Source organism: Stenotrophomonas sp. YJH_SMC_14-1, from assembly GCF_059372275.1.
In genome coordinates this window covers 53,970-110,380 of record NZ_JCAFVK010000011.1, presented here as the reverse complement: position 1 = coordinate 110,380, position 56,411 = coordinate 53,970, and the positions used below count along the sequence as shown (strand labels likewise).

51 protein-coding genes (2 of these 51 cut by a window edge) are annotated in these 56,411 nt (G+C 67.3%); 32 read left to right on the top strand and 19 right to left on the bottom strand.

Annotated elements, in window-relative coordinates:
- The 5 genes from AC5P9P_RS18870 to ampE form a co-directional block, all read left to right on the top strand.
- Window positions 1-485, top strand: partial view of a DUF6776 family protein gene (locus tag AC5P9P_RS18870; protein ID WP_005411304.1) — the 3' portion only. It extends 259 nt beyond the left edge of the window; the window shows 485 of its 744 coding nt (coding positions 260-744); the start codon falls outside the window, past its left edge; the stop codon is at window positions 483-485.
- A 4-nt stretch (window positions 486-489) separates the two neighbouring features.
- A complete protein-coding gene (locus tag AC5P9P_RS18865) occupies window positions 490-954 on the top strand; it encodes a bactofilin family protein (RefSeq protein ID WP_024958552.1) in 465 nt (154 codons plus the stop codon).
- A gap of 31 nt (window positions 955-985) precedes the next feature.
- Window positions 986-1,378, top strand: coding sequence for an iron-sulfur cluster insertion protein ErpA (erpA, locus tag AC5P9P_RS18860; protein WP_005411302.1), 393 nt, complete (start codon window positions 986-988; stop codon window positions 1,376-1,378).
- Between the two features lie 119 nt (window positions 1,379-1,497).
- The gene (gene nudC, locus AC5P9P_RS18855) at window positions 1,498-2,403 is read left to right on the top strand and encodes an NAD(+) diphosphatase (RefSeq protein WP_049403567.1); all 906 of its coding nucleotides are present in this window, start codon (window positions 1,498-1,500) and stop codon (window positions 2,401-2,403) included.
- 134 nt (window positions 2,404-2,537) lie between these two features.
- Window positions 2,538-3,425 carry a regulatory signaling modulator protein AmpE gene (gene ampE / locus AC5P9P_RS18850; protein ID WP_005414686.1) on the top strand — a complete coding sequence of 296 codons (888 nt, stop codon included), beginning with the start codon at window positions 2,538-2,540 and terminating at the stop codon, window positions 3,423-3,425.
- A gap of 509 nt (window positions 3,426-3,934) precedes the next feature.
- Here the strand turns inward: ampE and AC5P9P_RS18845 are convergent.
- The 9 genes from AC5P9P_RS18845 to AC5P9P_RS18805 all read right to left on the bottom strand — a co-directional run bounded on the left by AC5P9P_RS18845 (window position 3,935) and on the right by AC5P9P_RS18805 (window position 18,178).
- Window positions 3,935-4,360 carry a DUF2752 domain-containing protein gene (locus AC5P9P_RS18845; RefSeq protein WP_049403569.1) on the bottom strand — a complete coding sequence of 142 codons (426 nt, stop codon included), beginning with the start codon at window positions 4,358-4,360 and terminating at the stop codon, window positions 3,935-3,937.
- Between the two features lie 43 nt (window positions 4,361-4,403).
- Window positions 4,404-4,682, bottom strand: a complete 279-nt coding sequence (locus AC5P9P_RS18840; protein WP_005411298.1) for a CD225/dispanin family protein — start codon at window positions 4,680-4,682, stop codon at window positions 4,404-4,406.
- Between the two features lie 34 nt (window positions 4,683-4,716).
- On the bottom strand, window positions 4,717-5,004 hold the full coding sequence (locus tag AC5P9P_RS18835) for a CD225/dispanin family protein (protein ID WP_005411297.1): 288 nt from the start codon (window positions 5,002-5,004) through the stop codon (window positions 4,717-4,719).
- A gap of 182 nt (window positions 5,005-5,186) precedes the next feature.
- The gene (locus AC5P9P_RS18830; protein ID WP_012481432.1) at window positions 5,187-7,076 is read right to left on the bottom strand and encodes an MFS transporter; all 1,890 of its coding nucleotides are present in this window, start codon (window positions 7,074-7,076) and stop codon (window positions 5,187-5,189) included.
- 98 nt (window positions 7,077-7,174) lie between these two features.
- On the bottom strand, window positions 7,175-7,969 hold the full coding sequence (locus AC5P9P_RS18825; protein WP_024958118.1) for an SDR family NAD(P)-dependent oxidoreductase: 795 nt from the start codon (window positions 7,967-7,969) through the stop codon (window positions 7,175-7,177).
- Between the two features lie 156 nt (window positions 7,970-8,125).
- Window positions 8,126-10,303: a YccS family putative transporter gene (yccS, locus tag AC5P9P_RS18820; RefSeq protein WP_033833572.1), complete on the bottom strand. Its 2,178-nt coding sequence runs from the start codon at window positions 10,301-10,303 to the stop codon at window positions 8,126-8,128.
- Window positions 10,304-10,471: 168 nt separating this feature from the next.
- A complete protein-coding gene (locus tag AC5P9P_RS18815; protein ID WP_033833571.1) occupies window positions 10,472-13,594 on the bottom strand; it encodes an efflux RND transporter permease subunit in 3,123 nt (1,040 codons plus the stop codon).
- Between the two features lie 31 nt (window positions 13,595-13,625).
- Window positions 13,626-16,859, bottom strand: a complete 3,234-nt coding sequence (locus AC5P9P_RS18810; protein WP_111188490.1) for an efflux RND transporter permease subunit — start codon at window positions 16,857-16,859, stop codon at window positions 13,626-13,628.
- Window positions 16,860-16,933: 74 nt separating this feature from the next.
- The gene (locus AC5P9P_RS18805) at window positions 16,934-18,178 is read right to left on the bottom strand and encodes an efflux RND transporter periplasmic adaptor subunit (RefSeq protein WP_111172462.1); all 1,245 of its coding nucleotides are present in this window, start codon (window positions 18,176-18,178) and stop codon (window positions 16,934-16,936) included.
- Between the two features lie 188 nt (window positions 18,179-18,366).
- Between AC5P9P_RS18805 and AC5P9P_RS18800 the strand changes: the two genes are divergently transcribed.
- The 11 genes from AC5P9P_RS18800 to AC5P9P_RS18750 all read left to right on the top strand — a co-directional run bounded on the left by AC5P9P_RS18800 (window position 18,367) and on the right by AC5P9P_RS18750 (window position 30,125).
- Window positions 18,367-19,686, top strand: coding sequence for a M20 family metallopeptidase (locus tag AC5P9P_RS18800; protein ID WP_495233023.1), 1,320 nt, complete (start codon window positions 18,367-18,369; stop codon window positions 19,684-19,686).
- A gap of 522 nt (window positions 19,687-20,208) precedes the next feature.
- The gene (queF, locus tag AC5P9P_RS18795) at window positions 20,209-21,027 is read left to right on the top strand and encodes an NADPH-dependent 7-cyano-7-deazaguanine reductase QueF (protein WP_033833570.1); all 819 of its coding nucleotides are present in this window, start codon (window positions 20,209-20,211) and stop codon (window positions 21,025-21,027) included.
- Window positions 21,028-21,242: 215 nt separating this feature from the next.
- Window positions 21,243-21,536, top strand: a complete 294-nt coding sequence (locus AC5P9P_RS18790; protein WP_495233022.1) for a LysM peptidoglycan-binding domain-containing protein — start codon at window positions 21,243-21,245, stop codon at window positions 21,534-21,536.
- Between the two features lie 45 nt (window positions 21,537-21,581).
- The gene (locus AC5P9P_RS18785; RefSeq protein ID WP_005411286.1) at window positions 21,582-22,094 is read left to right on the top strand and encodes a hypothetical protein; all 513 of its coding nucleotides are present in this window, start codon (window positions 21,582-21,584) and stop codon (window positions 22,092-22,094) included.
- Between the two features lie 342 nt (window positions 22,095-22,436).
- Window positions 22,437-24,659 carry an NADP-dependent isocitrate dehydrogenase gene (locus tag AC5P9P_RS18780; RefSeq protein WP_033833567.1) on the top strand — a complete coding sequence of 741 codons (2,223 nt, stop codon included), beginning with the start codon at window positions 22,437-22,439 and terminating at the stop codon, window positions 24,657-24,659.
- Between the two features lie 314 nt (window positions 24,660-24,973).
- Window positions 24,974-25,936 (top strand): hypothetical protein, encoded by a 963-nt coding sequence (locus AC5P9P_RS18775; protein ID WP_111188661.1) that lies wholly within the window; start codon window positions 24,974-24,976, stop codon window positions 25,934-25,936.
- A complete protein-coding gene (locus AC5P9P_RS18770) occupies window positions 25,929-26,477 on the top strand; it encodes a GTP-binding protein (RefSeq protein WP_005411282.1) in 549 nt (182 codons plus the stop codon). The genes AC5P9P_RS18775 and AC5P9P_RS18770 overlap by 8 nt, the downstream gene beginning before the upstream one ends.
- The gene (locus AC5P9P_RS18765; RefSeq protein WP_005411281.1) at window positions 26,470-26,886 is read left to right on the top strand and encodes a roadblock/LC7 domain-containing protein; all 417 of its coding nucleotides are present in this window, start codon (window positions 26,470-26,472) and stop codon (window positions 26,884-26,886) included. Before AC5P9P_RS18770 ends, AC5P9P_RS18765 begins: the two co-directional genes overlap by 8 nt.
- 53 nt (window positions 26,887-26,939) lie before the next feature.
- Entirely contained in the window at window positions 26,940-27,299 is a 360-nt protein-coding gene (locus tag AC5P9P_RS18760) for a hypothetical protein (RefSeq protein ID WP_495233021.1), read from the top strand.
- Between the two features lie 146 nt (window positions 27,300-27,445).
- Entirely contained in the window at window positions 27,446-29,176 is a 1,731-nt protein-coding gene (aceK, locus tag AC5P9P_RS18755) for a bifunctional isocitrate dehydrogenase kinase/phosphatase (protein ID WP_111173471.1), read from the top strand.
- A gap of 61 nt (window positions 29,177-29,237) precedes the next feature.
- Entirely contained in the window at window positions 29,238-30,125 is an 888-nt protein-coding gene (locus AC5P9P_RS18750; RefSeq protein ID WP_049403515.1) for an energy transducer TonB, read from the top strand.
- A gap of 34 nt (window positions 30,126-30,159) precedes the next feature.
- Here AC5P9P_RS18750 and AC5P9P_RS18745 read toward each other — a convergent pair whose 3' ends face one another.
- From AC5P9P_RS18745 to trxA, 3 genes are all read right to left on the bottom strand, one after another.
- Window positions 30,160-31,734 carry a sensor domain-containing diguanylate cyclase gene (locus tag AC5P9P_RS18745; RefSeq protein ID WP_049433104.1) on the bottom strand — a complete coding sequence of 525 codons (1,575 nt, stop codon included), beginning with the start codon at window positions 31,732-31,734 and terminating at the stop codon, window positions 30,160-30,162.
- 209 nt (window positions 31,735-31,943) lie between these two features.
- Window positions 31,944-33,689, bottom strand: coding sequence for a transcription termination factor Rho (gene rho / locus AC5P9P_RS18740; RefSeq protein ID WP_005414668.1), 1,746 nt, complete (start codon window positions 33,687-33,689; stop codon window positions 31,944-31,946).
- A gap of 228 nt (window positions 33,690-33,917) precedes the next feature.
- Window positions 33,918-34,247, bottom strand: a complete 330-nt coding sequence (gene trxA, locus AC5P9P_RS18735; RefSeq protein WP_005411275.1) for a thioredoxin — start codon at window positions 34,245-34,247, stop codon at window positions 33,918-33,920.
- Between the two features lie 511 nt (window positions 34,248-34,758).
- Between trxA and rhlB the strand changes: the two genes are divergently transcribed.
- The 8 genes from rhlB (at window position 34,759) to AC5P9P_RS18695 (ending at window position 41,900) form a co-directional block, all read left to right on the top strand.
- Window positions 34,759-36,483, top strand: a complete 1,725-nt coding sequence (gene rhlB / locus AC5P9P_RS18730) for an ATP-dependent RNA helicase RhlB (RefSeq protein WP_049403517.1) — start codon at window positions 34,759-34,761, stop codon at window positions 36,481-36,483.
- Between the two features lie 177 nt (window positions 36,484-36,660).
- Window positions 36,661-37,347 (top strand): cell division ATP-binding protein FtsE, encoded by a 687-nt coding sequence (gene ftsE / locus AC5P9P_RS18725; protein ID WP_005411273.1) that lies wholly within the window; start codon window positions 36,661-36,663, stop codon window positions 37,345-37,347.
- A gap of 3 nt (window positions 37,348-37,350) precedes the next feature.
- Window positions 37,351-38,298: a permease-like cell division protein FtsX gene (gene ftsX, locus AC5P9P_RS18720; protein ID WP_005414664.1), complete on the top strand. Its 948-nt coding sequence runs from the start codon at window positions 37,351-37,353 to the stop codon at window positions 38,296-38,298.
- A gap of 7 nt (window positions 38,299-38,305) precedes the next feature.
- Window positions 38,306-39,148 (top strand): response regulator, encoded by an 843-nt coding sequence (locus AC5P9P_RS18715; protein ID WP_033834069.1) that lies wholly within the window; start codon window positions 38,306-38,308, stop codon window positions 39,146-39,148.
- A 9-nt stretch (window positions 39,149-39,157) separates the two neighbouring features.
- A complete protein-coding gene (ung, locus tag AC5P9P_RS18710; RefSeq protein WP_033834068.1) occupies window positions 39,158-39,871 on the top strand; it encodes a uracil-DNA glycosylase in 714 nt (237 codons plus the stop codon).
- 278 nt (window positions 39,872-40,149) lie between these two features.
- Window positions 40,150-41,025, top strand: a complete 876-nt coding sequence (gene rpoH, locus AC5P9P_RS18705) for an RNA polymerase sigma factor RpoH (protein WP_005411269.1) — start codon at window positions 40,150-40,152, stop codon at window positions 41,023-41,025.
- Between the two features lie 175 nt (window positions 41,026-41,200).
- Window positions 41,201-41,584 carry a type II toxin-antitoxin system RelE/ParE family toxin gene (locus tag AC5P9P_RS18700; protein WP_049403536.1) on the top strand — a complete coding sequence of 128 codons (384 nt, stop codon included), beginning with the start codon at window positions 41,201-41,203 and terminating at the stop codon, window positions 41,582-41,584.
- A complete protein-coding gene (locus AC5P9P_RS18695; protein WP_005414661.1) occupies window positions 41,568-41,900 on the top strand; it encodes a helix-turn-helix domain-containing protein in 333 nt (110 codons plus the stop codon). The genes AC5P9P_RS18700 and AC5P9P_RS18695 overlap by 17 nt, the downstream gene beginning before the upstream one ends.
- Before the next feature lie 78 nt (window positions 41,901-41,978).
- On the opposite strand, the gene purD is transcribed toward AC5P9P_RS18695, so the two are convergent.
- Window positions 41,979-43,262: a phosphoribosylamine--glycine ligase gene (gene purD / locus AC5P9P_RS18690; protein ID WP_049403519.1), complete on the bottom strand. Its 1,284-nt coding sequence runs from the start codon at window positions 43,260-43,262 to the stop codon at window positions 41,979-41,981.
- A gap of 61 nt (window positions 43,263-43,323) precedes the next feature.
- Window positions 43,324-44,907 carry a bifunctional phosphoribosylaminoimidazolecarboxamide formyltransferase/IMP cyclohydrolase gene (purH, locus tag AC5P9P_RS18685; RefSeq protein ID WP_033834066.1) on the bottom strand — a complete coding sequence of 528 codons (1,584 nt, stop codon included), beginning with the start codon at window positions 44,905-44,907 and terminating at the stop codon, window positions 43,324-43,326.
- 223 nt (window positions 44,908-45,130) lie between these two features.
- Between purH and AC5P9P_RS18680 the strand changes: the two genes are divergently transcribed.
- Genes AC5P9P_RS18680 through AC5P9P_RS18655 form a run of 6 tightly spaced genes read left to right on the top strand, consistent with a single transcriptional unit; the run spans window position 45,131 to window position 50,931 of the window.
- Window positions 45,131-45,748, top strand: a complete 618-nt coding sequence (locus AC5P9P_RS18680; RefSeq protein ID WP_288418977.1) for a CDP-alcohol phosphatidyltransferase family protein — start codon at window positions 45,131-45,133, stop codon at window positions 45,746-45,748.
- A gap of 34 nt (window positions 45,749-45,782) precedes the next feature.
- Window positions 45,783-47,534 (top strand): bifunctional alpha/beta hydrolase/class I SAM-dependent methyltransferase, encoded by a 1,752-nt coding sequence (locus AC5P9P_RS18675; protein ID WP_288418979.1) that lies wholly within the window; start codon window positions 45,783-45,785, stop codon window positions 47,532-47,534.
- 23 nt (window positions 47,535-47,557) lie between these two features.
- Window positions 47,558-48,862 carry a phosphatase PAP2/dual specificity phosphatase family protein gene (locus tag AC5P9P_RS18670; RefSeq protein WP_495233024.1) on the top strand — a complete coding sequence of 435 codons (1,305 nt, stop codon included), beginning with the start codon at window positions 47,558-47,560 and terminating at the stop codon, window positions 48,860-48,862.
- Window positions 48,859-49,296 carry a hypothetical protein gene (locus tag AC5P9P_RS18665; RefSeq protein WP_033834060.1) on the top strand — a complete coding sequence of 146 codons (438 nt, stop codon included), beginning with the start codon at window positions 48,859-48,861 and terminating at the stop codon, window positions 49,294-49,296. Before AC5P9P_RS18670 ends, AC5P9P_RS18665 begins: the two co-directional genes overlap by 4 nt.
- 13 nt (window positions 49,297-49,309) lie before the next feature.
- On the top strand, window positions 49,310-49,939 hold the full coding sequence (locus AC5P9P_RS18660; protein ID WP_495233020.1) for a lysophospholipid acyltransferase family protein: 630 nt from the start codon (window positions 49,310-49,312) through the stop codon (window positions 49,937-49,939).
- Window positions 49,936-50,931: a phosphatidate cytidylyltransferase gene (locus AC5P9P_RS18655; protein ID WP_005414654.1), complete on the top strand. Its 996-nt coding sequence runs from the start codon at window positions 49,936-49,938 to the stop codon at window positions 50,929-50,931. Before AC5P9P_RS18660 ends, AC5P9P_RS18655 begins: the two co-directional genes overlap by 4 nt.
- Before the next feature lie 125 nt (window positions 50,932-51,056).
- On the opposite strand, the gene fis is transcribed toward AC5P9P_RS18655, so the two are convergent.
- The 3 genes from fis to prmA all read right to left on the bottom strand — a co-directional run bounded on the left by fis (window position 51,057) and on the right by prmA (window position 53,177).
- Window positions 51,057-51,332: a DNA-binding transcriptional regulator Fis gene (gene fis / locus AC5P9P_RS18650; protein ID WP_005419706.1), complete on the bottom strand. Its 276-nt coding sequence runs from the start codon at window positions 51,330-51,332 to the stop codon at window positions 51,057-51,059.
- Window positions 51,333-51,446: 114 nt separating this feature from the next.
- The gene (locus tag AC5P9P_RS18645) at window positions 51,447-52,214 is read right to left on the bottom strand and encodes a DUF3426 domain-containing protein (protein ID WP_032967027.1); all 768 of its coding nucleotides are present in this window, start codon (window positions 52,212-52,214) and stop codon (window positions 51,447-51,449) included.
- A gap of 42 nt (window positions 52,215-52,256) precedes the next feature.
- Window positions 52,257-53,177, bottom strand: a complete 921-nt coding sequence (prmA, locus tag AC5P9P_RS18640) for a 50S ribosomal protein L11 methyltransferase (RefSeq protein WP_012481409.1) — start codon at window positions 53,175-53,177, stop codon at window positions 52,257-52,259.
- 164 nt (window positions 53,178-53,341) lie between these two features.
- Here prmA and AC5P9P_RS18635 point away from each other — a divergent pair, with 164 nt between their 5' ends.
- Window positions 53,342-54,307, top strand: a complete 966-nt coding sequence (locus AC5P9P_RS18635) for a hypothetical protein (protein ID WP_049403524.1) — start codon at window positions 53,342-53,344, stop codon at window positions 54,305-54,307.
- Entirely contained in the window at window positions 54,304-54,678 is a 375-nt protein-coding gene (locus tag AC5P9P_RS18630) for a hypothetical protein (protein ID WP_005411254.1), read from the top strand. Before AC5P9P_RS18635 ends, AC5P9P_RS18630 begins: the two co-directional genes overlap by 4 nt.
- A 91-nt stretch (window positions 54,679-54,769) precedes the next feature.
- On the opposite strand, the gene accC is transcribed toward AC5P9P_RS18630, so the two are convergent.
- Window positions 54,770-56,137: an acetyl-CoA carboxylase biotin carboxylase subunit gene (gene accC / locus AC5P9P_RS18625; protein WP_005411253.1), complete on the bottom strand. Its 1,368-nt coding sequence runs from the start codon at window positions 56,135-56,137 to the stop codon at window positions 54,770-54,772.
- 10 nt (window positions 56,138-56,147) lie between these two features.
- On the bottom strand, window positions 56,148-56,411 hold the 3' portion of the coding sequence (gene accB, locus AC5P9P_RS18620) for an acetyl-CoA carboxylase biotin carboxyl carrier protein (RefSeq protein ID WP_005411252.1). It continues 216 nt past the right edge of the window; 264 of the gene's 480 nt are visible here — the last part of the coding sequence; its start codon lies beyond the right edge, outside the window; the stop codon is at window positions 56,148-56,150.

Genomic DNA, 56,411 nt, shown 5'->3' with positions numbered 1-56,411 from the left:
GCATCAGCCGCGCCGCCAATACCGAGGTGCAGTCCTCGCTGGCCGAGCGCGATGAGGAAATCGCCGGCCTGCGTGCCGACGTTGCCTTCTATGAGCGCCTGGTGGGTTCGACCAGCCAGCGCAAGGGCCTGAACACCCATTCGATCGAGTTCAGCCCGGAAGCGGCCGGCACCTGGCAGTACACCGCGGTGCTGACCCAGAACCTCAACCGCGGCGCCATCAGCCAGGGGCAGATGCGCTTCACCGTGGAAGGCGTCAAGAACGGCAAGCTGGCCACGATCAGCTGGGATGATCTGCACCAGCGCAGCAAGGTACCGGGACAGGATTACTCGTTCCGGTACTTCCAGCAGCTCACCGGCAGCGTGATGCTGCCGGCTGACTTCACCCCGCAACGCGTGCGGGTGACATTGGGGAGTGGTACGGGGGGTACCACCCAGGTATTCGACTGGAAACAGGCCGGTGCGCCGGCCAGCAAAGGGGAGTAGGCAGATGTTCGGAAGCAGCAAATCCAACCGTGAAGGCCAGCTGGTGGTGGATGCCCTGATCGGCAACCAGGTGGTGATCCGCGGTGATGTGGAATTCAGTGGTGGCCTGTACGTGGAAGGCCGCATCCATGGCAAGGTGATCGCCGCCGAAGGCGCCAGTGGCGCGACCCTGACGGTCGCCGAGCATGGCGTGATCGAGGGCGAGATCCGTGCCCAGGTGGTGGTCATCAGTGGCCGCCTGGACGGCGACGTGCACGCCAGCGAGAAAGTCGAACTGACCCCGAGCGCGCGGGTCAACGGCAACGTCCATTACCAGGTGGTGGAGATGAATGCGGGCGCCCAGCTGAACGGCCGCCTGATCCATGCCAGCGCCCCGATGGCCGCCCTGCCGGCCCCGGAAGCTGATGAGGCCAATGGCGGCAAGGGTGACACCGCCGCGCGCCGCAAGCTGGCCGAGGCGATGGCTTGAAAGCCATCGTCGGCACCCCCATGCTGACACCATGAGCACGCTAGTCTCCCTGCCCGGCGCCACCCCGGCCGCCGCGCCCGATTACCAGTCGCTGGAGCGCCCGCTGAACTTCACCGAGTCGGCGGCCGCCAAGGTCAAATCCCTGATCCAGGAAGAGGGCAACCCCGACCTGGCCCTGCGCGTGTACATCGAAGGTGGTGGCTGTTCGGGCTTCCAGTACGGGTTCGAGTTCGACGAGAACCGTGCCGAGGACGATCTGGCGGTACAGACCAGCGGGGTGACCCTGCTGGTCGACCCGTTGAGCCTGCAGTACCTGATGGGCGCCGAGGTGGACTACACCGAGAGCCTGACCGGTGCACAGTTCGTGATCCGCAACCCGAACGCAAAGACCACCTGCGGCTGCGGCAGCAGTTTCAGCATGTAGGCGGGGCGCGGGGCCTGCGTCCCGCGCGACAAGGTGTGTGGAGCAAGCTCCACACCCACAGACGGCTTCGGCAAAGCCCGCGGCTTGCCACCCGCATCGATTGGCGGCACGCTTGCAGGATGCCCAATACTCCTTCGCCGCTTTCCGGTTTCGCCTTCGTGGGCGAACCGCTGGAGCGCGCCGATGCCCTGCGCGAAGATGCCGATGCACTGGCGCGCCTGTGGCCGGGCGCGCACATTCTGGTGCTCGATCAGGACGGCAGCGCCTTCACCGGCGATGACGACCAGCCGCTGGCGCTGACCGGCGCCGACATCGGCGGCGGTCCCGGCTCCGCGATCTTCCTCGGCCTGCGCGGGGAACAAGCGTGGTTCTCGGTTGAAGCCGCCAGCGTCACCGTCAGCGCACCACGTCGCCTCGACCTGCGCCAGGCCGCCCTGCTGTGGTCGGTGGCTGATGCGACCGCTTTCAGCTACGCACGTGGCATGTCCTACTGGCACTCGCGCACCCGTTTCTGCGGGGTATGTGGTGGTACCGTAGCGTTTGCCCGTGGCGGCTTCGTGGGGCGTTGCGCGCAGTGTTCCACCGAGCACTATCCGCGTGTCGACCCCGCTGTGATCGTGGCGGTTGAAAACCAGGGCCGCCTGCTGCTCGGCCGCCAGTCAAACTGGGCGCCACGTCGCTACTCGGTGCTGGCCGGCTTCGTCGAACCGGGCGAGACCTTCGAGCAGACCGTGGTGCGCGAAGTCCACGAGGAGAGCAAAGTGCGGGTGACGGCCTGCCAGTACCTCGGTTCGCAGCCCTGGCCATTCCCGGGTGCGCTGATGGTTGGCTTTCGCGCACAGGCGCAGGATGACCTGCCGACCGTGGACGGTGAGCTGGAAGACGCGCGCTGGTTCAGTGCCGACGAGGTCGGCGCAGCGCTGGCGCGCGATGTGGAGGACGATGGCCAGGGCATCCGCCTGTCGCCGCCGATCTCGATTTCGCGCGGCCTGATCGAGCATTGGTACCGGCAGCAGAAGGGCTGAGGCGGGCCGGCTGGGGTGATTGCATTGCCGCCACCTGAACACGGCACGGGTTACAGTCCGGTTCACCGCTGAGGGCGCTGCTGCGACAGGTAAGGTAGCGGCGCCGAGCGTTCTGTTTCGTAGGGAGACCTGCCATGTTCACCACTCTGGCCGCCGTGCTGGTGGCACTGGCCCTGGGCCATGTTGCTCCGGCCGCTGCTGCCTCGCTGCGCCGTTTCGACGGTTTCCGGCGTTGGCTGGGCTGGCTGGATGCGCGTGGTGGCAAGGCCTGGCAGGGACCGGCCGGCGTTGCCTTGGCCCTGCTGCCGCCGCTGTTGCTGATGGCGCTGCTGGCGTGGCTGTTGCGCGGGGTGCTGTTCGGCCTGCCGTCGCTGCTGCTGGGCGTGGCGGTGCTGGCCTGGTGCTGGGGCCCGCGTGACCTGGACCGCGATATCGAGGCCATCATCGATGCCGATGATGCGGCGACGCGGCAGGCTGCAGTGCGCAACCTGCAGTCGGCCGGCGGCAGCCTGCGCGAGGACATTCCGTCGCTGGTCGAGGCGACGGTGCTCAACGCACTGCGGCGCTGGTTCGCGGTGCTGTTCTGGTTCCTGTTGCTGGGCCCGGCTGGCGCGCTCGGTTACCGGCTGCTGGCGCTGATGGCGGAAAGCCCGATGCGTGCCCGCGTGCCGGTCGAGCCGCTGGCGCTGGCGCAGCGGCTGCTGGGCTGGATCGAGTGGCCGGTGGCACAGCTGATGGCGTTCTCGATGGCGCTGGTGGGCAACTTCGATACGGCGTGGAAGGCGTGGCGCCAGGCCCATGGCGAGCGCCTGACCGGCAACACCGGGTTCCTGGGTGCGGTGGCGCGGGCCAGCGTCAACGCCGAACTGCGCGAGGACGCGCACGACTACACCGAGGCGGGGCTGTTGCCGGTGTGGCAGCGGTTGCCGGACCTGCGTGATGCGATGAGCCTGGTGTGGCGGATGCTGCTGCTGTGGCTGGCGATCCTCGCCCTGCTGGTGATTGCAGGCTGGGTGACGTAGTTGCTTTGCAGGGCTTGCAGCCCTGCACCTGCAGAGGTAAACGCCAAAGCCAAAGCGGCTCTGGGTTGCTGAGGGTTGGGCGGGGCGGTGTGGGGCTGCAGGACACGCCGTAAACCCGTCCCTGGGGGCTCGATGGCGCCATCCATGGCGCCAACGGTCCTGCGGCCCCACACCGCCCCACCCCCGACAGTTTCCCGGTGACGGTGGGTCAACTGCGACTGCCGGTGGGTGTCGACCTTGGTCGACACGGTAGATCCACGCCATGCGTGGATGCGGAGCGAAGCGGTCCGCTTTCGCTTTTGATCTTCTTTTTCTTTTCCGTGGTGGACGCACACGGAAACTGTCCGTGGCCGGGCGGGTGGGCTGCGCAGGGGCGTGAGCCGCATGGATGCGGCGACCGAGCTTACATGGACGTACTCGCAGCGACCCCTGCGCAGTCCACCCGCCCGGCCTATCCCATGACCTACAAACGCCGCCCACCACGAGGGGCTGCGCCGTTGGCTGGAAACCTAGATCGGTGCCAGTGCAGTGAACGGTGCCCACGGCAGGTTGCGCAGCAGCGCATACCCGGGCAGCACCCAGAGCCAGAACACAGGATTGGCCAGCAACCGCATCAGCGGGTCGAGCACGCGTGGGCGGATGCCGGCGATGTTCAGCAGCATCAGCAACAGGAACGGCAGGCTGATGACCAGCAGCGGGTTCATCGCCATCGCGCCGGGCAGGTCGAAGTGGACCATGGAGTACAGGCAGCGCGTGCTGCCACAGCCCGGGCAGTACAGGCCGGTCAGGGCGTACAGCGGGCAGCTCGGCAGTGGATTGCCGGCGACATACGGATTGACGTTGCGCAGCACCACCGTGGCACCCACGGCCAGGCCGGCGGAAGCCAGCAGCGGCGCCCAGCGGGCGAGTCGGGAACGAGCGGGAAGCGCGGACATGCAACAACGGATCCGGCGCAGGCGCCGGATCCGTCCAGGCGTATCAGTAGCCGCTGTTGCTCATCGCGCCCATGCCGCCGAGCACGACGAAGAACAGCACGTACAGCACGACCAGCACGGCCCAGGCAATGGCCGACCAGATGGCCCACTTCTTGGCCTTGGCGGCGGAGTCCTGGGCGCCGGCGATGTCGCCAGCGGCCAGCTTGCCGTTGACCTGTGCGGCGTAGACGATCGACACGATGCCGGCCGGCAGGCAGCAGAACAGGGTGGTCAGGATGGCCCAGACCAGGTTGTTCGGGACCTGCGGAGTAGCGGTATTCATGGGTTCAAGCTCCTTGATGGGTGGTGGTGGTGAATCATTGGTCGGAAAGAGCGCCCAGTACGGCCAAGCCGCCGAACAGCCCGAGCCACAACAGCAACAGGACCGGCAGGGCCACGGCCGAAGCCACCGCCCACCAGCCCGCCTTGCGCGACGCGCTGTAGGCCCCCGGCAGATCGCCAGCCGCGCGGCGGCCATCGACCTGGGAGGCATAGACGATCGACACCACGCCCAACGGCAGGCAGCAGAACAGCGTCGTCAGGATCGCCCAGACCAGATGGTTGGGGATGTAGACCGGACGGCTGAGCGGTGGTGGTTGATTCAAAGCGAGACTCCATTCCTTGGTGGCCGGCCTTGGTGAATCGGCCGAACCTCCCCCCTGTGGGTGCGTAATCTACCGCAACCGGCGTTGCATGTATGCGTTTACACGCACGACATGTCGTGTTCGCCACTGGACGGTGGCGTATGCGGGGGAGGTTGCCGGGCCTGCCTGTCAGTCCGATTCTGTCAGGCGTGATCGCCGCGCAGGGCCCGCACCTGGGCTTCCAGCGCCTGGGCGTTGGTGGTGTGGCCGTCCATGGACGGTGCCGCCACTACCTCGACGGTGGCTCGGAAACGGCGTGGCACCCGCATGCGGCCGAGGCGGCTGTCGCGCCGGCTCCACATGCTCGACCACATGCCGCGCAGGGCCATCGGCACCACCGGCACCGGCCGCCGTTCGAGGATCTTCTCGACGCCGGACTTGAACGGGGCGATTGCACCATCCTTGGTCAGTGCGCCTTCCGGGAAGATGCAGACCAGCTCGCCTTCGGCCAACGCGGCGTCGATGTCATCGAACGCGCGTTGCATCAGCGCCGGGTCTTCGCGCGCACCGGCGATCGGGATCGCCTTGGCGGTACGGAAGATCCAGCGCATCACCGGGATGTTGAAGATCCTGTAGTACATGACGAAGCGCACCGGACGCGGAATCGTCGCCGACAGGATCAGTGCGTCCATGTAGCTGACATGGTTGCAGACCAGCAGCGCGGCGCCTTCGTCGGGCACGTTGGCTTCGATGCCGTGCGGGCGCAGCCGGTACAGGGTGCGCACCATCAGCCAGCTGAGGAAGCGCATCAGGAATTCGGGGACGATGGTGAAGATGTAGATCGCCACCAGCGCGTTGGCGATGGCCAGCGCCAGGAACTGCTGCGGGATGGTCCAGTGCAGCAGCTTGTGCGCGGCCAGTGACAACAGGGCTGCGCCGACGATGAAGCCGGAATTCTGGATGTTCAGCGCCGCGAACACGCGCGACATCTGCGCCTTCGGCGTGCGGCTCTGGATCAGCGCGAACAATGGCACCACGAAGATACCGGTGAACAGGCCGATGCCGATCAGGTCGATGACGATGCGGATGCTGCCGGGCTGCTGCAGGAAGGTGCCGATGGTCAACCCGTGCACCGTCGCCTCGCCGCTGCGCGCGAAGTACAGGTCGAGCAGGAACGCGGTCATGCCGAACGCGCCCAACGGCACCAGGCCGATTTCCACCGTGCGTGCCGACAGCTTTTCGCACAGCAGCGAGCCGACGCCGGTGCCGACCGAGAACAGGGCCAGCGCAAAGATGTACAGGGTCGGTTCGCCGCCGAGGTTGGTCACCGCATAGGCCGGCAGCTGCGAGGTCAGCACGGTGCCAACGAACCAGAACCAGGACACGCCCAGGATTGAATTGCGCACCGCCTTCTGCTGGCGCGCCATGCGCAGCACCGCCAGTGATTCCGGCAGCGGGTTCCAGTTGATCTTCAGGTCCGGGTCGCCGGCATCGACCTTGGGAATCAGGCGGGCGGCGATGTTGCCGCAGATCGCCAGCGCGATGATCGCGCACGCGGCCACCACCGTGCCATGGCTGCCGGCCACGGTGAACACCAGGCCGCCGACGATCATGCCGGACAGGATCGACATCGAGGTGCCCATCTCGACCAGGCCGTTGCCGCCGGTCAGCTCTTCGGGCTTGAGCACCGAGGGCAGCACCGAGTACTTCACCGGGCCGAACAGGGTTGACTGCATGCCGGTGCAGAACAAGGCGACCAGCAGCACCGGCAGGCTCTGGGTGAGGAAGCCGGTGGCCGCCAGCGACATGATCACGATCTCCATGGTGGTGGTGATCACGATCAGTCGCGATTTTTCCAGTTTGTCGGCGATCTGCCCGGCCAGTGCCGAGAACAGGAAGTACGGCAGGATGAAGATGGCCGGTGCCAGCGTAGCGTACAGCCCCAGTTCTTCCTCCGGCACGGCCATGAACAGCAACATGCTGATGATCGCCTGCCGGTACACGTTGTCGTTGAATGCCCCCAGCGCCTGGACGACGAAGAACGGCAGGAAACGGCGCTGGCGCAGCAGGGCGAACTGGTTGTGACCGGACATGGAACCTCCTTGACCGGCGCAGCCTAGCATTCCTGCCTATCCGCTGTGGGTGCGGACCTGTGGGTGCGGACCGTTGGTCCGCACACCTGTCGATGGTCTCAGACGATATCGTCGACCACGCCGCCATCCACGCGCAGTGCTGCACCGGAGGTGGCGGAAGCCTGCGGCGAGGCCAGGTACACCACCATGTTGGCTACTTCCTCGACCGTGGCGGTGCGCTGGATCACCGAAGACGGCCGGTGTGCCATCACGAACTCGCGGCCGATCTGCTCCAGCGGCTTGCCGCTGCGCTGGCGTTCATCTTCGAACATCGCCGCGAAACCGTCGGACAGGGTCGGGCCGGGCAGCACCGCGTTGACAGTGACGCCACTGCCGGCCACGCGCTTGGCCAGGCCGCGCGACAGCGACAGCTGCGCGGTCTTGCTGACACCGTAATGGATCATGTCGGCGGGAATGTTGCGTGCCGATTCGGAGGAGATGAACAGCACGCGGCCCCAGCCGGCGTCGACCATCGCCGGCAGCAGTGCCCGCGACAGGCGCACGCCGGACATCACGTTGGTCTGCCAGTAGCGCTCCCAGGTGGCGTCTTCGGTCTCGAAGAAGTCCTCGGGGCCGAAGATGCCGGCGTTGTTGACCAGGATGTCGACCTTGGGCAGGCCGGCCAGCAGCACATCGACACCGGCTGCATCGGAAAGGTCGGCGGCGACGCCGATCACCTCGGCACCCGGAACGGTGGCGAGCAGGCGCTGGCGGGCGCGTTCGACACTGTCGGTGCTGCGGCCGTTGAGAATGACCCGCGCACCCGCCGCGGCAAGACCCTGGGCGATCGCCAGGCCGATGCCGGCGGTGGAAGCGGTAACGAGCGCGGTGCGGCCGGCGAGTTCGATCTTCATGGGGGGAGTCCAGGAGCAGGGGATCATCCAGTATCCGCGCAGGACCGTGATCGGGATGCAGCGCCAGGCGCAACACACGGTTGCACACGGTGCAGTAGATCCACGCCATGCGTGGATGGACTGCGGGTCGCGCCAGGCCATGCCCGGCGCCGGCCTTCAGGTGAGCGTGCGCACCGCCTCATTGGCCGCCGCCCGCACCTTCGGCAGCATCCGCAGCACCAGCGCCATCTGGGTGCGGATCAACTGCAGCTTCGCCGGCATCGCCTCGTCGATCTGCTCCAGTTCGGCCGCCACCGCGCGGTCGGCGTCGTTGTCATCCTCGCTGACCGGCCGCCGTGCCGTCAGGGCCGAGGCCAGCTGCTGCAGCGCTTTCCGCACGCGGTCACCGGCGGCCAAGGCCAGCGGATCGCCGGCGTAGCTGTCCACCTGGTCGCGGTGTGCACCCAGCGCCGACAAGTGCCCAAGCAGCGTGTTGGAGAGCGCCAGGAAGTGGAAGCCGGCATCCAGGTTGCGGCGCACATGACCGGGTTCGCGCAGCATGTTCGACAGCGCGGTGGACAGCGCGGCGTCGGCGTTGTGCATGTCGCGGCGGGCGATGCGATAGGCCAGGTCATCGCGCATGCCGCTGCGGTACTGGCCCAGCACCGAATCCAGGTAGCGCGCGGCGGTCTCCAGCACCCGCGCCAGCACAAGGTGCAGCTGACGGCCCTGCCAGTCGGGCAGGATCAGGAACGCGGCAGCAGCGGCGATCGCGCAGCCCAGCAGCGTATCGACCATGCGCGGCACGATCAGCACGAAGCCATCCCCGATCAGGTTGAAGCAGGTCAGGGCCATCACCGTGATCGCCGCCGAGGCCACCAGATAGCGGTCGGTGCGGGTGAAGAAGAACAGCAGCGCCGACAGCAGCGCGATCAGCAGCTGCACGTGCAGCTGCGGGAACAGCTGCAGCAGCGCCCAGGTGAGCACGAGGCCGGCCACGGTGCCGACGATGCGCTGCGCCAGGCGTTGGCGGGTGGCGCCGAAGTTGGGCCGGCACACGAACACGATGGTCAGCAGCACCCACGAGCCGTTCTGCGCATTGAACAGACGGATCGCGGCGAAACCGGCGATCAGCGCCAATGCCATGCGCAGGCCGTGGCGGAACAGGACCGAGCCGGGCGTGAGCTGCTGGCGCACGCGCACGCCCATCTCGCGCAGGGTATGCGGGTTGCTGTCGCGCAGGCGCGTATCGACATTGTCGAGACTGGCCTCGGAGCGTTCGGCGTCCAGCAGGCGGCGTTCGATGCTGCGCAGGTTGTGCACCAGCAGGTCCAGCGAACCCAGCAGTCGCTGCCACTGCGGGCGCTGCTGGTCGCGCAGGTAGGCCAGCGCATCGGCCAGGTCGCGCCCGGCCTGCTGGTTGTTTTCGCCATATACGAACGGGCGGCGCAGGCGGATCGCCTCGCCCAGGCGCGCGCAGGCCTGGCCTTGAAGATCGAGCAGGCGCTGGCAGCGGTACAGCACGTCGCTGTGGAAGAATGCATCGACCAGGGCGCCGTACGGGTAGTGCGAGGAACTGGCGCGCTCGTGGAAGTCCTGTGCCATGTAGTACAGGCGCAGGTACAGGCCGGAGTTCACGCCGGGCCGCCCGGAACGGCCGAAGCGGGCGAGAATCGCGGTCTTGGCCTCGTTCAACGCGCCGACCACGCGCCGGTTCTGCTCGGCCAGGTCGAGCTGGCGGCGTTGCAGGTCGGCCTCACGTACCGGTTCGAACAGGGCGGCCTTCAGCTGCAGGTAGCGGCCCAGCTCGATGTAAAGCCGCGCCACGCGCTCGCGCACCGGTCGGTTGGCGAACAGTGCGGTCCACAGGATCGACAGCAGTCCGTACCAGACGGCGCCCGCCAGCAGGTGGCTGACCGCTTGCAGCGCGGTATGCAGGTCGCTGGCACCGTGCTGCTCCAGCCCGATCATCGTGTAGATCGCCAGCGTTACCGTGGCCTGGGCGATGGATGCGTAGCGCTCGCCGAGCGCGCCCAGCAGGGTCAGGCAGAAGGTGGACAGTGCCAGCGCGCCGATGAAGATCCACGGCCAGGGGAACAGCCAGATCACCGACGCCGCAGCGATGCAGAAACACAGCAGCGACAGCGCCACCGCCTTGGTCCGGCCCCACCAGTTGTCGTCGGTCTCGGCGATGGCGCTGGCGATGATGCCGAGGAAAACGCCGGGCAGGGCGGTCAGCGCATCCAGCTGCCAGCACACGGCAAGCGCTGCGGTCAGGGCGATGAACACGCGCAGGCCGTAACTGGCCTTCTCGTGGGCCCACAGGCGGCTGAGGCGGGATTGGCGGGCGGGCATGCAGGCTCGGCGGAAGGATCTCCCACCATTATTGCGGGGTGCGCGTGAAATATGGAGGGCGGACCACCGCGGTAGTGCCGGCCGCTGGCCGGCAGATTTGCCGTACCGAGAAAGCCGGCCAGCGGCCGGCTCTACCCTTAGATCCACGCCATGCGTGGATGGGCCGTTCTACGCACGCTGCGCGCGCTTGAGCAGCTTCGCTTCGCGCTTGCGTGCGCGACGTGCCCGCCAGCGTTCGGCCAGGCACGAGAAGATCACGTACAGCGCCGGCGTGCTGAGCAGGGTCAGGCTCTGCGAGAACAGCAGGCCGCCGATCATCGCGATGCCCAGCGGGCGGCGCAGTTCGGAGCCTTCGCCCAGGCCGATCGCCAGCGGCACCGCCGCCAGGATCGCCACCATCGTGGTCATCATGATCGGGCGGAAGCGCACGATGCTGGCCTCGCGCGCGGCATCGCGCGGTGCCAGGCCATGCTCGCGCTGCGCCACCAGCGCGAAGTCGATCATCATGATCGCGTTCTTCTTGACGATGCCGATCAACAGCACCAGCGCGATCATCGAGATCACCGACAACTCGGTGTTGGTGCCGAACAACGCGAGCAGTGCACCCACGCCCGCCGCCGGCAGCGTGGACAGGATGGTGACCGGGTGGATCAGGCTCTCGTACAGCATGCCCAGCACCAGGTACACGGTCAGGATCGCGGCGAACACCAGAATCAGCATGTCGCTGGGGTCGGAGTTGAAGCCGAAGCCCGCATCATCGGCCAGGCGGATGTCACCGGGCATGCGCATGCCGGCCACGGTCGCGTCGATGATCGCCTTGGCCTCACCCATGCTCACGTTCGGAGCCAGGTTGTAGCTGAGGTCCATCGTCGTGTACTGGTTCTCGTGGGTGATCTGCGAAGGGGCCAGGCCGGGCATCTGCGTGGCCACCGCGGTGATCGGCACCATGTCGCCGTTGCGCGCACGCACGTACACCTCGTCCAGCGCGGCGGGGGTGGCGGTCTGCGAGGGCAGGGCGTTGACCACCACGCTGTACTGGTTGATGTCCGAATAGATGGTGGAGATCTGGCGCTGGCCGAACGCACCGTACAGCGCACCGTCGATGGCACCCACGGTGATGCCCAGGCGTGCGGCCTTGGCGCGGTCGATCTGGATGTTCTGGCGCAGGCCGGCGTTGTCCACGTCGGTACCGACATCGCGCAGCTTGGGGTTCTTCTTCAGCTCCGCCTGCAGCTTGGGCAGCCATTCCTGCAGCGATGCCAGGTCGTTGCCCTGCAGCGAGATACGGTACTGCGCGCCCTGGCTGGAACCGCCGCCATCGTTGCTGGGCAGATCCTGGATCGCGCGCAGGCGCAGCTGCAGGTCGGGGTAGCGGTCGGCCTTGGCACTCAGCCGTGCGAGTGCGTGCGCCGTGGTCTCGCGACGGCCATCGCTGCGCGACTTCAGCTCGATGTTGAACTGTGCGCTGGAGCCCTGGCGGCCGCTGCCCAGGCGCACGCCCACGGTCTTCACCGCGGGGTCGGCCATCAGCATGTCGGTGATGCGGCGCTGGCGGGCGACCATGTCCTCGAAGGACACCGTGGCGCTGGAATTGGCGCGGCCCCAGATCAGGCCGGTGTCCTGCGGCGGGAACGCGCCCTTTTTCACCGCGCCGAACAGGAAGACGGTGGCGCCGATCAGGATCAGCGGGGTCAGCGACAGCAGCAGCGCGTGGCGCAGCGAGAAGTCGAGGAAGACCGTGTAGATGCGAAGCATGCGCTCATGGCCGGCATCCAGCCAGCGGCCGAAGCGCGACGGCGGCGCGCTGTGGTCGTGCGCGCTGAGGAATCGGCTGCACAGCGCCGGAGTCAGCGTCAGCGAGACGATCATCGAGACCACGATGGCCGCCACCAGGGTGACGGTGAATTCGCGGAAGAACGCACCCATCATGCCGCTGGCGAACAGGAGCGGGATGAACACCGCCACCAGCGAGGCGGTGATCGAGACGATGGTAAAGCCGATCTCGCGCGCGCCGGTGAGCGCCGCCTGCATCCGCGGCATGCCTTCGTCGAGGTGGCGCATGATGTTCTCGATCACCACGATCGCATCGTCGACCACGAAGCCGATCGCGATCACCAGCGCCAGCAGGCTCAGGTTGTTCAGGGTGAAGCCCATCACGTACATCACCAGCGCGGCACCGGCCAGCGACAGCGGCACGGTCACCGCGGCGATCAGCGTGGGTGCCAGCCGGCGCAGGAACAGCGCCATCGTCAGCACCACCATCGCCAGGCTGATCAGCAGGGTGATCTGCACTTCATGCAGCGACGAGCGGATGGTCGGCGTACGGTCGAAGTACGGCGTCATCGTGGTGCCGGGCTGCAGGTAATCGCGCAGGGTCGGGATCTGCGCCTTGACCCGGTCCACGGTCTCCACGATGTTGGCGCCGGCACGGGTGAACACGTACATCACCACCGCCGGTTTGTGGTCGAACCACGCGGCCTGGTAGGCATCCTGCTGGCCGTCGTAGACGTTGGCGATGTCCTTCAGGCGGATCACCCGGCCATCGCCCTGGGTCTTGACCACCAGGTCGGCGAAGTCGGCGGCACGCGCCACCGAGTCGTTGGCGATGATCGCGGTAGTGGTGTTGCCGTCGCTGAGGAAGCCGGTGGGCGAGGTCACGTTGGCCGCGCGCACGGCGTTGCGCAGGTCATCGGCGGTCAGGCCGAGCGCGTTCATCAGGCGCAGGTTGACGTCCACACGCACCGCCGGCGTCGAAGCGCCAGCGATGTCGACCGAAGCAACGCCGCTGATCTGGCGGATGCGCTGGGCCAGCAGCGAGTCGGCGACGTTGTACAGCTCGTCGGCCGACTGCGTCTGCGAGGTCAGCGCGATGGCGATGACCGGGTCGTCGTTCGGATTCGCCTTCTGGTACATCGGCGAGCCCATGCCCGAAGGAAGGTCGGCCTGCGCCGAGTTGATCGCGGTCTGCACGTCCAGCGCGGCCGAATCGATGTTGTGGCCGCTCTGGAAGATCATGAACACCAGCGAGCTGCCTTCCGAGCTCGACGAGCGCATGCGGTCGATGCCCGGCAGCTGGCCAAGGTGGCGCTCCAGCGGCGCGGTGACTGTCGCGGCCATGGTCGCCGCATCCGCGCCGGACTGGCTGGCGTGCACGAAGATCACCGGGATCTCGATGTTCGGCAGTGCCGATACGCCCAGGCGCAGGTAGCAGATCAGGCCGACCATGAACAGGCCGATGGCCAGCAGCGCGGTGCCGATCGGGCGGCGGATGAAGGGGCCGGACAGGTTCATCGTGCGGCCCACCGCAGCAGCGGCGCGTGGATCATGCCTGCGGCTCCTGCAGCGAACCGTTGCGCAGTGCGCGCTGCTCGCGGCGGCGCGCCAGCCATTCGGAGAAGCGTTCCATGTACAGGTAGATCACCGGCGTTGTGTACAGCGTGACCAGCTGCGACAGCAGCAGGCCGCCGACGATGGCGATGCCCAGCGGGCGGCGCAGCTCCGAGCCGATGCCGGTGCCCAGCGCCAGCGGCAGTGCGCCGAGCATTGCCGCGGCGGTGGTCATCATGATCGGGCGGAAGCGCAGCAGGCAGGCGCGGCGGATCGCTTCATGCGCGTTGGCACCGGCGCGACGCGCCTCGATTGCGAAGTCCACCATCATGATGCCGTTCTTCTTGACGATGCCGATCAGCAGCACGATGCCGACGATGCCGTCCACCGACAGGCTCAGCCCGCACAGCATCAGCGCCAGCAGCGCGCCGACGCCGGCCGGTGGCAGCGTGGAGATGATCGTGATCGGGTGGATGTAGCTCTCGTAGAGCACGCCGAGCACGATGTAGATCACCACCAGCGAGGCCAGCAGCAGCCACACCACATCGGTCTGGCTGCCGGTGAATTCGGCAGCCTTGCCGATGAACTCGGCATGCAGGTGTGCCGGCATGTCCAGGCTGTCCTTGGTCTCCTGGATCGCACGCACCGCTTCGGACAGCGAATAGCCCGGCGCCACGTTGAACGAGACCGTCACTGCCGGCAGCTGCTGCTGGTGGCTGACCACCAGCGGCGCACTGCTGACCTTGCCTTCGGCCAGCGCCGACAGCGGGATGATGTTGCCGGCGCCGACCGTGATGCCGGTGTTCTGCGCGCCGATGCCGGTGGCGGTGGACGAGTTGGACGAGGTGACCTGGCCGAAGCTGGTGGCATTGGTGCCGGTCAGCGCGCCGGCGCCGTTGGAAGCCACGGCCAGCTGTTCCATCAGCGCGGTGCTGGTACGGAACTCCGGCGCCACTTCCAGCACAACCCGATACTGGTTGAGTTCGGTGAAGATGGTCGAGATCTGGCGCTGGCCGAACGCATCGTAGAGCGTGTCGTCGATGGTCTGCATCGGCACGCCCAGCACACTGGCCTTGTCGCGGTCGATGTTCAGTTCAAGCGCGCGGCCCTGGTTGGACAGGTTGTTGTCCACGTCGGCCAGTTCCGGGCGCTTGCGCAGCGCTTCGGTCAGGCGCGTGGCCTGCGTAGCCACTTCGGCGCTGTCCACGTCCGACAGCGAGTACTGGTATTCGGTGGCGGCCACGCGGGTATCGAGGGTCACGTCCTGCACCGGTTTCAGGTACAGGGCCACGCCCGGAATACCTGCTACCGCCTTCTGCAGGCGCGGCAGGATCTCATCCAGGCCATCACGCTGGCTGCGCTCCTTCAGCACGATCGACAGCTGGCCCTGGTTGAGCGTGGGGTTCATGCTGCCGGCACCGATGAACGCCGACACGCCGGTCACGTCCGGATCCTGGCGCAGCGCTTCGGCAACCTGCCTTGTGCGCTGTTCCATCTGCGGGAAAGCGATGTTCTGGTCCGCCTGCACCACGCCGGTGATCAGGCCGGTGTCCTGCTCGGGCAGCAGCCCCTTGGGAATCAGCACATACAGCAGCACGGTCAGTACCAGCGCGCCACCGGCTACGGCCAGGGTCAGGCGCTGGTGGCCCAGCACCCAGTCCAGGCTGTGCTCGTACAGGCCGACGGTGCGCGTCCACAGGTTCTGCTTGCCGGCCGCCGCTGCGCGCTCATGCGCATCCTCGCCCTCGGGCAGGGCGTCGGGCTTGAGCAGGTAGGCGCACATCATCGGGGTCAGCGTCAGCGAGATCAGCATCGACAGCACCACGGCGATGCTCAGCACCCAGGCGAACTCGTGGAACAGGCGGCCGGTGACGCCGGGCATCAGCAGCAGCGGCAGGAACACCGCCACCAGCGAGATCGTCAGCGACAGCACGGTGAAGCCGATCTGGCGTGCGCCGATCTCGGCCGCTTCCTTGCCACTCTTGCCCTGCTCGATGTAACGCACGATGTTCTCGATCATCACGATCGCATCGTCGACCACGAAGCCGGTGGCCACCACCAGCGCCATCAGCGACAGGTTGTCCAGCGACATGCCGGCGAACGCCATCACCGCAAAGGTGCCGGCCAGCGACAACGGCACCGCCACCGAGGGGATGATGGTGGCCCACAGCCGGCGCAGGAACACGAAGATCACCGCCACCACCAGGCCGATGGTGAGGATCAGGGTGAACTGCACTTCGTGCACCGAGGCGCGGATGGTCTCGGTGCGGTCGTTGAAGATCTCCAGGTGCACGTCGGCCGGCAGCACGCCCTGCAGCTGCGGCAGGATCGCGCGGATGCGCTCGACGGTCTGCACGATGTTGGCGCCCGGCTGGCGGCGCACTTCCAGCAGCACCGCCGGCTTGCCATCGGCCCAGGCCGCCAGCTGGTCGTTCTCCACGCCGTCGACTACCTCGGCCACGTCGGACAGCCGCACCGGGCGGCCGTTCTTGTAGCTGATGATGGTGTCGCGGTACTCGGCGGCGCTGGCCAGCTGGTCGTTGGTGCCGATGCTGTAGGACTGGGTCTTGCCGTTCAACGAGCCCTTGGGCGCATTGACGTTGGCCTGGGTGAGCGCGCTGCGCAGCTGTTCCAGGGTCAGGCCCATGTTCGACAGCTGCGCCGGATTGACCTGGATGCGCACGGCCGGGCGCACGTTGCCGGCAATCGAGACCAGGCCGACGCCCTGCACCTGCGACAGGCGCTGGGCCAGGATCGAGTCGGCGTAATTGTTGACGTCGCGCAGCGGGCGCGTGTCAGAGGTCAGTTTCAGGGTGACGATGGCCGCGTCGGCCGGGTTCACCCGGTTGTAGACCGGCTGGTAGGGCAGCGACGAGGGCAGGGTGGCCTGGCGGATCGCCGCCTGCACGTCCTGCGCGGCGATGTCGATGTCGCGGTCCATCGAGAACTGCAGGATGATCGTGGACAAGCCAGCCGACGAGTCGGAGGTCATCAGCTCCAGCCCGGAGATCTGGCCGAACTGGCGCTCCAGCGGCGTGGTGACCAGCGAGGCCATGGTGGTGGCGTTTGCACCGGGGTACTGGGTGGTGACCACCAGGCTGGGCGCATCGATTTCCGGCAGCGCCGACACCGGCAGCTTGCGGTAACCGAGGATGCCCAGCAGCAACAGGCCCGCCATCAACAGCGAGGTAGCGATCGGGCGGCGGATGAAGATCGTCGAAAAGCCCACGGACTGATCCTTGCTGGCACTTCAATGTCGGCGCCGGCGGGTCCGCCGGCGCGAGGGAGAACCGTGGCCTGCGCTCAGCGCGGACCGCCACCGCGACGGCCACTGCCGCCACCGTTCTTCTGTTCGGCCGCCTTCAGCTCGGCCTCGGTTGGTGCGGCCGGGGTTTCGCCCGGCTTCAGTGCGGTGACCTTGCTGCCCGGCTTCAGGCGGAACTGGCCTTCACTGACCACCCGCTCGCCGCCCTTCAGGCCTTCGGCGATCTGCACCTGGCTGTCGCCCACTTCCACGCCGCTGCGCACGGTCTGCATCTTCACCGTGTTGTCGCCCTGCACGACGTAGACGTACTCGCCATCCGGCCCACGCAGCACGGCCTGGGTCGGAATGACCACGCCGCCGGCAATCGTGCGCAGCTGCATGCGCACGTTGACGAACTGGCCCGGCCACAGGCCGTTGTCGGTGTTGTCGAACAGCGCGCGCGCCTTGAAGGTGCCGCTGTCGGCACTGATCAGGTTGTCGACCACGTCCAGCTTGCCGTCGCCGGACAGCACGTGCGAGTCGGCTCGGTCCAGTGCCGCCACCGGCACCGCGCCGGCGGCCTGCGCCTGGCGCACGTCGCCGAGCTGGCGTTCGGGCAGGTTGAACAGGACGTGGATCGGGTGGATCTGGGTCAGGGTGACCAGCGCGGTGCCGGCGTTGACCACGTTGCCCGCGTCGACCGCGCGGATGCCGGCGATGCCGGTGATCGGTGCGGTGACCCTGGTGTACTGCAGCTGCACCTGTGCCGAGCGCATGCTGGCTTCGTTCGCCGCGACTGCGCTTTCGTACTGTGCCACTTGGTTTCGCTGTGTATCCAGATCGGTCTTCGCGACGAACTGGCGATACTCCGGCGCATTGGAGCGCTGGTAGTTGGAGCGCGCGGTGGCCAGCAGCGCCTCGTTCTGGCGCTTGGCTGCCGCGGCCTGGTCGTAGCTGGCCTGGGCAGTGCGTGGATCGATCACTGCCAGCACGTCGCCCTTCTTCACTTCCTGGCCTTCGCGGAAGTTCAGGCTCATCAGCTGGCCACCGACCTGCGGGCTGACGGTGACGGTGTTCATTGCCGTCACGGTACCCAGTGCGCTGGCATACACCGGTACGTCCTGGTGCGTGGCCTGGACCACGGTCACCGGCACCGGGCCGGCATCCGGGTCTTCGCCACCCTTGCGCGCTCCCGCTGCCGGCTTTCCAGCCTTGTCCTTGCCCCCGCCGATGACGCGCAGGCCGACCACGGCCAGCACCAGAACCGCCACGACCAGCAGCACGATCTTCCAAACACGTGACATTACGAGGACTCCAAGAGGGCTGGACGGGGCGCGGCCCCGGTTGGCAATGCGCAAAGCATACCTGTGCCACATCACGTTTCCTGCATGACGGATGGGACGGGCGCTAAGACCGGATCCGGCCGCGGAGGTTCCCGTGGCGGCGGTGTTGCCCTACATTCAGCTGGACCCCTCTTGCTGTGGAGATTGCGATGCGCCGTTCGCTGCTGCTGTCCGCCCTGCTGCTGGCCCTGCCGGCCGTTGCCCACGCCCAGGACGGGCAACGGCCCGAAGTGACCGCCGCTGCCCAGCGCCTGCAGGCCAAGGTGGTTGAATGGCGCCGCGACTTCCATCAGCACCCGGAACTGTCCAACCGCGAGGCGCGCACCTCGGCCGAGGTCGCCAAGCGCCTGCGTGCGATGGGCTTGAAGCCGAAGACCGGCATCGCCCACCACGGCGTGGTGGCGATCATCGAAGGCGGCAAGCCCGGCCCGAAGATCGCGCTGCGTGCGGACATGGACGCGCTGCCGGTAACCGAACAGACCGGGCTGCCGTTCGCCTCCAAGGCCACCGACCAGTACCGCGGCCAGACCGTGGGCGTGATGCATGCCTGCGGCCATGACGCGCACACCGCCACCCTGCTGGGCGTGGCCGAAGCGCTGGTGTCGATGAAGAAGGACCTGCCGGGCCAGGTGATGCTGATCTTCCAGCCGGCCGAGGAAGGCGCACCGCCGCCGGAAGAGGGCGGTGCCGCGCTGATGCTGAAGGAAGGCCTGTTCGCCGACTTCAAGCCGGAGGCGGTGTTTGGCCTGCATGTGTTCTCCAGCGTGCAGGCCGGTCAGATCGCCGTGCGTGGCGGTCCGCTGATGGCAGCCTCGGACCGCTTCGGCATCAAGGTGATCGGTCGCCAGACGCACGGCTCCGCACCGTGGAACGGTGTCGACCCGATCGTGGCCACGGCCGATCTGGTCGGTACCGCGCAGACCATCGTCAGCCGCCGCGCCAACCTGTCCAAGCAACCGGCGGTGCTGACCTTCGGTGCGATCAACGGCGGCATCCGCTACAACATCATTCCGGACGAGGTGGAGATGGTCGGCACCATCCGCACCTTCGACGAGGGCATGCGCCAGCAGATCTTCGCCGACCTGCGCAACGTGGCCGAACACACCGCCGCCGCGCACGGTGCGAAGGCGGTGACCGACATCTACGAATCGGAAGGCAACCCGGCCACGGTGAACGACCCGCCGCTGACCGCGAAGATGCTGCCGAGCCTGCAGGCGGTGGTGGGCAAGGACAACGTGTACGAGCCACCGCTGCAGATGGGCGCGGAAGATTTCTCGCTGTACGCGAAGGAAGTGCCGGGCATGTTCTTCTTCGTCGGTTCCACCAGCGTGGGCATCGACCCGGCGACGGCGCCGGCCAATCATTCGCCGAAGTTCCTGCTGGATGAGAAGGCGCTGGATGTCGGACTGCGCGCGTTGCTGCAGGTGAGCCTGGATTACTTGAACGGTGCAGGCACGCCTGCGGGGTGAGGGTTTCCGGCAGGGCTTGCAGCCCTGCACCCGCCTAAATCTACGTCAACGTCAAAAGCGGGCATTCCGTGGGATGGCGGGGTGGGTCCGGTTGAGGGGGACGCCGTAAACCCGTCCATGGGGGCTTGGCCGCGGCATCCATGCCGCGGACACCCCCTCAACCGGACCCACCCCGCCTTCGACAGTTTCCCGCGGCTGTTGGTGCCCGCTGCTGTTGGTGGGTGCCGACCGTTGGTCGGCACGGCGGACGTCATGAACGTCTGAAGGATCGGCTTTTGATCTTGATTTTTCTGATCTTTCCCGTGGTGGCGCGGGAAATTGTCCATGGCCGGGAGGGTGGGTTGGCTGGGGGCGTGAGCCGCATGGATGCGGCGACCGAGCTTACATGGACGTACTTGCAGCGGCCCCCAGCCAACCCACCCTCCCGGCCGACCCCGAGATCGTGCCTGAACCACCACGGAGGGGCTCCGCCGTTGGCCGGCCCGGCCGAAGGCCCGCCGTCCGCGCGATACAATGACCCCCATGAACACCCCACAGGATTCCAGCCTCGGTCGCGAGGTCAGTTACCCGTCGCAGTACGATCCCGGCCTGCTGTTTCCCATCCCCCGCAGCGGCGCCCGCGCCGAGATCGGCCTCGATGAGGCCGCGCTGCCGTTCGTCGGCCATGACCGCTGGCACGCCTTCGAGCTGAGCTGGCTCGACCCGCGTGGCAAGCCGCAGGTGGCCGTGGCCACCGTGCAGGTGCCGTGCACCTCGCCGCGGCTGATCGAATCGAAGTCGTTCAAGCTGTACCTCAACTCCCTCAACAGCACCCGCATCGACAGCGCCGAGGCACTGCGCGCGCGCATCGTGGCGGATCTGTCAGATTGTGCCGGTGCGCCGGTCCAGGTCGAGTTCGGGCTGCCGGGCCTGCGCGAGACGCCGCTCGGTGAATCCATCGACGGGCTGGAGCTGGAGATCGACTGCTACGGCCCGCCGCAGGCGGACTTTCTCTCGGCCAATGCCGGTGAGGTGGTGGAGGAGACCCTGGTCTCGGCACTGCTGAAGTCCAACTGCCCGGTCACCGGCCAGCCGGACTGGGCGACGGTCAGCCTGCGCTACCGCGGGCCGAAGATCGATCGTGCCGGCCTGCTGCGCTATCTGGTCAGCTACCGCGAGCACGCCGAGTTCCACGAGCAGTGCGTTGAGCGGATCTTCAGCGAGGTGTCTGCGCGCTGCCAGCCGCAATGGCTGGAAGTCGAGGCGCGCTATACCCGCCGTGGCGGCCTGGACATCAACCCGTGGCGCGCCAGTCCCGGCATTGCCGCCCCGGCCGCGACCTACCGCGAACTGCGCCAGTAACCGCCGCAGGCGGTTGCCCGTTGTGCCGGGCCATGCCCGGCAATCGGCCAAGGCCGGATCCCTCTGGCACAGCCGGCCAGCGGCCGGCACTACCGGGCACCGTCTCTCCCGATTGTTCAGCCGCCCCCCGGGGCGGCTTCACATCTGCACCATCCCCATTTAACAACCGCCATGGCACCGTGCGAGCCACGTAGTCATGCAGACGGGAGTTGTGGATGAGTACCGAGAAGAAAGCCGATTTCTCCGGCGTCAGCGCCAGCGTCGACAGTACCGCCGAGCAGGTGCCGAAGGCGGACTTCTCCGGCGTGAGCGCTTCGGTGGACAGCACCGCCGAGATCGTCAGCGGCGGCACCTATACCGTGCAGAAGGGTGACTCGCTGTCGAAGATCGCCAAGCAGCATCTGGGCGACGCCGACGCCTGGAAGAAGATCTTCGAAGCCAATCGCGATGTGCTTGACGACCCGGACAAGATCTTCCCGGGCCAGACCCTGAAACTGCCGCCGAAGTAAGCCGGCGATCAAACCCCGTCCGACAATCCCTGGGAGGAACCCCGAATGATCAAGACCACCCCGCTCCAGACCGCCCTGATCGCCGCCCTGTTGGGCAGCGTTGCCTTGGTCGGTTGCAAGAAGAAGGAAGAGTCGACCGACACCAACGCCGCTCCGGCCGCCACGGCTCCGGCCGAGCCGGCAGCGCCGGCACCGATGACCGGTGCACCGCCGCCGATGGCGGAAGCTGCCGCGGTCAGCGTTTCCACCGTCACCGTGGGCAAGACCGCTGCCGCCGACAAATCGGTCGCCCCGGCTGCACTGTTCTCGCCGAAGGATGATGTCATCGTCTCGGTCAAGACCGATGGCGCCGCAAACAACGTCAATGTCGGTGCCAAGCTGACCTTCCAGGACGGCCAGGTGGCCGGCGAACAGACCGCGACCCTGAATGCCAGCGGCGCGGAGACCACCAACGTCACGTTCAAGAATGCAAAGGGCTGGCCGGCCGGCAAGTACCGCGCCGAGGTCACGGTCGATGGCAAGGCGGCTGGAACGCCGCAGGAGTTCGAGGTCAAGTAAGTCCTGCCGACTCTCTCCCGGCAGGACTCACGATGGACGCAGCCGCAAGGCTGCGTCCTTTTTTATTGGCCGGTGGCTGGCTTCATCCATGCATGGCGTGGATCCACTGACGGCGGCGTTCGCGCAGATCCACGCCGTGCGTGGATGGATCACAGCGTTGCCGGCGTGCAGTACCGCCACGTATGGCGCGGCTTTGCCCCGCGCGGCTGAAAACGCGACAATGCAGGGGTTTCCCCGCCGCGCGCCCACCCTGACGGCGACGGGGGAAAGCGACACGGTTGCACGTGGCCCGGCGCTGGCGCCGGCCTTCCCCTGAGCATTGCTACAGAGTCCAAGTCCCCCATGTCCAAGATCCTCTACACGCTGACCGACGAAGCACCGTTCCTGGCGACCCAGTCGCTGCTGCCGATCGTCGACGCCTACACCGCCACTGCCGGCATCGTGGTGGAAACCCGTGACATCTCGCTGTCCGGCCGCATCCTGTCGCAGTTCCCGGAACTGCTGTCCGACGCGCAGAAGGTCAGCGACGACCTGGCCGAGCTGGGCCAGCTGGCGACCACCCCGGACGCCAACATCATCAAGCTGCCGAACATCTCCGCCTCGGTGCCGCAGTTGAAGGCGGCCATCAAGGAACTGCAGGACCAGGGCTATCCGCTGCCGGATTACCCGGAGACCCCGGCCGACGACCAGCAGCGCGACTACAAGGCGCGCTACGACAAGGTCAAGGGCAGTGCGGTGAACCCGGTGCTGCGCGAAGGCAACTCCGACCGCCGTGCACCGCTGTCGGTGAAGAACTACGCGCGCAAGCACCCGCACCGCATGGGCGCCTGGGCGTCGGATTCGAAGTCGCACGTCGCGCACATGGCCGCCGGCGATTTCTACGGCAGCGAGCAGTCGGCCACCCTGGCCAACGCCGGTGCGCTGAAGATCACCTTCCACGGCAAGGACGGCAGCGCCGTCGTGCTGAAGGAAAAGACCGCGGTCAAGGCCGGCGAGATCGTCGATGCCGCCGTCATGAGCCGCAAGGCGCTGGCCGCGTTCATCGGTGAGCAGATCGCCGATGCCAAGGCCCAGGGCGTGCTGTTCTCGCTGCACCTGAAGGCGACCATGATGAAGGTCTCCGACCCGATCATGTTCGGTGTGGCGGTCAACGAGTTCTACAAGGACGTGCTGGCCAAGCACGCCGACGTGCTCAAGCAGGCCGGTTTCGATGCCAACAACGGCATCGGTGACCTGGCCGCGCGCCTGCCGTCGCTGCCGGAAGCCACCCGCGCCGCGATCGAAGCGGACCTGGCCGCCGAGTACGCGCAGCGTCCGGGCGTGGCCATGGTCAATTCGGACAAGGGCATCACCAACCTGCACGTGCCGAGCGACGTGATCGTCGACGCCTCGATGCCGGCGATGATCCGCGACTCGGGCAAGATGTGGAACGCCGAAGGCAAGCTGCAGGACACCAAGGCGGTCATCCCGGACCGCTGCTACGCCGGCGTGTACCAGGCCGTCATCGACGACTGCAAGGCGCACGGCGCCTTCGACCCGGCCACCATGGGTTCGGTGCCGAACGTCGGCCTGATGGCGCAGAAGGCCGAAGAGTACGGTTCGCACGACAAGACCTTCCAGATTGCTGCCGACGGCGTGGTCAAGGTCACCGACGATGCCGGCAACGTGGTGTTCGAACACGCCGTGGAAGCGGGTGACATCTGGCGCATGTGCCAGACCAAGGACGCTCCGATCCAGGACTGGGTCAAGCTGGCCGTCGAACGCGCCCGCCTGAGCAGCACCCCGGCCGTGTTCTGGCTGGATGCCGCCCGCGCCCACGACGCGCAGGTCATCGCCAAGGTCGAGCAGTACCTGAAGAACCACGACACCACCGGCCTGGACATCCGCATCCTGCCGCCGGTGGAAGCCACCGCGTTCTCGCTGGACCGCATCCGCAAGGGCGAGGACACCATCTCGGTGACCGGCAACGTGCTGCGCGACTACCTGACCGACCTGTTCCCGATCATGGAGCTGGGCACCAGCGCCAAGATGCTGTCGATCGTGCCGCTGATGGCCGGTGGCGGCCTGTTCGAGACCGGCGCCGGTGGTTCGGCCCCGAAGCACGTGCAGCAGTTCGTCGAAGAGGACTACCTGCGCTGGGATTCGCTGGGTGAGTTCCTGGCCCTGGCCGCGTCGCTGGAACACCTGGGCAACCGCTACGACAACGCCGCCGCCCGCGTGCTGGCCAAGGCGCTGGACGAAGCCAACGGCCAGTTCCTGGACAACGACAAGTCGCCGTCGCGCAAGCTGGGTGGCATCGACAACCGTGGCAGCCACTTCTACATCGCGCTGTACTGGGCGCAGGCGCTGGCCGCACAGGACGAAGATGCGGCACTGAAGGCACGCTTCGCACCGCTGGCCAAGGCACTGACCGACAACGAGCAGAAGATCGTCGAAGAGCTGATCGCGGTGCAGGGCAAGGCCGTGGACATCGGCGGCTACTACCGCCCGGACGTCGCCAAGGCGAGCAAGGCGATGCGCCCGAGCGCGACCTTCAACGCCGCGCTGGAGCAGCTGCGCGGCTGATCCATCGCCGTTCGGTCGTGACACCGGAACCCGCGCTTCGGCGCGGGTTTCTTTTGGGCTCCGGGTCAGAACCCTTTTGCCATGCAAAAGGGATCTCACCCCATTCGACCCGCGTCCAGAACCGTGATTCCCGTCGGCTGTCGGAATGTCGTCAACGAGGCATGAAACTTGCCCGCGATGGCCGTCGCAGAACTGATCGGACACCGTCTGCAACCGCCCTCGATCTGAGCAGTCGATCACGACGGCTGCCGCTGGCGATGCCCTAGCCTTGGCGACGCGAGGCCACCGGGGAGGTGGCCGCACGGGGAACACGGATGGCACGCGTGCTGGTAGTGGGAACCGACATCCAGGGCGAGCAGGCCCTGCTGCAGCGGCTGCGCGTGGCATCGGCCCTGCCGGACGGCCAGATCCGCCGCAGCCAGGACCTGGACGATTGCGACCTGCTGGTCATCCGCGATACGCCGGCGCTGCGCAACGCGGCCCAGCGCATGCGCCAGCAGCGTCCGCGACTGCAGTGCTGGATCGAAGACATCTGCGGCCAGCTGCGTGATGGCGACGGGCACCAGGACGTGCTTGATGACAGTGCCATCGGTCGCGCGCTGCGTCGCATGCAGTTGGCAGTGGAGCCCTTGGCCATGCACGCACCCGCACCGATCCGCCTGGCTGATGGTGCGCATGCCATCACCCGTCTGCTGCGCGAGCGGCTGCCGCTGCGACAGGGCCAGGCCCTGTTGAGTGATGCGGGCGAGCCACTGCTGCTGATGGACCTTGAGCATGACCAGGCCGTGCTGCTGCAGGAACCGGCTACGGCCCTGGTGGAGCGTTTGGCCGATGCCTTCGAACGCCTGCAGCTGGATGCGCTGACACCCGCACGCCTGCATGGCCTGGCCGGTGAGCGGCCACGCCAGCCACTGCGGCCGCTGCTGTGGCAATGGGCGCAGCGCAGCCGCCATTGGCAGGCACTGGACGAACGCCTGCGCGGTGCTTCGGTAAAGCTGCTGCGCTGGCCCGACTTCCGTGTGCTGGGCCATGACCATGATGGCTTCCGCCTGTGCTCGCTGTTGCTCAAGCGCGCGTGCACGGTGGACGAGTGCGCGATGTTGCTTGATCTGCCGCCTGCGGCCGTGCGCGATTTCATCCATGCCGCTTACCTGTGCGGTTACGCGCAGCTGCAGGTAGCGCCGGCGGTACCGCTGCCGGAACGCGCTGCCGGCGCTGACAACGGCCTGCTCGCCCGCCTGTGGCGTCACCTGCGTGGGAGCGAGCGCAATGCGTGAGCACAAGGTGGTGGTGCTGGGCGGCATGGGCAGTGGCAAGTCGACCCTGGTGCGCAGCATCGCGGCCGGCGCGGTGGTCGACACCGACGTGGCCAACAGCGACCGCCTCGGTGCCGACAAGGCCTCCACCACCGTCGCCCTGGACTATGCAGATATCGACCTGCCCAATGGCGAGCGGCTGCGCCTGTATGGCACGCCGGGACAGCAGCGTTTCGATTTCCTCTGGCCGATCCTGCTGCAGGGCGCCCGCGGCGCCGTGCTGCTGCTGGATGCGCGGCGCGCGGGCGTGGTTGCCGAACTGGAGGATTATCTGCAGGTGTTGCGGCCGTTCGCATCGTCATTGGCGCTGGTAGTGGCCGTCACCCATCTCGACCAGGCACCGCACGCCGCGCTGGATGACTGGGCCGCCCGTGCCTGCCTTGATGACCAGCCGCTGCCGCTACTGGCCGTGGATACCCGCGACCGCGAACAGGGATTGCTGCTGATGGATGTATTGATGGGCGAGATGGAAGCGCACGCACTGGTGGCCGCGCATGGCTGACGGGCAGGTGGCGCTGTTGCCCGACGCCGGCCAGCGTGAGCGCCTGCAGCCCTTGCTGCGAGACCTGCAGCAGCGGGTGGAAGGCATACGCACGGTGGTGCTGGCCAGCGTCGATGGCTTCGCCCTGGTCAGTGCCGGTGCCGAAGGGCGCGGTGAACGCCTGGCAGCGATGACCAGCGCGATGCTGGCGCTGGCTGCAGCAGTGGGGCGCGAACTTGTGCTTGGGGATCTGCAGACGCTGATGCTGGAGGCCGCGGGCGGCAAGGTGCTGATGCTGGCGATCCAGGCCGAGGGGCGCGTGCCGTTGCTGCTGATGGCGGCCTGCGACCAGCGCAGCGTGATCGGCCAGGTGCTGTGGCAGAGCAGGGAATGTGGCCAGGCGATCCTGGCCGAACTCGGCGGATCGTGAGCCCGGCCGCAGGGGAACGAGGGGCTCGAACCAACATCGACAAGGGGTGCGACGTGGCTCGACTGAATGAATCGTTGAACGCACTGATGGGCATCGACGGCGCGCAGGCAGTGGCGCTGGTCGACTATGAAAGCGGCATGCTGCTGGGCGAAGCCGGTGCCGGCATGGACATGGAAGTGGCCGCCGCCGGCAACACCGAAGTGATCCGTGCCAAGATGAAGACCGCCGCATCGCTGAACCTCAACGACAGCATCGAGGACATCCTGATCTCGTTGGGCAAGGCGTACCACATCATGCGCCCGGTGGCGAAGAAGAAGGGCCTGTTCTTCTACATCGTGCTGGACCGTACCAGGTCCAACCTGGCATTGGCACGGCGCAAGGTGCAGGACGTGGAAGCCGAACTGGCGATCTGAGCCGGTAGTGCCGGGTGCTGGCCGGCAACTGCATCGACCCATAGACGGTCCAGGTGCTGCCGGCCAGCGGCCGGCACTACCTTCGCGCTCGACGGCATCGCACACGCCAGCGTATGGTGAAGCCGGTCCTCCCGGGTGAGCCATGCATGTCCAGTCCTGACATCGCTGCCGAGCTGGCACCGCGCATCGCGGTAGCCATCCGCGACGGTTTCGAGCAGTACCACGCCCGCTTTGTGGCGATCACCGCGCGGGCGCGGCAGCGCTTCGAGCAGCGCGACTGGGCCGGCGCCCGGCAGGATGCGGTCGAGCGCATCGCCCTGTACGACCTGTGCATCGCCGAGCAGATGGATGCGCTGCGCCGCCTTGCCGGTGACGCGATCGGCGAGCGCGCGCTGTGGTTGCGGGTGCACGCCCGCTACAGCACGCTGCTGCAGGGCCTGATCGACGCGGAGCTGTACAAGACCTTCTACAACACGTTGTCGCGACGCCTGTTCGCTACCCGCGGCGTGGACCCGGCGCTGGAGTTCATCGCCTTCGATGTCGAACCCTCCGATGCCATCACCCACCCGGTGGCGCGGCATACCTACGCGGTTTCGCCGACGCGGCCGGTGGAGGCGCTGCAGCGGGTGCTGGCCGACTATCGCTTCGATATCCCCTATGCGCACCAGCTGCGCTGCGCCGCGGCCATCGCGGTGCGCCTGCAGGATGACCTGGCCCACTGGGGCGATACGCCGGTACGCAGCATCGAGCTGCTCGACACGGTGTTCTACCGCGAGCGCCGCGCTTACCTGGTTGGCCGCGTGTTCGGCGAGCACCGGTTCTCGCCGTGCGTGATTGCCCTGGTGAACGACGAGCGTGGCCTGCGCGCCGATGCAGTGCTGACCCGGCGCCGGGACGTGGCCCACCTGTTCGGCGTGTCACGCAGCTATTTCCAGGCCAACCTGGCCACGGTCGGTGATGCGGTGGTGTTCCTGCGCAGTCTGCTGCCGGGCAAGCCCATCGATGAGATATACACCGTGCTGGGCCGCGCCAAGCAGGGCAAGACCGAGCGCTACCGCACCTTCTTCCGTCATTTCAACGAGCACCCGCAGGAGCGGCTGGTGCATGCAGAGGGCACGCCGGGCATGGTCATGGCGGTGTTCACCCTGCCCAGTTACCCGCTGGTGTTCAAGCTGATCCGCGACCGTTTCGCGTGGCCCAAGGCGATGTCGCGGCAGCAGGTGGAAGAGAAGTACGCACTGGTGTTCAACCTCGATCGTGTCGGCCGCCTGCTCGACGCACAGCCCTATCGCCACCTGCGCTTTCCGCGCGACCGCTTCGCGCCGGCCTTGCTGGAAGAACTGCTGCAGCAGTGCGCGCAGAGCGTACGCATCGATGGCGATGAGGTCGAAGTCGCACTGTGCTATGTGCAGCGTCGTTTTCGTCCCTTGAATCTGTACCTGCGCGAGCAGGGCGCGGAGGCGGTGCGGGCGGCAGTGCTCGACTATGCGCAGGCGATCACCGACATGGCGCGCAACAACATCTTCCCCGGTGACATGCTGCCAAAGAATTTCGGCGTATCACGGCATGGCCGGGCCGTATTCTACGACTACGACGAGCTGTGCCTGGTCAGCGACTGCGTGTTCCGCGCCTGGCCGGAGCCGCGTACGCCGGAGGAAGCGATGTCCGATGAGCCATGGTTCCATGTCGGTCCGCGCGACGTGTTTCCCGAGCGCTTCGGCCCGTTCATGGGCCTGCCCGCTGCAGAGCTGGCAGCGGTGCGCGAGCACTACCGGCACCTGTTCGACCCGGGCTGGTGGCAGGGCCTGCAGGAACGCTTCGCCCGAGGTGACTATCCGGACACGCCGCCCTATGCTGGCGCGCACCGGTTGGCGTGAGCCAGCTGTCATGGGTGTTGGGACTGAGGTACTCTCGCCCTTCATCACCAAGGATCCGGCAATGATGCGTTCCCCATTGTTCCTCGCTCTCGCGTTGGCCGTCGGTGCCGGCGCTCCGCTGTTCGCCGGCGATGCCAGCGCGCAGACCACGCGCGCGGTGCGTGCCACCGCGGAGATGAGCATGGTGCTCTCTGGCCATATCGAGGTCACGCCCGAGGGCGCGGTCAGTTCGTTGGTACTGGACCAGAAGTCGATGCTGTCTCCGAGCATCGCGTCCTTCGTGGAGGGCACCATCGGTGGCTGGCGCTTCGAACCCACCCTGCGCGATGGCACGGCGGTGGCGGCACGTGCGCCATTGCGGGTGCGCCTGCGGGGCAAGGCCATGGCCGATGGTGGCTACGAAGTCAGCATGACCAGCGTCAACTTCAGCGAGTACGATGAGAAAGCCACAGATTCGGTGACCCAAGGTCGCATGGCGCCCCCGCGTTATCCGGAAGAGGTCTATCGGAGCGGCGGCCAAGGCGAAGTACTGCTGGTGGTCAGGATCGCGCGTGACGGCACGGTGGCCGATGTCGTTGCCGAGCAGGTGAACATGACCGTGGTCGGACGCGAGCGCACCCTTGCCAAGATGCGCGAAATCCTGGCCAGGGCCGCCGTCAGCAGTGCCCGCAAGTGGACGTTCAACCCACCGACCACCGGCGAAGCCAGCACCCGCGACAGCTGGACGGTACGCATACCGGTCAATTTCGGCCTGAACGATGATCCCAATGGAGCGGAGCGCTATGGCCGCTGGCGTGCCTTCATCCCGGGCCCACGGCAGGCCGTGCCGTGGCGGAAGGCAGATGCGATCGAGCAGGCCGGCAGCGACCTGCTGCCCGAGGGCGGCATCTACATGGTCGACGGCGCCAAGCGCGGCCTGCGCCTGCTGACGCCGCTGGAGCAGGGCTGACGATCACTGCGGAGCCGGCCAGCCCGGCTCCGCGTCAATCGGCGTAGGGGTAGACCACCACCCGGTTGCGGCCCTGCTCCTTGGCCAGGTACAGCGCCTTGTCGGCCAGCCGCAGCGCCTGCTCGGCATCGACATGGAAGCTGGGGAAGTGGGCCACGCCCAGCGAGACGGTGATGGTGCCGACCGGTTCAAACGGATGGTCGGCAATGTGCTGGCGCAGACGCTCGCCAGCCTGTCGCGCTGACTCGGCGCTGATGCCCGGCAACAGCAGCAGGAACTCCTCGCCGCCGGCGCGGCAGAGGATGTCGCTGTCGCGCGAGTAGCGGCGCATCTGGTTGGCGATGTGGACGATGGCAGCGTCGCCGACGTCATGGCCGTGGTTGTCATTGATCGATTTGAAGCGATCGATGTCCAGCGCCAGGATCGCGAACGGGATGCCCTGTATCTGCAGGGCATCCAGCGCCTGCTGCAGGCCGCGGCGGTTGAGAAGACTGGTCAGCGGATCGGTGCGGCTGGCGCGGTTGAGCGTGCCGATGCGGTCCTGCAGCGCATTGAAGCTGTGCAGTACCGCCTGCTTGAGCTGGGCGACCTCGAAGTACCACGCGCGGATGCCGCTGACGTGGCTGATCGCATTGCCGGTGTCTTCGCCGCCCTGCACGTTGCGTGCGAGCTGCCACAGCGGCATCGAGATGCGACGGGCGAACCACCAGGTGATCAGCAGCGACAGCAGGCCCAGCGGGATTGCGTTCCAGATTACCGCAGTCATCAACCGCGACAGCGGCTGCAGCGTGGCCTCGGTCGGGCGCTGGGCGATGATGCCCCAGCCGGTGGCCGCCACCGGCGCATAGCCGGCCAGCATCGACACGCCCAGGTTGTTGCGCACCTGCTGCGCGCCACGCTCGCCGCGCACCACGGCCTTTACTGCGGGGTTGCCGACCACGTAGTCGCCCACCCGCTTGCCATCGGCGTGGTACAGCAGGCGGCCATGGCGATCGACCACGTACAGGTAGGAACCATCACGGTAGTAGTGCTTGCCCAGCAGCGTGTGCAGTGCGCTGCGCTGGCGCAGGTACAGGGTGCCGCTGACGTAACCACGGTAGTGGCCCTGGCGATCGAAGATCGGGTGCGACAGCGAGACCAGCAGCTTGCCGGTGGCCGACTGGTACGGGTCGCTGATCATCGGCTGGCGCGCGGCCAGCGCGGCATTGTTGCCGACGCTGTGCAGCACTTCGCCCTGCAGCTGCAGGGTCTGCGGCGAGGTGGCGATCACCAGGCCGTCGGCATCCACCACCAGCGAAGAGTTGAAGCTGTTGGTCTGCAGCTGCAGGCGGCTGGCTTCGTCCTGGGCCTGTGCCGGGTCGAGGTTGCCCTGGCCGAGCCGCGTGGCGGCGTAGGCCAGTTCCTGCTGGGCAGCCAGCAGGAAGTTCTGGGTCGTTTCGGCCAGTTTGGTGGCGTAGACGCGGTTGGCCTCCAGGGTGTTGCCGACCAGCTGGTCGCGCTGCACCCGGTAGCTGGCCAGCAGGGTGTTGGCCAGCGCGATGATGGCGCTGAGCAGGGCCAGGGCGAGGATCAGCTTGCCCAGGTTGAGGCGGGGAGACAGCGTTCGCATGCGTCGACGGATCCGGCAGGAGGCTGGACCCGACCGGTTCTCCGGAAGGGGCGACAGCGGGAATCGGTGGCCAGGCCCTCGAGGCCGGGCAGGGCATCGGGCGGATTATCGCCAAAACCGGGCGGCGGTGAAGTGAAGTGGGTCGCCCTGCAGGTAAAAAAAAACCTGCCGCAGCGAGCGGCAGGTTCTTTTCGATGCAATGCCGTGGATCAGCGCTTCATCGAACCGAAGAACTCGTCGTTGGACTTGGTGTTCTTCATCTTGTCGAGCAGGAACTCCATCGCGGCCATTTCATCCATCGGATGCAGCAGCTTGCGAAGGATCCAGATCTTCTGCAGCAGTTCCGGCTCGATCAGCAGGTCTTCGCGGCGGGTGCCGGAACGGTTGATGTCGATGGCCGGGAACACGCGCTTTTCAGCGATGCGACGGCTCAGGTGCACTTCGCTGTTGCCGGTGCCCTTGAACTCTTCGTAGATCACCTCGTCCATCTTCGAGCCGGTGTCGACCAGCGCGGTGGCGATGATGGTCAGGCTGCCGCCTTCTTCCACGTTGCGCGCGGCACCGAAGAAGCGCTTCGGGCGGTGCAGGGCGTTGGCGTCCACGCCACCGGTCAGCACCTTGCCCGAGCTCGGCACCACGTTGTTGTAGGCGCGGGCCAGGCGGGTGATCGAGTCGAGCAGGATCACCACGTCCTTCTTGTGCTCGACCAGGCGCTTGGCGCGCTCGATGACCATTTCGGCCACCTGCACGTGGCGCGCGGCCGGTTCGTCGAAGGTCGAGCTGATGACCTCGCCGCGCACGGTGCGCTGCATTTCGGTCACTTCTTCCGGGCGCTCGTCGATCAGCAGCACGATCAGGTGCACGTCCGGGTGGTTGGTGGTGATGGCGGTGGCGACCTGCTGCATCATCATGGTCTTGCCGGCCTTCGGCTGCGACACGATGAGCGAGCGCTGGCCCTTGCCCTGCGGCGCCATCAGGTCGAGGATGCGGCCGGTGATGTCTTCCGACGAACCGTTGCCGCGCTCCAGGGTGAAGCGGCGGCGCGGGAACAGGGCGGTCAGGTTCTCGAACAGCACCTTGTTCTTCGACGCTTCGATCGGCTCGCCGTTGATGGTGTCGACGATGTTCAGCGCGAAGTAGCGCTCGCCGTCCTTCGGGAAGCGGATGCGGCCGGAGATATGGTCGCCGGTGCGCAGGTTGAAGCGGCGGATCTGGCTGGGCGAGATATAGGTGTCGTCCGGGCCGGCCAGGTAGCTGGCTTCGGCCGCGCGCAGGAAGCCGAAGCCGTCCGGCAGGATTTCCAGCACGCCGTCGGCGGCGACGCCGTCACCGTGGCGGGTCAGTACCTTCAGCAGGGCGAAGATCACATCCTGCTTGCGGGCGCGTGCCACGCCTTCGGAGATCTGCAGCTGCTCGGCGATTTCCAGCAGCTTCTGTGCCGGCATGCGCTTGAGGTCGCTCAGCGAATAGACCGGGAAGCCTTCCGGCACGTTGGCGTGCGGACGCGGCACGAAGGGCTGCTGCTCGCCGCCGTCGTTGGGCATGCCGTCGTCGCGGAAGCGGTTGTTGTTGCGGTCACGGTCGCGGCGGTTGCGGAAGCGGTCACGGCGGTTGCCCTGGCCTTGCCCCTGGCCCTGCTGGCCGTTCTGGTTGTACGGGTTCTGGCCCTGGTTCTGGCCACCGCCCTGGTGGTTCTGCTGCCGCGGCTGGCCGGATTCGCGACCCTCACCACCTTCGCCACCGCCACTGCTGGCAGGGGCCTCGGCGGCGGGCGCGCTCGGTGCGGGGGCGGGGGCCGGTGCCTCGGGCGCGGCGGCCAGCGGCAGGGTCGGCTGCGCCGGAGCGGCGCTGGTTTCGGCGGCTGCCGGGGCGGCGGCCTTGCTCACGCGGGGCTTGCGCACGCGCTTTTCGGCGGGCGCATCGGCGCTGCCGGTTTCGGAAGTGTTATCGGACAAGAGCGTTATTCCTCGCTTGAAGGTGCGAGCGCCCGGCTGGGGCGGCGAACGTTGGGAATGGGTCTGGAAGAAACTGCGTCCAGAGGGTGCGGCACGCGAACGCGGCCGGATGTGCCGACACTATCATCGGCCTGCGGCGCCGTGCAAGGGCTGCCGGGAACAGCATTCATCATGGACGCAGGGCGTCCGCCGGCAGCCGCGGGTGGCGGCTGCCGGAAAACAGCAGGATCAGGCCAGGGCCTTGTCCAGCAGGCCGGCCAGCTGGGCCTTGCCCACCGCACCGATCTGCTCGCCGACCTTCTCGCCGTCCTTGAACACGACCAGGTACGGGATCGAACGCACGTGGTACTTGGCGGCCAGCGCACGATTGTGGTCGACGTTGACCTTGGCGATCTTGGCGCGGCCCTGGTAGGCATCGGCCAGTTCGTCCAGCGCCGGGGCGATCATCTTGCACGGGCCACACCATTCGGCCCAGAAATCGACCAGCACCGGTTCCTTGGAATTCAGCACTGCGCTATCAAAGTCGGCGTCGCCGACATGTACAACCTTGTCGCTCATCTTGGTTTCTCGTCTTGGATTGCACCCGGCCATGCCGGAGGTGGGTGAACTGGGCCATGCCCGGTGGCGCGACCCTCGTCGTTGCCTCGCGGCGCACTGCCGCGGTGCGTTCGGCGGGATGCCTGGACGCTCACGGCCGGCAGTGTACCCCTATCGCAGGGCGGGGACAGGCGCCGGCTGGAACCCAGCGTATCGTGATCGCTTCGAAGCCCGGTATGTGTCGGATTTCACTGTCTTCCCGAAGATGGGGATGGCAGCGGGCGACACCAGCGGGACCGGCGGGGTCGTTCAAGTCCCGTGTGGCTGGATGAAGGCGCGCCGTCTCTCCAGCTGGTGAGACAGGGCATTCCGGTTTGCCGGCCCGAGTGCGTTAAACTGGGCCATTGTGCGGCGCGCGGACCGGGTGGTCCCAGCCTGCCAACCCGCCGCAGGGGCCGCAGTTTGCGACGGTGCCCCTAGACGATGAAGTGCCAGCCGCCCCACGGGCCGGCGGCCATACCAAGACGGACTCATGAGCGACAAACCGCTGACCGATTTGACCTTTTCCTCCTTCGAGCTGCACCCGGCCCTGCAGGCCGGCCTTGAAGGAGCCGGATTCACCCGCTGCACCCCGATCCAGGCGCTGACCCTGCCGGTCGCGCTGCCCGGCGGTGATGTCGCCGGCCAGGCCCAGACCGGCACCGGCAAGACCCTGGCCTTCCTGGTCGCTGTCGTGAACCGCCTGCTGACGCGTCCGGCGCTGGCCGATCGCAAGCCGGAAGATCCGCGTGCGCTGATCCTCGCCCCGACCCGCGAGCTGGCCATCCAGATCCACAAGGATGCGGTGAAGTTCGGTTCCGACCTGGGCCTGCGCTTCGCCCTGGTCTACGGCGGCGTGGATTACGACAAGCAGCGCGAGCTGCTGCAGCAGGGCGTGGACGTGATCATCGCCACCCCGGGCCGCCTGATCGACTACGTCAAGCAGCACAAGGTGGTGTCGCTGCACGCCTGCGAGATCTGCGTGCTGGACGAAGCCGACCGTATGTTCGACCTGGGCTTCATCAAGGACATCCGCTTCCTGCTGCGCCGCATGCCGGAGCGCACCACCCGCCAGACCCTGCTGTTCAGTGCCACCCTCAGCCACCGCGTGCTGGAGCTGGCCTACGAGCACATGAACGAGCCGCAGAAGCTGGTGGTCGAAGCCGAGACCATCACCGCCGCGCGCGTGCGCCAGCGCATCTACTTCCCGGCCGACGACGAGAAGATCCCGCTGCTGCTGGGCCTGCTGTCGCGCAGCGAAGGCGCGCGCACCATGGTCTTCGTCAACACCAAGGTGTTCGTCGAGCGCGTGGCGCGTTCGCTGGAAAAGGCCGGCTACCGTGTCGGCGTGCTGTCCGGTGATGTGCCGCAGAAGAAGCGCGAGAGCCTGCTCAACCGCTTCCAGAAGGGCCAGCTGGAAATCCTGGTGGCCACCGACGTGGCTGCGCGCGGCCTGCACATCGACGGCATCAAGTACGTCTACAACTACGACCTGCCGTTCGACGCCGAAGACTACGTGCATCGCATCGGCCGCACCGCGCGCCTGGGTGAAGAGGGCGACGCCATCAGCTTCGCCTGCGAGCGCTACGCCATGGGCCTGCCGGACATCGAGGCCTATATCGAGCAGAAGATTCCGTCCGAGCCGGTCACCAAGGAACTGCTGACCCCGCTGCCGCGCCCCGAACGCCCGGCTCCGGCTGCAGGCGAGGAAGGCGAGGACAACGAAAGCGTCGGCCAGATCTTCCGCGAAGCACGCGAAGCCCGTGCCGCCGAGGAAGAGCGTCGGGGCGGTGGCCGCAGTGGCGGCCGTTCCGGTGGTGGTGGTGGCCGTGGTGGCCGTGACGGTGAGCGCAGCGGCGAACGCCGTTCGCGTGGCCCGCGCAAGCCACGCGCGGAAGGCGAGCAGGGCGCTGCCGCGCCGGCCGCCGGTGCCGAAGGCGCCGCTGCCCAGGCCCCGCGTCCGCCGCGCCCGCCGCGCGCCGAAGGCGCACCGGAAGGTGCTGCGGACGGCGAGCACAAGCCGCGCAAGCGCCGCCGCCGTCGCCACGGTCGTCCGGTCGAAGGTGCCGAGGGCGTGCAGAACGCCGCCGGCAATGGCGCCAGCCCGGTCACGCCGGTGCAGGTGGTGGCCAAGCCGGTGCGCACGGCTGCTGATACCGGCGATTCGTTCCTGACCCGCATCGGCCGCAAGATCCGCCGGATGCTGTCGGGCAGCTGATCGGCGCTGCCGATCAGCGGGTAGCACCCGACCGTTGGTCGGGTGGCTTCAAGGGCGTGCCGGCCAACGGTCGGCACCCACCCTGGCCGGCAGCTGTGTGGGTTGCCGGCCAGCGGCCGGCACTACCGATCGTGTGACCGTCTCCACGACGTCGCGCCGGTCCTGCATAATCGGGGCATGAGTGTCCTGCGCTTCGACAATGTCAGCAAACAGTACGCCGGTGGCCACGAGGCACTGACCGATGTCAGCTTCGAGGTCGCGCCGGGCGAGATGCTGTTCGTCACCGGCCATTCCGGTGCGGGCAAAAGCACCCTGCTCAAGTTGATCCACCTGGACGAGCGGCCCAGCCGTGGCGCGGTGGTGTTCGACGAGCGCAACCTGCTGAAGGTGCGTGGCGGCGATGTGCCCCGCCACCGTCGCGCGGTGGGTGCGGTCTACCAGGACCACCGCCTGCTGATGGACCGCTCGATCGCCGAGAACGTGGCGCTGCCGCTGATCCTGCGCGGCACCCGCCGTGGCGACATCAGCAAGCGCGTGCGCTCGGTGCTGGAACGGATGGGCCTGGGCCACCGCGAGAAGGCGCTGCCCTCGCAGCTGTCGGCCGGTGAGCAGCAGCGCGTCGGCATCGCCCGCGCCATCGTCGGTGAGCCCAAGCTGCTGGTGGCCGATGAACCGACCGGCAACCTCGACCCGACCCTGGCGGCGGAGATCATGGCTCTGTTCGCCGAGCTGCCCGCGCGCGGCACCAGCGTGCTGGTGGTCAGCCACGACCTGCCGCTGCTGCGCCGCATGCGCAAGCGCGTGCTGATCCTCGACCACGGCCGGCTGGTGGATGACATCTCGCCGCAGGATCTGGCGGAGTAACCCATGGCGAAGAACGAAAACAGCGAAGCCGCCGCCCCCTCGCGCGTGGGCGTCTGGTTCCAGCACCACGCGCACAGCGTGGTGTTCAGCCTCGGCCGTGCCTGCCGCAAACCGTGGGCGACCCTGCTGACGGTGATGGTCATGGCGCTGGCGCTGGCCCTGCCGCTGGGCCTGTCGATCGCGCTGGACAACCTCAAGCAGTTCGCCGGCAGCGTGCAGCAGTCGCGCGACATCAATGTGTTCCTGAAGGGCAACGTCGATGGCCCCGGCGCGCTGCGCCTGGCCGGCCAGCTGCGCGACCGCGACGACGTGGCCGAAGTGAACGTGCGCACGCCCGAGCAGGGCCTGCAGGAACTGCGCGACGCCGGCCTCGGCGAGGCGATCGACGCACTCAATGACAACCCGCTGCCCTCGCTGCTGGTGATCACCCCCGGCCAGGGCAAGGACGACGCGCGCCTGGCACGCGCGCTGGAGAGCCTGCCCGAGGCCGACCTGGTGCAGCACGATGCACTGTGGCGCCAGCGCCTGGATGCCTGGCTGGCGTTCGGCGCGCGGCTGGTGCAGGTGCTGTCGGTCCTGCTCGGCGTCGGTGCCGCGCTGGTGGTCGGCAACACCGTGCGCCTGGACATCCAGGCCCGCCGCGAAGAGATCGGCGTGCTGCAGCTGCTCGGCGCCAGTGATGGCTTCATCCGCCGCCCGTTCCTGTACCTGGGTGCGTGGTATGGCCTGGGCGCCGGCGCGGTTGCGCTGGCGCTGATCGGCGCCGCCGGTGCCGCGCTGCGCGTACCGCTGGCCGAACTCTCGCGCAGTTACGGCAGCCCGTTCGTGCTGCACGGCCTGGACCTGCTGCACGGGGGCCTGGTCCTGCTCGGCACGCTGCTGCTGGGCTGGCTGGGTGCGTGGCTGGTCACCGGCCACTTCCTGCGCCAGACCCGACCGACCGACACCTGAGACCGGCATGCAACCGCAAGCGCTGAAGCACCTTGAAGGGCCCGCGACGCGGGTGATGGTGGTCGATGGCTCGAAGCTGGTCCGCAAGCTGATCGCCGACGTCCTGCAGCGCGACCTGCCAGGCGTGGAGGTGATCGGCTGCGACAGCATCGAGGATGCGCAGCAGGCGCTGGCGCAGGGCCCGGTGGACCTGGTGACCACCTCGCTGACCCTGCGTGATGGCGACGGCCTGGCGCTGGCGCGGATGGTCCGCGAAGCGGCCGGCCAGGCCTACGTGCCGGTGATCGTGGTGTCCGGCGATGCCCAGCAGCATCTGGAGCAGCGTCGCTTCACCGAGTACGTCACCGACTATTTCGACAAGGCGCTGGGCCACGAGGCGCTGGCGACCTTCATCCGCGGCTATGTGCAGCCGCAGACCATTCCCGGCGCGACCATCCTCTACATCGAGGACAGCCGCGTGGTGGCCGAGGCCACCAAGCGCATGCTCGAGCGCCAGCAGTTGAACGTGCTGCACGTGGTCAGCGCCGAAGAGGCGTTCACCCTGCTCACCGCCGAGTCGCTGGGCCGCAGCCGCCATCGCATCGACCTGGTGCTGACCGACGTCACCCTGAAGGGGGAACTGAGCGGCCGCGACGTGGTGCAGCGCGTGCGCGTGGACTTCGGTTACGGCAAGCGCCGCATGCCGGTGCTGGTGATGACCGGCGACGGCAACCCGCACAACCAGACCGGGCTGCTGCAGTCCGGCGCCAACGACCTGGTACTCAAGCCGATCGAAGAACGGCTGCTGGTCACCAAGGTGCTGTTCCAGCTGCGCCTGGCCCGGTTGAACGATGGACCCCTGATTCGATGAAGTGGTGCAATGATTGATGAAGTAGCGGACACCCCGACGATCCAGCTGGAACCGAGCTGGAAGCAGCATGTCGGCGATTACCTCCTGCAGCCGCAGATGCGCGAGCTGTCCAGCTTCCTGCGCCAGCGCAAGGCCAGTGGCGCAGCGGTATTCCCGCCCGGCCCGCAGATCTTCGCCGCATTCGACGCCACGCCATTTGAGCAGGTGAAGGTGGTGATCCTCGGCCAGGACCCGTACCACGGCCGTGGCCAGGCGCATGGCCTGAGTTTCTCGGTGCCGCCGGGCGTGCCGGTGCCGCCGTCGCTGCTGAACATCTACAAGGAGATCGAAAGCGATCTCGGTATCCCGCGCCCGGAACACGGCTGCCTGATCCCGTGGGCGCAACGCGGCGTGCTGCTGCTCAATGCCGTGCTGACGGTGGAGGAGGGCAAGGCCGGCGCACACCAGGGCCGTGGCTGGGAAGGTTTCACCGATCACGTGGTGGACGTGCTCAACCGCGAACGCGAAGGCTTGGTGTTCATGCTCTGGGGTGCCTACGCGCAGCAGAAGGGCAAGGTCATTGATACCCGTCGCCATCGCGTTCTGAAGGCCCCGCATCCGTCGCCGCTGTCGGCCCATCGTGGCTTCCTCGGCTGCCGCCATTTCTCGATGGCCAACGAGTACCTGCAGCGTCGCGGCCAGGCCCCGATCGACTGGTCGCTGCCGCCGCGCTCGGTGCTCTGAGCGCCGGCTGGCGGCCGGGCCTGAACGCCGGACAACGTTCCCTGGCCTGAATGGGCCTCCAGAACGGCCCGTTCAGCTCCGCTTGACCGGAATCGGCCGGCTTCCGGCAGGTAATTGCTTGAATTCCAAGGGATTGTGAATCCCGAAAAGCGCGCTCGCCACTGTCATCAAATCGCGCTACGGTAGGGCTCTGTTTGGGACCAGTGTTGCATCAATAGGATGCTGGAACTTTTTCCTCCTTTAGCAGTCCAAATCCCGGACTGCTAAGATGGGTGCCTATGAGCCAGAACACCTCTACTGCCCTTGTGGCAAACAATCTCCCGATTCCCAGTGCGCTCGGTTCGCTGGACGCCTACATCGGTGCCGTGCACCAGATCCCGGTGCTGTCGGTCGATGACGAACAGGACCTGGCCCGTCGCTTCCGCGACGGCAACGATCTGGACGCCGCCCGCGAGCTGGTGCATTCGCACCTGCGCTTCGTGGTGCACGTGGCCCGCGGTTACAACGGCTACGGCCTTGCCCTGGGCGATCTGATCCAGGAAGGCAACATCGGCCTGATGAAGGCGGTCAAGCGTTTCGACCCGGACATGGGCGTGCGCCTGGTCTCCTTCGCCGTGCACTGGATCCGTGCAGAGATGCACGAGTTCATCCTGAAGAACTGGCGCATCGTCAAGGTCGCCACCACCAAGGCGCAGCGCAAGCTGTTCTTCAACCTGCGCAAGTCGAAGACGCGTCTGGGCTGGATGAACGCGGCGGAAGTGAGCGCGGTGGCCAAGGACCTGAACGTGTCCGAGCGCGAAGTCATGGAAATGGAGTCGCGCCTGTCCGGCCGCGATATCGGTTTCGACGCGCCGACCGACGAGGACAACGAACACGCACCGCCGTCGCCGGCTGCGTTCCTGGTTGCCGATGACGAAGACCCGTCGATGGCCTACGAGCGCGAGGACAGCGAAGACAACCAGATGCAGCTGCTGCGCGAAGGCCTGGCGGAACTGGATGCCCGCTCGCGCGACATCATCCGCCGTCGCTGGCTGGACGCCGACAGCAAGGTGACGCTGCAGGAGCTGGCCGACGAGTACGGCGTGTCGGCCGAGCGCATCCGCCAGGTTGAGGCGAACGCGCTGAAGAAGATGAAGGCGCTGTTCACCGCGTAAGCGGGAAGGCGTTGGAATGAAGAAAGGCCCGGCGGTGATGCCGGGCCTTTTTGTTTTTGGAGCGCATCCACGCATGGCGTGGATCAATCCTGACGCCAGGGCGGCAGCTGCGCCGACCGGAGCATGCGCTGGACGCTGATTTTCACGCCGTACCACTCGGTGGCACGGTATGATCATGTCACGTGTCTTCCGCACTCGAAGCTTCAACCGCAGTACACGACGTTCTTCACTGACCGATAGAGCCTTGTGCCGCGCGGTGGTGGAAATGCGTCAAGGACTGATTGATGCAGACATAGGGGGCGGCCTTCTCAAAAAGCGAGTTGCGCTGCCGGGCCACGGAAAGCGCGGTAGCGCCCGCGTTATTGTCGCAACCAAGGTGGGGCGCTACTGGTTCTTTCTCTTCTGCTACGAGAAGAGCGCGCGCGCGACCATCAATAGTGCGGAACGGGATGCCCTTCAGCTGTATGCGTCTGAGTTCTTGGGAATGAGCCCTGCACAGTTGGACAGGGCAGTTATCTGCGGAGAACTGCAGGAGATTTGCCATGACAAAGACGGTTGAACATAGACGTGCAAAGAGTGCGATCCTCGATGCGGTGCATGAAGGCGCGGCGGGCCTTTACGCCAGCGGCTTCATCGACAAGCGGCGCATGAGCATGTATGAGGCGCTTTGTCTGGAGCCTGTGCCCGAATACAGCAGCGCCCAGATCCGTGCACTTCGCACGTCGCTGGAACTTAGCCAGCCGGTGTTCGCAGGTGTGCTCAACACCAGCGTTTCGACGGTCCGTAGCTGGGAACAGGGCGAGAAGAAGCCGAGCGGGCCGTCGCTGAAGCTTTTGAACCTGATTGATCGGAAGGGTCTCGAAGCAGTCCTGTAAAGCAAAGGCCCGGCAATGCCGGGCCTTTGCTTTACCGTGGTATTCAATCCGCGCCATGCATGGAAGCGGGGGGGGGCCTCACCCCTCGCGTGCGATCGCGCGCCAGCCGATGTCGTTGCGGTGGAACTCGTTGGCCCAGGTCACCTTGGCCACGCCGGCATAGGCATTGGCCTGCGCGTCGCGCACGCTGTCGCCCAGTGCGGCCACGCACAGCACGCGACCGCCGGCACTGACCACGTGGCCCTGCGCGTCCAATGCAGTTCCCGCATGGAACACCTTGGCACTGGCCGGCACGTCGTCCAGGCCGGAAATCACGTCACCGGTGATCGGCGCTTCCGGGTACGGCCTGGCCGCCAGCACCACGCCCAGCGACGGGCGCGCATCCCACTGCGCTTCGACCTGGTCCAGGCGGCCATCGATGGCGGCTTCCACCAGCTCGACCAGGTCCGACTGCAGGCGCAGCATCACCGGCTGCGTTTCCGGGTCGCCAAAGCGCACGTTGAATTCGATCACCTTCGGCGCGCCGCTGGCGTCGATCATCAGGCCCGCGTAGAGGAAGCCGGTGAACGGGATGCCGTCGGCGATCATGCCCTGCACGGTGGGGTTCACCACCTCGCGCATCACCCGCGCATGCACCTCCGGCGTCACCACCGGGGCTGGCGAATAGGCGCCCATGCCGCCGGTGTTCGGGCCGGTATCGCCGTCGCCGACGCGCTTGTGGTCCTGCGAGGTGGCCATCGGCAGCGCATGCACGCCGTCCACCATCGAAATGAAGCTGGCTTCCTCGCCGTCGAGGAACTCCTCGATGACCACGCGCGCACCGGCATCGCCGAACGCGTTGCCCGAGAGCATGTCACGTACCGCGTCCTCGGCTTCGGCCAGGGTCATCGCCACGATCACGCCCTTTCCGGCGGCCAGGCCATCGGCCTTGACCACGATCGGCGCGCCCTTCTCGCGGATGTAGGTCAGGGCGGCGTCCACGTCGGTGTGCACGGCGTAGAACGCGGTGGGGATGTTGTGGCGGGCCAGGAAGTCCTTGGCGTAGGCCTTGCTGCCTTCCAGCTGCGCGGCGGCGGCGGTCGGCCCGAAGATGCGCAGGCCGGCGGCGCGGAAGCGGTCGACCACGCCAGCCACCAGCGGTACTTCAGGGCCGACCACGGTCAGTGCCACGCCTTCAGCCTGGGCCAGCGCCAGCAGACCGTCGATATCGGTGACTTTCACCGCCACGTTGCGGCACTTGTCTTCGCTGGCGGTGCCAGCGTTGCCGGGTGCCACGATCACTTCGGTGACACGGGAGGACTGGGCCAGCTTCCATGCCAGGGCGTGTTCGCGGCCGCCAGAGCCGATGACGAGGATCTTCATGGGACAGGGTTCTCGGGTACGGAAGAGAAAAGCCGGGCAGGGCCCGGCTTCGTGATGCGGATCAGTGGCGGAAGTGGCGCACGCCGGTGAACACCATCGCCAGGCCATGTTCGTCGGCGGCGGCGATCACTTCGGCATCGCGCATCGAACCGCCCGGCTGGATGACCGCCTTGATGCCGGCGGCAGCAGCGGCGTCGATGCCGTCGCGGAACGGGAAGAACGCATCGGAAGCCATCACCGAACCCTCGACCACCAAGTTCGCATCGGCGGCCTTGATGCCGGCGATGCGGGCCGAGTACACGCGGCTCATCTGGCCGGCGCCCACGCCAATCGTACGGTTGTCCTTGGCGTACACAATCGCGTTGGACTTCACGAACTTGGCCACCTTCCAGGCGAACAGCAGGTCGGTGAACTGCTTGTCGGTCGGCGCCAGCTTGCTGACCACCTTCAGCTCGTCGCGGGTCATGCCGCGGTTGTCCGAGGACTGCAGCAGCAGGCCCGAGCCGACGCGCTTGCTGTCGAAGTTGTTCAGGCCATCACCATGCGGGATGCGCAGCACGCGCACGTTGGCCTTCTTCTGCGCGTATTCCAGCGCGGCCGGCTCGTAGTCCGGGGCAATCAGCACTTCCACGAACTGGCGGTCCAGGATCACCTTGGCAGTGGCAGCGTCGAGCGGCTTGTTGAAGGCGATGATGCCGCCGAAGGCGCTGGTCGGGTCGGTGGCGTAGGCCAGCTCGTAGGCATCGCCGTTGCCGGCACCCACCGCCACGCCGCACGGATTGGCGTGCTTGACGATCACGCAGGCCGGCGCGTCGAACTGGCGCACGCATTCCCACGCCGCGTCGGCATCGGCCAGGTTGTTGTAGCTCAGTTCCTTGCCCTGCAGCTGCTGGAACGTGGCCAGCGTGCCCGGCACCGGGTGCAGGTCGCGGTAGAAGGCGCCGCTCTGGTGCGGGTTCTCGCCGTAGCGCAGGTCCATCATCTTCACGAAGGTGGAGTTCATCTGCGCCGGGTACTCGGCGCGGGTCGGCACGGCGGCGTCGGTGGCGGTGACCGCCGACAGGTAGTTGCTGATCGCGGCGTCGTACTGGGCAACGCGGTTGAACGCGGCCACCGAGAACGCGAAGCGGGTGGCGGCCGACAGTTGGCCGTTGTTGGCCGCCAGCGAGGCCAGCAGTTCGGCGTACTGCGACGGGTCGGTGGCCACTGCCACGCGGGCGAAGTTCTTGGCTGCCGAACGCAGCATGGCCGGGCCGCCGATGTCGATGTTCTCGACCGCGTCGGCCAGGGTGCAGTCGGCCTTGGCGGTGACCGATTCGAACGGGTACAGGTTCAGCACCAGCAGGTCGATGGCACCGATGCCGTGCTCAGCCATCACCGCATCATCCAGGCCCGAACGGCCGAGCAGGCCGCCGTGCACCATCGGGTGCAGGGTCTTGACCCGGCCGTCCATCATTTCGGGGAAACCGGTGACGTCGGCCACGTCCTTCACGGCCAGGCCCGCATCGCGGATCGCCTTGGCGGTGCCGCCGGTGGACAGCAGCTCCACGCCGCGTGCCGCCAGCGCAGTGGCCAGCTCGACCAGACCGGTCTTGTCGGAAACGGAGAGGAGGGCCCGGCGGACGGGCAACAGATCAGCAGTCATGGGACAGAATCGGCAGCGGAGCGGGGCCGATATTGTAGGCGGTGGGGGCCGGTGGCGGGCGCTGGAAGGGGTAATTTGCCGTGGCGATCGACGCAAGGCCGGGTCGGGCACACCGATCCGGCCCGATCCGGGGGCTGGCCTGCGGACCAGAGCAGGGTTGCCGGAATCTGCCAACGATGGGGTAGGCTGTGCCCGCACTGCCAAGGATCAGCGGGTACGGATCATGTCGATCTATGCATTGAAGGGACGTTTCCAGGACCTGTTGCGTCCGGCCGTACGCGGCCTGTACCGCAGGGGGATCACCGCCAACACGGTGACCATGGCCGCTGCCGTGGTCTCGCTGCTGGTGGCTGCGGCCGTGTGGTGCTGCGCGCCGGCGCAGCCCCTGCTGTACCTGCTGCTGCCACTGTGGATGCTGCTGCGCATGGCGCTCAACGCCGTGGACGGCATGCTGGCCCGCGAGTTCGGCCAGCAGTCGCGGCTGGGCGCCTATCTGAACGAGCTGTGCGATGTGGTTGCCGATGCGGCGCTGTACCTGAGCCTGCTCAGCGTGCCGGGCGTGCGCCCGGAAGCGCTGTGGCTGCTGGCCTGGACCGCGGCCCTGAGCGAGTACGCCGGGGTGCTGGGGCTGATGGTCGGGGCCAGCCGCCGCTATGACGGCCCGATGGGCAAGAGCGACCGCGCGTTCGTGATCGGTGCGCTGGGCCTGCTGCTGGCGTTCGAGTGGGTTGGCGCGATGACGGTCACTGGCGTGGCCGCGGTCATGGCGGTGCTGTGCGTGCTGACGATGGTCAACCGCGTCCGTCGGGGACTGCGGGAAGCAGCGGTTTCGTCGAATTAATCAAGCAGATACAAGAAGACAATCAGGAGATTGCATGCGTCAGGCGCAGGAACGGGAATTCCACAGCTTCGACCAGGTACCGCTGTTCTACCGGTACTGGGCGGGCACCACCGCAACGCCGGCCACCAAGGCCATCGTGCTGCTGCACCGCGGCCATGAGCACTCCGGCCGGGTCACCCACCTGGTCGATGAGCTGGACCTGCCCGACACCGCCTTCTTCGCCTGGGACGCGCGCGGCAATGGCCGTTCGCCGGGCGCACGGGGCGATGCACCGGGCTTCCCGGCGCTGGTGCGTGATCTGGACAGTTTCATCGCCCACATCGGCGCCGAGCACGGCATTGCGGTGGAAGACATCGTGGTGATCGCGCAGAGCGTAGGGGCGGTGGTCGCCGCGACCTGGGTGCACGACTACGCACCACGCCTGCGCGCGCTGGTGATGGCTTCGCCGGCGTTCAAGGTGAAGCTGTACGTGCCGTTCGCACGCCCGGGCCTGGCGCTGATGCAGAAGCTGCGCGGCAATTTCTTCGTCAACAGCTACGTCAAGCCGCAGTGGCTGACCCATGACCCGGCGCGGGTGGAAAGCTATCGCACCGACCCGCTGATCACCCGGCCGATTTCGGTGCGCGTGCTGCTGGGCCTGTACGAGGCGGCCGACCGCATCGTGGCCGATGCGCAGGCGATCAGCGTACCGGTGCAGCTGCTGGTGTCCGGCTCGGATTTCGTCGTGCACCGTGGCCCGCAGGACCGCTTCTACGAGCGCCTGTCCAGCCCGATCAAGGAGCGTGTGCATCTGCCGGGCTTCTTCCACGACACGCTGGGTGAGCGCGATCGTGCACCAGCACTGGCGCGCATCCGCAGCTTCATCCAGGCGCGTTTTGCCGAGCCGCTGCGCGAGCTGTCACGGCGCGACGCGCACCGTCACGGGCCAACCTTCGAAGAATCCGAGATCCTGGCCTGGCCACCGGAGCGCAACAGCCTGGCCGACCTGCGCTGGCGCGTGGTGCGTGGCGGCCTGCGCTTCGGCGGCACGCTGTCCGAAGGCATCGCGCTGGGCCTGCGGACCGGTTTCGATTCCGGCAGCACGCTCGACTACATCTATCGCGACCAAGCGCGCGGCAAGGGCCCGCTCGGCCGCATGGTCGACCGCAATTATCTGGACGCGATCGGCTGGCGTGGCATCCGCGTGCGCGGCCAGCACCTGCAGGAACTGCTGCGCGACGCTGCCCAGCGCCTGCGCGGGCAGGGCACGCCGGTGCGTGTGCTGGACGTGGCCGCCGGCCATGGCCGGTATGTGCTGGAAGCGCTGGGCCAGGGCGAACAGTGCGCCGACCGTATCGTGCTGCGTGATTTCAGCGCTCTGAACGTGACCCAGGGCCAAGCGTTGATCGAGCGCCTGGGTGCGGCCGACATCGCCCGCTTCGAGCAGGGCGATGCGTTCGATCCGGCGCAACTGGCCAAGGTCGATCCAGTACCGACACTGGCGGTGGTCTCGGGCCTGTACGAACTGTTCCCCGACAACGACGCCGTGCTGCGCTCGCTGCAGGGCATTGCCGCAACGGTGCCGGTGGGCGGCTACCTGGCCTACACCGGCCAACCCTGGCACCCGCAGCTGGAATTCATCGCGCGCGCCTTGACCAGCCATCGCGGTGGCGCGGCGTGGGTGATGCGTCGCCGTACCCAGCAGGAGATGGATGAGCTGGTGCGCCTGGCCGGTTTCGAGAAGGTGGCGCAGCGCATCGACGACTTCGGCATCTTCACCGTGTCGCTGGCGCGCCGGACCGCGTGATGGCGACGCTCGCCGCAACCCCGCTGGCCGCGGAAGGGCGCCCCTGGCGGTGCGCCCTGCTGTGGCTGGCCCTGCTGGGTCCGTTCTTCTTCGCAAGCTACGGCTTCGCCAACTGGATGGCCGGCCGCCACGCCACCCTGCCGGTGATGGCGTTCGCGTGGGAGACACGCATCCCGTTCGTGCCGTGGACGATCGTGCCGTACTGGTCGATCGATCTGTTCTACGCAATCTCGTTCTTCCTGTGCCGGCATCGCTTGGAACTGGACCGGCATGCGCTGCGACTGTTCAGTGCGCAGGTCATCGCGGTCACCTGTTTTCTGCTGTGGCCGCTGCGCTTCAGCTTCGAACGGCCGGAGATCGGCGGCGTGTTCGGCTGGCTGTTCGATGTGCTGCTGGGCTTCGACAAGCCGTTCAACCAGGCGCCGTCGCTGCACATCGTGCTGTTGATCGTGCTGTGGGTGAAGTTCGCGCAGTACCTGCATGGCGCGTGGCGCGGGCTACTGCATGTGTGGGCACTGCTGATCGGCGTCTCGGTGCTGACCACGTTCCAGCACCATTTCATCGATATCCCGACCGGCCTGCTGGCCGGTTGGCTGTGCGTCTGGCTGTGGCCGGAGCAGGGCACGCCACCATTGCGGGCCTGGCACACCGCGCGTGATGAGAGGCGTTGGCGATTGGCAGCGTTGTACCTGCTGGGGGCCGCCGTATTGCTGGTGCCGGTGGTGCTTCTGCGTGGCGCCGCGTTGTGGCTGCTGTGGCCGGTGGCGTCGTTGCTGCTGGTGGCGCTGGCCTATGCCGGGCTGGGTACAGCGGTGTTCCAGAAGCGCGCCGATGGCCGCCTGACGATGGCCGCGCGATGGCTGCTGGCACCGTACCTGGGCGCTGCCTGGATCAACTCGCGGCTGTGGACGCGGCGTGCGCCGCAGCCGGTGCCGGTGATGGACGGTGTGTGGCTGGGGCGCATTCCCTCTGAGGCATTGCCGGCCCCCCTGATGGGCGTGGTCGATGCCTGCGCCGAGCTGTCCTGTCGCGCGCAGGGCGCCGCGTATGCCAGCGTGCCGATGCTGGACCTGGTGGTCCCTGCACCGGAACAGCTGTGCGAAGCGGCCGAGGCCATCGAGCGCCTGCATGCGCACGGACCGTTGCTGGTGTGCTGTGCGCTGGGCTATTCGCGCAGCGCCGCCAGCGTGGCCACCTGGCTGCTGCGCAGTGGTCGTGCGGCCGATGCGGACGCGGCGGTGGCGATCGTGCGTGCTGCGCGCCCTGGCATCGTGCTGGGTACGGCCCATCTGCGTGCCATCACCGACGCGGCAGGAGTGCGCGCATGAGCACGGTTCCCGATCTGGCGACCATGCAGCTGCTGCTGCGGCAGGGGCGTTGGCCGGCATGCCTGTCGCTGGGGCTGCTGCTGGTGGCATTGCTGCTGCTCGGCACCGAGCCGGGCCTGGCGATGATCGCTGCTGGGTTGCTGCTGGCCAGCATGTCTGCAGGGGTGGCCCAGACGTACCACGCGTGGCGGGTTGCGCTGGACGCCAGCCTGCTGCAGCTGCTGCGCGATGAGCGCCTGGACGGCGATGCCGCCGCGCGCCGCACTGATCAGCTGCTGCACGACAGTGGCCTGCGCCGCGCGTCGCCCGATGCGCCCCTGCGGGGCTGGGACGCGCGCTGGGCCGGCATGCGTCGCCTGCTGCTGCGCCAGTACCTGCTGACAGCGGTGCAGTTCGCACTGCTGGTGCTGGCCGTGTTGTGGCCGCAGACGTGAACGGGAGGGACCAATGTTCGCCGAACTGATTGCCCGCGCCTGCAGTGGTTCGATCCATGTAGTGACCGGTGCCCGCGCGCTGTGGATCGGTTGCGCGCCGTCCAGCGAGCGCCGTGTGTACTACGGCAACCACGCCAGCCATGGCGACTTCGTGCTGATCTGGTCGTCGATGCCGCCTGCGTTGCGGCGCCAGGTGCGGCCAGTTGCCGCGGCCGAATACTGGCAGCGCGACGGCCTGCGTCGCTACCTGATCGATGCGGTGTTCAACGGCGTGCTGGTCGAGCGCGAGGCCGGCCATCGCCAGCAGGATCCGCTGCAGGCCCTGCGTGACGCGGTGGACGAAGACTGCTCGCTGATCCTGTTTCCGGAAGGTACCCGCAACGTGGGCGATGAGCCGCTGCTGCCGTTCAAGAGCGGCATCTATCACCTGGCACGGCAACGGCCGGAGCTGGAATTCGTGCCGGTGTGGATCGACAACCTGAAGCGGGTGATGCCCAAGGGCCGGTTCCTGCCGCTGCCGCTGCTGTGCACGGCCACCTTCGGTACGCCGCTGCGGCTGCAGGCCGACGAGGACAAGGCGGCCTTCCTGGCCCGCAGCCGGCAGGCGCTGCTGGACCTGGCGCCGAACGGGGGGCGCGCATGAGTTTCCTGATCGATGTGTCCGGCGACCTGGCAGCGCAGAGCGTGGGCCAGCAGACCGGCCTGCTGTTCGCTGGCGTCGGTGCGGTGCTGGTACTGGCCACGCTGGTGGCCGAAACGCTGCGATGGCGCCAGCGCGGCCGGCCCAGCGCGGTCATCGCCAACCTGGTGTCGCGCATCCGCGCGTGGTGGGTAATGGCGATCGTGGTCGGGCTGGCGCTGTTCTTCGGCCGCGCCGGGGTGATCGTGCTGTTCGCGATCATCTCGCTGTTCGCACTGCGCGAGTTCATCACCCTGGCGCCGACCCGCTCAGGCGATTACTACGCGCTGCTGGCCGCGTTCTACATCGTGCTGCCGTGGCAGTACTACCTGGTGTGGATCGACTGGTACGGCATGTACACGCTGCTGATTCCGGTCTACGCGTTCCTGTTCCTGCCGATCCTGTCGACCATCGGCGGCGATACCACGCACTACCTGGAGCGCACGGCGAAGGTGCAGTGGGGGCTGATGATCTGCGTGTTCTGCATCTCGCACGTGCCGCTGCTGCTGAACCTGCACGTGCCGGGCCATGACCCCTCGCGCAACGTGCTGCTGTTTGCTTTCCTGGTGATCGTGGTGCAGTCCTCGGACGTGCTGCAGTACATCTGGGGCAAGTTGTTGGGCAAGCACCTGATCGCGCCGAAGCTGTCGCCGTCGAAGACGGTGGAGGGCTTCGTCGGCGGCGTGCTGAGTGCCAGCGCACTGGGCGCGGCGCTGTGGTGGATCACCCCGTTCACGCCGCTGCAGGCGTTCGGCCTGTCGCTGCTGATCAACCTGATGGGGTTCTGGGGCGGCCTGGTGATGTCGGCGATCAAGCGTGACCGGGGCATCAAGGACTGGGGCCACATGATCGAGGGCCATGGCGGCATGCTCGACCGGCTGGATTCGGTGTGCTTCGCCGCGCCGGTGTTCTTCCACGTGGTGCGGTATTACTGGAAGGCGGGCGGCGGCGGTTGATTCTGCCGGCTTCCATCCACGCATGGCGCGGTTCTACTGGTAGTGGCGGCCGCTGGCCGGCAACTGCAACATCCTGCCATCGTTCATGGGGTTGCCGGCCAGCGGCCGGCACTACCCGCGCGCGCTTACGCGCTGATGCCGTATTCCTTCAGCTTCTTGCGCAGGGTGGCACGGTGGATGCCCAGCATCGCGGCGGCGCGGCTCTGGTTGCCTTCGCAGTGGTTGAGCACTTCCACGAACAGCGGGATCTCCATCTCGCGCAGCACGATCTCGTAGACATCGTCCGCGTCGCAGCCATCGAGGTCACGCAGGTAACGGCGCACGGATTGGGCGACATGTTCACGCAGCGGTGGCCGGGGAGCGCCACGACTGTTGTCAGGACGAGAGAGGACAGCGTTCAAGGGGGTTCCCGATTCGGTGGGCCCGTGCGCGCGGTGCGCGCGGCCGGACGAGGTGGTGGCGGCCAGTCTAGCGCGAGCGTGCCCGGCCTGCCACGGCCGGTCGCCTTTTCACGTTCAGAGGAAGTCGAAGGTGAATGCGACGGTGGATGCGGCGGGCTCCTGCACACGGAAGGCGACGCGCGCGCTCTGGCCCGGTTCCAGCAGGGCGGCGCCGGGGTTCTCGCCCAGGTACTGCGCAGGCGTGAACACGCCGCTGCCGATCACCCGGCCATCAGCGTCGGACAGTGACAGACGCAGGTCCGGCCAGGCCTGTGCCCAGCGTGCGTCGTTGCGGATGCTGGCCTGCACCTGCAGCACGCCGGCCTGCCCGGGCAGCGGCCGGATCTCGCGGCTGGTCATGGTGAAGGCGGTCGGTTCATGCCAGGCCGGCAGGCTGCAGCGCAGGAGGCCGCAGAGCGTGCCCAGCCAAGCACGGTTGCCGGCGTCGGCGGCCAGCCGCGCACGGTCGGCCAGCACGCTCTGCAGCACCAGCAGCAGCGCCAGCCCTGCAACCAGCAGCCAGTGCCAGCGCGGTGCCGGCAGGCTGCGGGGGCGCGCACTGCCAAGGAAACTCGGCGCGTCAACGGCGGCCGTCGTCGCCGGCACTGCAACCGGTGCCGACGCGATGGCCGCAATGTCATCAACGATGACAGGCGCATCGTCGTGCTGCATCTCTGCCGCCACATGCGTCGCTTCGGCGGGCCCGGCTGGCACCTGCATGGCAGGCGACGCGTGTTCTTCCGGTTCCTGCGTGCGCGCATCGGTCGCAGGCACGGGCGAACCTTCCGGGGCGGTGCGCAGGAAGGTTGCCAGAGGGCGTCGCGGTGGGTTCGGCTCGGACATGCTCAGGGTGCGGGCTCGGATCCAGCAGTCATTCAACCACGATCAGGCGCGGCGCACGCCGGTGATGCGCATCCAGTCGCCATCCTGGGTCGCCTGCAGGTCGTCGAACCATTCGGCATAGCGCTGCAGCAGTTCACCTTCCTGGCCGTGCAGGATGCCGGACAGGGCAATACGGCCGCCGGCAGCCACGCGCGCGGCCAGCAGCTCGGCCAACGCGTCCAGTGCCGAGGCGAGGATGTTGGCGACCACGATCGGGTAGGTGGCGACCGGTTCGTCCGGCGGCAGGTACACATGCATGCGCGCCTGTTCGCCGTTGCGCTCGGCATTGTCGGCGGTGGCGACCAGGGCCTGCGGATCGTTGTCCACGCCGATGGCCTCAGCGGCGCCCAGCTTCAACGCGGCAAGCGCAAGGATGCCGGAGCCGCAACCGAAGTCGAGCACGCGCTGGCCCTGCAGCAGGCCATCCACGGCCAGCTGGTCCAGCCAGCGCAGGCAGAGCGCGGTGGTCGGATGGGTGCCCGAGCCGAACGCCAGGCCCGGGTCCAGCCGCACCACGGCGGCGTCGGCCGCCTGTGCGGCCTCCGGCAGTTCATGGTTCCACGGCACGATCCAGGTGCGGCTGCCGAAAGCCATCGGCTGGAACTGGTCCAGCCAGGCGCGTTCCCAGTCCTCGTCCTCGACCGCGCGGAAACTGCCGCTGCTCCAGTCAAGTTCCGGGTCGAACGCCTCCAGCGCGGCCAGCAGCAGCAATGCGTTGCTGTCGGCGGGAAACAGCGCGCTCAGCACCAGGGTGTCCCATAGCGGGGTCTCGCCCACGCCCGGCTCGAGAATGGCCTGTTCGTTGCTGGTATCGGCCTCGGCATCAAGCAGCGTGACGGCCAGTGCGCCGACATCCTCCAGCGCATTCTCATAGCGGGGCTGGGTAGCTTCGGTGCAACGCAGGGTCAGTTCCAGGAACGGCATGGCGGTGGGGGCAATCGCGGGAAAGGGGGCCATGCTAGACCATCGGAGCGTCTCCGTATTGCCTGAGATGCCGCTCGGAGATGAACGGAACCGATTCAGACAGGCCTGGCGGGCCTTGCTAAACTTGGTGCTTTCCTGTGCGCCATGAACGCTCACTGCCGCCAATGGCCTTTGCTCCGACCCTGAAAACCTGGTTGCTCGTGCTGCCGGCGGTGGCCGTGCTGGGCGTGGCCGGGTATCGGGCCAGCGGCCATGCCGGGTCGGTACCGGTGACCGCAGGCGAACTGCCGACGGCGCAGGTTGCGGCGGACGATGCGGCGCCCCTGCCGGTCGTGCCGGAAGCGTTGGCGCGTCGCCTGGCGGCGTTCGAGCGCGGCAACGCGCTGCCTTCGGGCCTGCCGCTGGACCTGCGCGCGGACATCGAGGATGCCACCGATCTGTACGCCTACGCGCAGCGCCTGCGCGTGCAGGCCGACGACGGCAATCACGAGGCGCGCTGGATGCTCAGCCGGGTCTACGACTACTGCGCGCAGTACGCCATCGATCCGGGCGGTTATCGGTTGGACAACAATGTGCTGGCCGGGCTGGGCCTGACCGCTGCACCGGCGATGGTGCAGGCACGCGAGCGCGTGGCGCAGCGCTGTGGCGGCTTCGTGCCGGGCGACAAGCTGGGGTCCGCGCTGGTGCTGGCCGAGCGCCGCAAGGCGGCCACGCAGGGCAACCTCGCAGCGGAAGCATCGCTGTTTGCCGAAGGCGAGCCGCTGAATGACAGCCCCGAGTACCGCCGTAACCTGGTCGAGCGGGTGCGCACATCGCGCGATCCGGAGGCCTTCATGGCCATTGCACCGGGCATGGGCGTGCGCGCGGCGGGCGACCAGGCGCTCACTGGCCTGGTGGCGGGTGAACAGCTCAGTGAACTGGCGTGGCGGGTTGCGGCCTGCGAGCTCGGTCTACCGTGTGGTGCCGACAGCGTGCTGGTCAACAGTTTTTGCGCGAATGGAGGGATCTGTTCGCAGGATGGGACGCAGGATTTCCGGGATTTCGTGTATGACGCTGCGGTTTCGCGGCAAGGTGCGGGGAAAATGAAGCAGTGGATCAAGCGATTGGTTGGAAAGAGGGGCGGGCAATGAACTACCGTCGATTCCTGCATGGGGCCAAGTTCTGGTTCTGGGTGGCACTGTTCGTGGCCTATTCGGCCGGCGCGGTCGGGCTGTTGATGATCGACACCTATGAAGATCGTTACCGGCATCTGTCGAAAGTGGAACTGACCACGGTGAAGGCGCAGGAAGATGTGCGCCGCGTGGGTGCCAGCCAGGTCGCTGCGGTCTATCGCGCGCAGAGCGGCATGCCGTTTGCTTCGTTGCCGGCAGGCAGTACCTTCCAGGTGGTGTGGCCCGATGGGTCCACTGAGACGATGGTGATCGTCGACCCGAGCTCGCCCAATGGTGTTCGCCCGCTGGCGAATTCGCAGATCCCGGCCGAAGCTGCCGACAAGCGCTGATGCACCTGCCGTAGAGCCGAGCCCGGCTCCGCGGCAATGGAAAAAGGGCGGGGATATCCCCGCCCTTTTCATGTCCAGTACCTGCTGCCGATCAGGTCAGTGCGATCGGCTTGTTCTTGCGCTCGGCAAGACGCTTTTCCAGGTAGTGAATGTTCTGGCCACCGGCCTGGAAGCCCTTGTCGCGCATGATCCGCTGCTGCAGGGCGATGTTGGTCTTGATGCCGTCGACCACCATCTCGCTCAGCGCCACCCGCATGCGGGCGATGGCAGTTTCGCGGTCCGGGCCGTGCACGATCAGCTTGCCGATCATCGAGTCGTAATTCGACGGCACGCGGTAGCCACTGTAGATGTGGGTATCCACGCGCACGCCGGGGCCACCCGGCGGATGGAAGCCGGTGATGGTGCCCGGGCTCGGCACGAAGGTCTCGGCGTCTTCGGCGTTGATGCGGCACTCGATCGCGTGGCCGGTCAGCACCACGTCGCTCTGCTTGATCGACAGCTTCTGGCCGGCGGCGATCTTCAGCTGCTCGGCCACCAGGTCGATGCCGGTGACCATTTCGGTGACCGGATGTTCCACCTGGATGCGGGTGTTCATCTCGATGAAGTAGAAGCGGCCGTCTTCGTACAGGAACTCGAAGGTGCCGGCGCCGCGGTAGCCGATGCGCACGCAGGCTTCGGTGCAGACCTTGCCGATCTGCTCGCGCTGTTCGGCGGTGATGCCCGGTGCCGGCGCTTCTTCCACCACCTTCTGGTGGCGGCGCTGCATCGAGCAGTCGCGCTCACCCAGGTGGATGGCGTTGCCCTGGCCGTCGGCCAGCACCTGGATTTCCACGTGGCGCGGGTTCTCCAGGAACTTCTCCATGTAGACCTCGCCATTGCCGAACGCGGCCTTGGCCTCGCTCTTGGTGGTTTCGATCGAGGTCTTCAACGAGGCCTCGGCATGCACCACGCGCATGCCGCGACCGCCACCGCCACCGGCCGCCTTGATGATGACCGGGTAGCCGATCTCACGGGCGATCTTGGTGTTGGCGACGATGTCATCGCCCAGCGGGCCGCCCGAACCGGGCACACACGGCACGCCGGCCGACTTCATCGCGCGGATGGCTTCGACCTTGTCGCCCATCATGCGGATGGTGTCAGCCTTGGGGCCGATGAAGATGAAGCCGGATTCTTCCACGCGCTCGGCGAAGTCGGCGTTCTCCGACAGGAAGCCGTAACCGGGATGGATCGCCTGCGCGTCGGTGACTTCAGCGGCGGCAATCAGCGCCGGAATGTTGAGGTAGCTCTGCGGCGACGGCGCCGGGCCGATGCAGACCGACTCGTCGGCCATGGCCACATGCTTGAGGTTGCGGTCGACCGTGGAATGCACGGCCACCGTGCGGATGCCAAGGGTGTGGCACGCGCGCAGGATGCGCAGCGCGATCTCCCCTCGGTTGGCGATGACGACTTTGTCGAGCATGGCGTGCCCCTCAGCCGATCACGAACAGCGGCTGGTCGAATTCCACCGGCTGGCCGTTCTCGCCGAGGATGGCGACGATGGTGCCGGACGTGTCGGCTTCGATCGGGTTGAACATCTTCATTGCTTCGATGATGGCCAGGGTCTCGCCTTCCTTGACCTGCTGCCCAACGGTGACGAAGGCCGGCTTGTCCGGTGCGGACGACGCGTAGAAGGTGCCGACCATCGGCGAGCGCAGCACGTGGCCTTCCGGCAGTGCCGGGCCCGGCTTGGCGGT

Coding starts and splice junctions, on each gene's coding strand:
- AC5P9P_RS18660 (WP_495233020.1), top strand. CDS start 49,310: ATGTTCGCCGAACTGATTGCCCGCGCCTGCAGTGGTTCGATCCATGTA.
- AC5P9P_RS18865 (WP_024958552.1), top strand. CDS start 490: ATGTTCGGAAGCAGCAAATCCAACCGTGAAGGCCAGCTGGTGGTGGAT.
- ftsX (WP_005414664.1), top strand. CDS start 37,351: ATGGCGAAGAACGAAAACAGCGAAGCCGCCGCCCCCTCGCGCGTGGGC.
- AC5P9P_RS18645 (WP_032967027.1), bottom strand. CDS start 52,214: ATGTCCGAGCCGAACCCACCGCGACGCCCTCTGGCAACCTTCCTGCGC.
- AC5P9P_RS18655 (WP_005414654.1), top strand. CDS start 49,936: ATGAGTTTCCTGATCGATGTGTCCGGCGACCTGGCAGCGCAGAGCGTG.
- AC5P9P_RS18770 (WP_005411282.1), top strand. CDS start 25,929: ATGCGTGAGCACAAGGTGGTGGTGCTGGGCGGCATGGGCAGTGGCAAG.
- AC5P9P_RS18680 (WP_288418977.1), top strand. CDS start 45,131: ATGTCGATCTATGCATTGAAGGGACGTTTCCAGGACCTGTTGCGTCCG.
- trxA (WP_005411275.1), bottom strand. CDS start 34,247: ATGAGCGACAAGGTTGTACATGTCGGCGACGCCGACTTTGATAGCGCA.
- AC5P9P_RS18840 (WP_005411298.1), bottom strand. CDS start 4,682: ATGAATACCGCTACTCCGCAGGTCCCGAACAACCTGGTCTGGGCCATC.
- accC (WP_005411253.1), bottom strand. CDS start 56,137: ATGCTCGACAAAGTCGTCATCGCCAACCGAGGGGAGATCGCGCTGCGC.
- AC5P9P_RS18780 (WP_033833567.1), top strand. CDS start 22,437: ATGTCCAAGATCCTCTACACGCTGACCGACGAAGCACCGTTCCTGGCG.
- purD (WP_049403519.1), bottom strand. CDS start 43,262: ATGAAGATCCTCGTCATCGGCTCTGGCGGCCGCGAACACGCCCTGGCA.
- purH (WP_033834066.1), bottom strand. CDS start 44,907: ATGACTGCTGATCTGTTGCCCGTCCGCCGGGCCCTCCTCTCCGTTTCC.
- erpA (WP_005411302.1), top strand. CDS start 986: ATGAGCACGCTAGTCTCCCTGCCCGGCGCCACCCCGGCCGCCGCGCCC.
- aceK (WP_111173471.1), top strand. CDS start 27,446: ATGTCCAGTCCTGACATCGCTGCCGAGCTGGCACCGCGCATCGCGGTA.
- AC5P9P_RS18745 (WP_049433104.1), bottom strand. CDS start 31,734: ATGCGAACGCTGTCTCCCCGCCTCAACCTGGGCAAGCTGATCCTCGCC.
- AC5P9P_RS18750 (WP_049403515.1), top strand. CDS start 29,238: ATGATGCGTTCCCCATTGTTCCTCGCTCTCGCGTTGGCCGTCGGTGCC.
- ung (WP_033834068.1), top strand. CDS start 39,158: ATGATTGATGAAGTAGCGGACACCCCGACGATCCAGCTGGAACCGAGC.
- rhlB (WP_049403517.1), top strand. CDS start 34,759: ATGAGCGACAAACCGCTGACCGATTTGACCTTTTCCTCCTTCGAGCTG.
- AC5P9P_RS18635 (WP_049403524.1), top strand. CDS start 53,342: ATGGCCTTTGCTCCGACCCTGAAAACCTGGTTGCTCGTGCTGCCGGCG.
- AC5P9P_RS18665 (WP_033834060.1), top strand. CDS start 48,859: ATGAGCACGGTTCCCGATCTGGCGACCATGCAGCTGCTGCTGCGGCAG.
- AC5P9P_RS18700 (WP_049403536.1), top strand. CDS start 41,201: ATGTCACGTGTCTTCCGCACTCGAAGCTTCAACCGCAGTACACGACGT.
- ampE (WP_005414686.1), top strand. CDS start 2,538: ATGTTCACCACTCTGGCCGCCGTGCTGGTGGCACTGGCCCTGGGCCAT.
- AC5P9P_RS18805 (WP_111172462.1), bottom strand. CDS start 18,178: ATGTCACGTGTTTGGAAGATCGTGCTGCTGGTCGTGGCGGTTCTGGTG.
- queF (WP_033833570.1), top strand. CDS start 20,209: ATGAACACCCCACAGGATTCCAGCCTCGGTCGCGAGGTCAGTTACCCG.
- AC5P9P_RS18830 (WP_012481432.1), bottom strand. CDS start 7,076: ATGTCCGGTCACAACCAGTTCGCCCTGCTGCGCCAGCGCCGTTTCCTG.
- AC5P9P_RS18675 (WP_288418979.1), top strand. CDS start 45,783: ATGCGTCAGGCGCAGGAACGGGAATTCCACAGCTTCGACCAGGTACCG.
- AC5P9P_RS18695 (WP_005414661.1), top strand. CDS start 41,568: ATGACAAAGACGGTTGAACATAGACGTGCAAAGAGTGCGATCCTCGAT.
- ftsE (WP_005411273.1), top strand. CDS start 36,661: ATGAGTGTCCTGCGCTTCGACAATGTCAGCAAACAGTACGCCGGTGGC.
- AC5P9P_RS18845 (WP_049403569.1), bottom strand. CDS start 4,360: ATGTCCGCGCTTCCCGCTCGTTCCCGACTCGCCCGCTGGGCGCCGCTG.
- AC5P9P_RS18630 (WP_005411254.1), top strand. CDS start 54,304: ATGAACTACCGTCGATTCCTGCATGGGGCCAAGTTCTGGTTCTGGGTG.
- AC5P9P_RS18790 (WP_495233022.1), top strand. CDS start 21,243: ATGAGTACCGAGAAGAAAGCCGATTTCTCCGGCGTCAGCGCCAGCGTC.
- AC5P9P_RS18815 (WP_033833571.1), bottom strand. CDS start 13,594: ATGAACCTGTCCGGCCCCTTCATCCGCCGCCCGATCGGCACCGCGCTG.
- AC5P9P_RS18800 (WP_495233023.1), top strand. CDS start 18,367: ATGCGCCGTTCGCTGCTGCTGTCCGCCCTGCTGCTGGCCCTGCCGGCC.
- AC5P9P_RS18785 (WP_005411286.1), top strand. CDS start 21,582: ATGATCAAGACCACCCCGCTCCAGACCGCCCTGATCGCCGCCCTGTTG.
- AC5P9P_RS18825 (WP_024958118.1), bottom strand. CDS start 7,969: ATGAAGATCGAACTCGCCGGCCGCACCGCGCTCGTTACCGCTTCCACC.
- prmA (WP_012481409.1), bottom strand. CDS start 53,177: ATGCCGTTCCTGGAACTGACCCTGCGTTGCACCGAAGCTACCCAGCCC.
- AC5P9P_RS18775 (WP_111188661.1), top strand. CDS start 24,974: ATGGCACGCGTGCTGGTAGTGGGAACCGACATCCAGGGCGAGCAGGCC.
- yccS (WP_033833572.1), bottom strand. CDS start 10,303: ATGCCCGCCCGCCAATCCCGCCTCAGCCGCCTGTGGGCCCACGAGAAG.
- rpoH (WP_005411269.1), top strand. CDS start 40,150: ATGAGCCAGAACACCTCTACTGCCCTTGTGGCAAACAATCTCCCGATT.
- AC5P9P_RS18715 (WP_033834069.1), top strand. CDS start 38,306: ATGCAACCGCAAGCGCTGAAGCACCTTGAAGGGCCCGCGACGCGGGTG.
- AC5P9P_RS18765 (WP_005411281.1), top strand. CDS start 26,470: ATGGCTGACGGGCAGGTGGCGCTGTTGCCCGACGCCGGCCAGCGTGAG.
- nudC (WP_049403567.1), top strand. CDS start 1,498: ATGCCCAATACTCCTTCGCCGCTTTCCGGTTTCGCCTTCGTGGGCGAA.